General features: G+C 72.7%; 58 protein-coding genes and 1 riboswitch (1 of these 59 running past the window's edge). Of the genes, 35 read left to right on the forward strand and 23 right to left on the reverse strand.

Going from position 1 to position 53,993, the window contains the following annotated elements:
• Nucleotides 1-89, reverse strand: partial view of a PaaI family thioesterase gene (locus AB5J54_RS39280; protein ID WP_369148758.1) — the 5' portion only. It extends 403 nt beyond the left edge of the window; 89 of the gene's 492 nt are visible here — the first part of the coding sequence; it begins with the start codon at nt 87-89; its stop codon lies beyond the left edge, outside the window.
• 107 nt (nt 90-196) lie between these two features.
• On the opposite strand from AB5J54_RS39280, the gene AB5J54_RS39285 reads away from it, so the two are divergent.
• On the forward strand, nt 197-673 hold the full coding sequence (locus AB5J54_RS39285) for a winged helix-turn-helix transcriptional regulator (protein ID WP_369148759.1): 477 nt from the start codon (nt 197-199) through the stop codon (nt 671-673).
• A 96-nt stretch (nt 674-769) separates the two neighbouring features.
• Nucleotides 770-1,627 carry a YhjD/YihY/BrkB family envelope integrity protein gene (locus AB5J54_RS39290; protein WP_369148760.1) on the forward strand — a complete coding sequence of 286 codons (858 nt, stop codon included), beginning with the start codon at nt 770-772 and terminating at the stop codon, nt 1,625-1,627.
• 49 nt (nt 1,628-1,676) lie between these two features.
• Here the strand turns inward: AB5J54_RS39290 and AB5J54_RS39295 are convergent, their stop codons facing one another.
• Nucleotides 1,677-2,528, reverse strand: a complete 852-nt coding sequence (locus AB5J54_RS39295; RefSeq protein ID WP_369148761.1) for an ABC transporter permease — start codon at nt 2,526-2,528, stop codon at nt 1,677-1,679.
• Nucleotides 2,525-3,433, reverse strand: a complete 909-nt coding sequence (locus AB5J54_RS39300) for an ABC transporter ATP-binding protein (RefSeq protein WP_369148762.1) — start codon at nt 3,431-3,433, stop codon at nt 2,525-2,527. Before AB5J54_RS39300 ends, AB5J54_RS39295 begins: the two co-directional genes overlap by 4 nt.
• A gap of 134 nt (nt 3,434-3,567) precedes the next feature.
• Between AB5J54_RS39300 and AB5J54_RS39305 the strand changes: the two genes are divergently transcribed.
• The 3 genes from AB5J54_RS39305 (at nt 3,568) to AB5J54_RS39315 (ending at nt 6,147) form a co-directional block, all read left to right on the forward strand.
• Nucleotides 3,568-4,836: a sensor histidine kinase gene (locus AB5J54_RS39305; protein ID WP_369148763.1), complete on the forward strand. Its 1,269-nt coding sequence runs from the start codon at nt 3,568-3,570 to the stop codon at nt 4,834-4,836.
• Nucleotides 4,833-5,513 carry a response regulator gene (locus tag AB5J54_RS39310; RefSeq protein ID WP_369148764.1) on the forward strand — a complete coding sequence of 227 codons (681 nt, stop codon included), beginning with the start codon at nt 4,833-4,835 and terminating at the stop codon, nt 5,511-5,513. The genes AB5J54_RS39305 and AB5J54_RS39310 overlap by 4 nt, the downstream gene beginning before the upstream one ends.
• A gap of 130 nt (nt 5,514-5,643) precedes the next feature.
• Complete coding sequence (locus tag AB5J54_RS39315; protein ID WP_369148765.1) at nt 5,644-6,147, forward strand: NUDIX domain-containing protein; 504 nt, start codon at nt 5,644-5,646, stop codon at nt 6,145-6,147.
• Nucleotides 6,148-6,190: 43 nt separating this feature from the next.
• Here AB5J54_RS39315 and AB5J54_RS39320 read toward each other — a convergent pair whose 3' ends face one another.
• Nucleotides 6,191-6,715: a hypothetical protein gene (locus AB5J54_RS39320; protein WP_369149605.1), complete on the reverse strand. Its 525-nt coding sequence runs from the start codon at nt 6,713-6,715 to the stop codon at nt 6,191-6,193.
• 118 nt (nt 6,716-6,833) lie between these two features.
• Here AB5J54_RS39320 and AB5J54_RS39325 point away from each other — a divergent pair, with 118 nt between their 5' ends.
• The 3 genes from AB5J54_RS39325 (at nt 6,834) to AB5J54_RS39335 (ending at nt 8,347) form a co-directional block, all read left to right on the forward strand.
• Nucleotides 6,834-7,496, forward strand: a complete 663-nt coding sequence (locus AB5J54_RS39325) for a DUF6629 family protein (protein WP_369148766.1) — start codon at nt 6,834-6,836, stop codon at nt 7,494-7,496.
• Between the two features lie 11 nt (nt 7,497-7,507).
• A complete protein-coding gene (locus AB5J54_RS39330; protein WP_369148767.1) occupies nt 7,508-7,720 on the forward strand; it encodes a hypothetical protein in 213 nt (70 codons plus the stop codon).
• A gap of 123 nt (nt 7,721-7,843) precedes the next feature.
• Nucleotides 7,844-8,347 carry a peptidylprolyl isomerase gene (locus AB5J54_RS39335; protein WP_369148768.1) on the forward strand — a complete coding sequence of 168 codons (504 nt, stop codon included), beginning with the start codon at nt 7,844-7,846 and terminating at the stop codon, nt 8,345-8,347.
• Nucleotides 8,348-8,464: 117 nt separating this feature from the next.
• On the opposite strand, the gene AB5J54_RS39340 is transcribed toward AB5J54_RS39335, so the two are convergent.
• Together AB5J54_RS39340 and AB5J54_RS39345 are read right to left on the reverse strand one after the other, a co-directional pair.
• Complete coding sequence (locus tag AB5J54_RS39340) at nt 8,465-8,713, reverse strand: type B 50S ribosomal protein L31 (protein ID WP_190103166.1); 249 nt, start codon at nt 8,711-8,713, stop codon at nt 8,465-8,467.
• Between the two features lie 138 nt (nt 8,714-8,851).
• Nucleotides 8,852-11,419, reverse strand: coding sequence for a SpoIIE family protein phosphatase (locus AB5J54_RS39345; protein WP_369148769.1), 2,568 nt, complete (start codon nt 11,417-11,419; stop codon nt 8,852-8,854).
• A 190-nt stretch (nt 11,420-11,609) separates the two neighbouring features.
• Here AB5J54_RS39345 and AB5J54_RS39350 point away from each other — a divergent pair, with 190 nt between their 5' ends.
• From AB5J54_RS39350 to AB5J54_RS39360, 3 genes are all read left to right on the forward strand, one after another.
• A complete protein-coding gene (locus AB5J54_RS39350) occupies nt 11,610-12,374 on the forward strand; it encodes an alpha/beta fold hydrolase (RefSeq protein ID WP_369148770.1) in 765 nt (254 codons plus the stop codon).
• A 161-nt stretch (nt 12,375-12,535) separates the two neighbouring features.
• On the forward strand, nt 12,536-13,132 hold the full coding sequence (locus AB5J54_RS39355; protein ID WP_369148771.1) for a hypothetical protein: 597 nt from the start codon (nt 12,536-12,538) through the stop codon (nt 13,130-13,132).
• A 145-nt stretch (nt 13,133-13,277) separates the two neighbouring features.
• Nucleotides 13,278-14,582, forward strand: a complete 1,305-nt coding sequence (locus AB5J54_RS39360) for a phosphoribosyltransferase family protein (protein ID WP_369148772.1) — start codon at nt 13,278-13,280, stop codon at nt 14,580-14,582.
• Here the strand turns inward: AB5J54_RS39360 and AB5J54_RS39365 are convergent.
• Complete coding sequence (locus tag AB5J54_RS39365; RefSeq protein ID WP_369148773.1) at nt 14,566-15,432, reverse strand: transglycosylase SLT domain-containing protein; 867 nt, start codon at nt 15,430-15,432, stop codon at nt 14,566-14,568. The two genes, AB5J54_RS39360 and AB5J54_RS39365, sit on opposite strands and share 17 nt — an antisense overlap.
• A 4-nt stretch (nt 15,433-15,436) precedes the next feature.
• Nucleotides 15,437-15,621, reverse strand: a riboswitch (cyclic di-AMP (ydaO/yuaA leader).
• Nucleotides 15,622-15,973: 352 nt separating this feature from the next.
• Here AB5J54_RS39365 and AB5J54_RS39370 point away from each other — a divergent pair.
• Complete coding sequence (locus tag AB5J54_RS39370; RefSeq protein WP_369148774.1) at nt 15,974-16,612, forward strand: hypothetical protein; 639 nt, start codon at nt 15,974-15,976, stop codon at nt 16,610-16,612.
• Nucleotides 16,613-16,680: 68 nt separating this feature from the next.
• Here the strand turns inward: AB5J54_RS39370 and AB5J54_RS39375 are convergent, their stop codons facing one another.
• The gene (locus AB5J54_RS39375) at nt 16,681-18,705 is read right to left on the reverse strand and encodes a phosphocholine-specific phospholipase C (RefSeq protein ID WP_369148775.1); all 2,025 of its coding nucleotides are present in this window, start codon (nt 18,703-18,705) and stop codon (nt 16,681-16,683) included.
• A gap of 326 nt (nt 18,706-19,031) precedes the next feature.
• Here AB5J54_RS39375 and AB5J54_RS39380 point away from each other — a divergent pair, with 326 nt between their 5' ends.
• Together AB5J54_RS39380 and AB5J54_RS39385 are read left to right on the forward strand one after the other, a co-directional pair.
• Nucleotides 19,032-19,955, forward strand: coding sequence for an SIS domain-containing protein (locus AB5J54_RS39380; RefSeq protein WP_369148776.1), 924 nt, complete (start codon nt 19,032-19,034; stop codon nt 19,953-19,955).
• A gap of 39 nt (nt 19,956-19,994) precedes the next feature.
• Complete coding sequence (locus tag AB5J54_RS39385) at nt 19,995-20,828, forward strand: ketose-bisphosphate aldolase (RefSeq protein WP_369148777.1); 834 nt, start codon at nt 19,995-19,997, stop codon at nt 20,826-20,828.
• Between the two features lie 10 nt (nt 20,829-20,838).
• Here the strand turns inward: AB5J54_RS39385 and AB5J54_RS39390 are convergent, their stop codons facing one another.
• Nucleotides 20,839-21,717: a LysR substrate-binding domain-containing protein gene (locus AB5J54_RS39390; protein WP_369148778.1), complete on the reverse strand. Its 879-nt coding sequence runs from the start codon at nt 21,715-21,717 to the stop codon at nt 20,839-20,841.
• Between the two features lie 72 nt (nt 21,718-21,789).
• On the opposite strand from AB5J54_RS39390, the gene AB5J54_RS39395 reads away from it, so the two are divergent.
• Nucleotides 21,790-22,707, forward strand: coding sequence for a DMT family transporter (locus AB5J54_RS39395; RefSeq protein ID WP_369148779.1), 918 nt, complete (start codon nt 21,790-21,792; stop codon nt 22,705-22,707).
• A 71-nt stretch (nt 22,708-22,778) separates the two neighbouring features.
• Here AB5J54_RS39395 and AB5J54_RS39400 read toward each other — a convergent pair whose 3' ends face one another.
• The gene (locus AB5J54_RS39400; protein WP_369148780.1) at nt 22,779-23,225 is read right to left on the reverse strand and encodes a nitroreductase family deazaflavin-dependent oxidoreductase; all 447 of its coding nucleotides are present in this window, start codon (nt 23,223-23,225) and stop codon (nt 22,779-22,781) included.
• A 169-nt stretch (nt 23,226-23,394) separates the two neighbouring features.
• Between AB5J54_RS39400 and AB5J54_RS39405 the strand changes: the two genes are divergently transcribed.
• The 3 genes from AB5J54_RS39405 to AB5J54_RS39415 all read left to right on the forward strand — a co-directional run bounded on the left by AB5J54_RS39405 (nt 23,395) and on the right by AB5J54_RS39415 (nt 26,882).
• A complete protein-coding gene (locus tag AB5J54_RS39405) occupies nt 23,395-24,189 on the forward strand; it encodes an alpha/beta fold hydrolase (RefSeq protein WP_369148782.1) in 795 nt (264 codons plus the stop codon).
• Between the two features lie 227 nt (nt 24,190-24,416).
• Complete coding sequence (locus tag AB5J54_RS39410) at nt 24,417-25,631, forward strand: S8 family peptidase (protein WP_369148784.1); 1,215 nt, start codon at nt 24,417-24,419, stop codon at nt 25,629-25,631.
• Nucleotides 25,632-25,883: 252 nt separating this feature from the next.
• A complete protein-coding gene (locus tag AB5J54_RS39415) occupies nt 25,884-26,882 on the forward strand; it encodes a serine/threonine dehydratase (RefSeq protein WP_369148785.1) in 999 nt (332 codons plus the stop codon).
• Here AB5J54_RS39415 and AB5J54_RS39420 read toward each other — a convergent pair.
• Nucleotides 26,845-27,330, reverse strand: a complete 486-nt coding sequence (locus AB5J54_RS39420; RefSeq protein ID WP_369148786.1) for an Lrp/AsnC family transcriptional regulator — start codon at nt 27,328-27,330, stop codon at nt 26,845-26,847. The two genes, AB5J54_RS39415 and AB5J54_RS39420, sit on opposite strands and share 38 nt — an antisense overlap.
• Nucleotides 27,331-27,424: 94 nt before the next feature.
• Here AB5J54_RS39420 and AB5J54_RS39425 point away from each other — a divergent pair, with 94 nt between their 5' ends.
• The 3 genes from AB5J54_RS39425 to AB5J54_RS39435 are packed head-to-tail and all read left to right on the forward strand — an operon-like array spanning nt 27,425 to nt 29,269.
• Complete coding sequence (locus tag AB5J54_RS39425) at nt 27,425-28,288, forward strand: LLM class flavin-dependent oxidoreductase (RefSeq protein ID WP_369148787.1); 864 nt, start codon at nt 27,425-27,427, stop codon at nt 28,286-28,288.
• Nucleotides 28,285-28,713, forward strand: coding sequence for a nucleoside deaminase (locus AB5J54_RS39430; RefSeq protein ID WP_369148788.1), 429 nt, complete (start codon nt 28,285-28,287; stop codon nt 28,711-28,713). The genes AB5J54_RS39425 and AB5J54_RS39430 overlap by 4 nt, the downstream gene beginning before the upstream one ends.
• Nucleotides 28,714-28,735: 22 nt before the next feature.
• Nucleotides 28,736-29,269, forward strand: a complete 534-nt coding sequence (locus AB5J54_RS39435) for a GNAT family N-acetyltransferase (RefSeq protein WP_369148789.1) — start codon at nt 28,736-28,738, stop codon at nt 29,267-29,269.
• 55 nt (nt 29,270-29,324) lie between these two features.
• Here AB5J54_RS39435 and AB5J54_RS39440 read toward each other — a convergent pair whose 3' ends face one another.
• Nucleotides 29,325-30,596 (reverse strand): serine hydrolase domain-containing protein, encoded by a 1,272-nt coding sequence (locus tag AB5J54_RS39440; RefSeq protein ID WP_369148790.1) that lies wholly within the window; start codon nt 30,594-30,596, stop codon nt 29,325-29,327.
• Nucleotides 30,597-30,924: 328 nt separating this feature from the next.
• Here AB5J54_RS39440 and AB5J54_RS39445 point away from each other — a divergent pair, with 328 nt between their 5' ends.
• The 7 genes from AB5J54_RS39445 to ligA all read left to right on the forward strand — a co-directional run bounded on the left by AB5J54_RS39445 (nt 30,925) and on the right by ligA (nt 39,287).
• A complete protein-coding gene (locus AB5J54_RS39445; RefSeq protein ID WP_369148791.1) occupies nt 30,925-31,782 on the forward strand; it encodes an acetylxylan esterase in 858 nt (285 codons plus the stop codon).
• A 93-nt stretch (nt 31,783-31,875) separates the two neighbouring features.
• Nucleotides 31,876-33,225 carry a hypothetical protein gene (locus AB5J54_RS39450; RefSeq protein WP_369148792.1) on the forward strand — a complete coding sequence of 450 codons (1,350 nt, stop codon included), beginning with the start codon at nt 31,876-31,878 and terminating at the stop codon, nt 33,223-33,225.
• Between the two features lie 63 nt (nt 33,226-33,288).
• Nucleotides 33,289-34,245, forward strand: a complete 957-nt coding sequence (locus AB5J54_RS39455) for a GlxA family transcriptional regulator (RefSeq protein WP_369148793.1) — start codon at nt 33,289-33,291, stop codon at nt 34,243-34,245.
• Between the two features lie 131 nt (nt 34,246-34,376).
• Nucleotides 34,377-35,375 carry a type I glyceraldehyde-3-phosphate dehydrogenase gene (gene gap, locus AB5J54_RS39460; RefSeq protein WP_369148794.1) on the forward strand — a complete coding sequence of 333 codons (999 nt, stop codon included), beginning with the start codon at nt 34,377-34,379 and terminating at the stop codon, nt 35,373-35,375.
• Between the two features lie 195 nt (nt 35,376-35,570).
• A complete protein-coding gene (locus AB5J54_RS39465; RefSeq protein WP_369148795.1) occupies nt 35,571-36,137 on the forward strand; it encodes a DUF4291 domain-containing protein in 567 nt (188 codons plus the stop codon).
• Nucleotides 36,138-36,171: 34 nt separating this feature from the next.
• Complete coding sequence (locus tag AB5J54_RS39470; RefSeq protein ID WP_369148796.1) at nt 36,172-37,176, forward strand: hypothetical protein; 1,005 nt, start codon at nt 36,172-36,174, stop codon at nt 37,174-37,176.
• 44 nt (nt 37,177-37,220) lie between these two features.
• Nucleotides 37,221-39,287 carry an NAD-dependent DNA ligase LigA gene (gene ligA / locus AB5J54_RS39475; RefSeq protein WP_369148797.1) on the forward strand — a complete coding sequence of 689 codons (2,067 nt, stop codon included), beginning with the start codon at nt 37,221-37,223 and terminating at the stop codon, nt 39,285-39,287.
• Nucleotides 39,288-39,338: 51 nt separating this feature from the next.
• On the opposite strand, the gene AB5J54_RS39480 is transcribed toward ligA, so the two are convergent.
• From AB5J54_RS39480 to AB5J54_RS39495, 4 genes are all read right to left on the reverse strand, one after another.
• Nucleotides 39,339-40,133 (reverse strand): YqjF family protein, encoded by a 795-nt coding sequence (locus AB5J54_RS39480; protein ID WP_369148798.1) that lies wholly within the window; start codon nt 40,131-40,133, stop codon nt 39,339-39,341.
• An 82-nt stretch (nt 40,134-40,215) separates the two neighbouring features.
• On the reverse strand, nt 40,216-40,644 hold the full coding sequence (locus AB5J54_RS39485) for a nuclear transport factor 2 family protein (protein WP_369148799.1): 429 nt from the start codon (nt 40,642-40,644) through the stop codon (nt 40,216-40,218).
• Nucleotides 40,645-40,799: 155 nt separating this feature from the next.
• Nucleotides 40,800-41,495: a type 1 glutamine amidotransferase domain-containing protein gene (locus AB5J54_RS39490; protein ID WP_369148801.1), complete on the reverse strand. Its 696-nt coding sequence runs from the start codon at nt 41,493-41,495 to the stop codon at nt 40,800-40,802.
• A 222-nt stretch (nt 41,496-41,717) separates the two neighbouring features.
• The gene (locus AB5J54_RS39495) at nt 41,718-42,179 is read right to left on the reverse strand and encodes a hypothetical protein (protein ID WP_369148802.1); all 462 of its coding nucleotides are present in this window, start codon (nt 42,177-42,179) and stop codon (nt 41,718-41,720) included.
• Nucleotides 42,180-42,347: 168 nt separating this feature from the next.
• Between AB5J54_RS39495 and AB5J54_RS39500 the strand changes: the two genes are divergently transcribed.
• Nucleotides 42,348-42,620, forward strand: coding sequence for a hypothetical protein (locus AB5J54_RS39500; protein ID WP_369148803.1), 273 nt, complete (start codon nt 42,348-42,350; stop codon nt 42,618-42,620).
• A gap of 65 nt (nt 42,621-42,685) precedes the next feature.
• Here the strand turns inward: AB5J54_RS39500 and AB5J54_RS39505 are convergent, their stop codons facing one another.
• From AB5J54_RS39505 to AB5J54_RS39515, 3 genes are all read right to left on the reverse strand, one after another.
• Nucleotides 42,686-42,907: a ferredoxin gene (locus AB5J54_RS39505; RefSeq protein WP_369148804.1), complete on the reverse strand. Its 222-nt coding sequence runs from the start codon at nt 42,905-42,907 to the stop codon at nt 42,686-42,688.
• A gap of 14 nt (nt 42,908-42,921) precedes the next feature.
• Entirely contained in the window at nt 42,922-44,133 is a 1,212-nt protein-coding gene (locus AB5J54_RS39510) for a cytochrome P450 (RefSeq protein WP_369149606.1), read from the reverse strand.
• A gap of 225 nt (nt 44,134-44,358) precedes the next feature.
• Nucleotides 44,359-45,657 carry a sensor histidine kinase gene (locus AB5J54_RS39515; RefSeq protein WP_369149607.1) on the reverse strand — a complete coding sequence of 433 codons (1,299 nt, stop codon included), beginning with the start codon at nt 45,655-45,657 and terminating at the stop codon, nt 44,359-44,361.
• A 234-nt stretch (nt 45,658-45,891) separates the two neighbouring features.
• Here AB5J54_RS39515 and AB5J54_RS39520 point away from each other — a divergent pair, with 234 nt between their 5' ends.
• The 3 genes from AB5J54_RS39520 (at nt 45,892) to AB5J54_RS39530 (ending at nt 47,582) form a co-directional block, all read left to right on the forward strand.
• Nucleotides 45,892-46,446 carry a heme-binding protein gene (locus AB5J54_RS39520; protein ID WP_369149608.1) on the forward strand — a complete coding sequence of 185 codons (555 nt, stop codon included), beginning with the start codon at nt 45,892-45,894 and terminating at the stop codon, nt 46,444-46,446.
• 78 nt (nt 46,447-46,524) lie between these two features.
• Complete coding sequence (locus AB5J54_RS39525; protein WP_369148805.1) at nt 46,525-47,118, forward strand: ankyrin repeat domain-containing protein; 594 nt, start codon at nt 46,525-46,527, stop codon at nt 47,116-47,118.
• Between the two features lie 26 nt (nt 47,119-47,144).
• Nucleotides 47,145-47,582 (forward strand): glutaredoxin domain-containing protein, encoded by a 438-nt coding sequence (locus AB5J54_RS39530; protein WP_369148806.1) that lies wholly within the window; start codon nt 47,145-47,147, stop codon nt 47,580-47,582.
• Between the two features lie 4 nt (nt 47,583-47,586).
• Here the strand turns inward: AB5J54_RS39530 and sigJ are convergent, their stop codons facing one another.
• Nucleotides 47,587-48,540, reverse strand: a complete 954-nt coding sequence (gene sigJ / locus AB5J54_RS39535) for an RNA polymerase sigma factor SigJ (protein ID WP_369148807.1) — start codon at nt 48,538-48,540, stop codon at nt 47,587-47,589.
• 195 nt (nt 48,541-48,735) lie between these two features.
• Between sigJ and AB5J54_RS39540 the strand changes: the two genes are divergently transcribed.
• Nucleotides 48,736-49,167, forward strand: a complete 432-nt coding sequence (locus AB5J54_RS39540; RefSeq protein ID WP_369148808.1) for a hypothetical protein — start codon at nt 48,736-48,738, stop codon at nt 49,165-49,167.
• A gap of 497 nt (nt 49,168-49,664) precedes the next feature.
• Here the strand turns inward: AB5J54_RS39540 and AB5J54_RS39545 are convergent, their stop codons facing one another.
• Nucleotides 49,665-50,687 (reverse strand): ArsR/SmtB family transcription factor, encoded by a 1,023-nt coding sequence (locus AB5J54_RS39545; RefSeq protein WP_369148809.1) that lies wholly within the window; start codon nt 50,685-50,687, stop codon nt 49,665-49,667.
• Nucleotides 50,688-50,807: 120 nt separating this feature from the next.
• Here AB5J54_RS39545 and AB5J54_RS39550 point away from each other — a divergent pair, with 120 nt between their 5' ends.
• Entirely contained in the window at nt 50,808-51,770 is a 963-nt protein-coding gene (locus AB5J54_RS39550) for an SMP-30/gluconolactonase/LRE family protein (RefSeq protein ID WP_369148811.1), read from the forward strand.
• Between the two features lie 10 nt (nt 51,771-51,780).
• Here AB5J54_RS39550 and AB5J54_RS39555 read toward each other — a convergent pair whose 3' ends face one another.
• Entirely contained in the window at nt 51,781-52,761 is a 981-nt protein-coding gene (locus AB5J54_RS39555) for an MBL fold metallo-hydrolase (protein WP_369148813.1), read from the reverse strand.
• A gap of 102 nt (nt 52,762-52,863) precedes the next feature.
• On the opposite strand from AB5J54_RS39555, the gene AB5J54_RS39560 reads away from it, so the two are divergent.
• On the forward strand, nt 52,864-53,418 hold the full coding sequence (locus tag AB5J54_RS39560; protein ID WP_369148815.1) for a GNAT family N-acetyltransferase: 555 nt from the start codon (nt 52,864-52,866) through the stop codon (nt 53,416-53,418).
• A gap of 21 nt (nt 53,419-53,439) precedes the next feature.
• Here the strand turns inward: AB5J54_RS39560 and AB5J54_RS39565 are convergent, their stop codons facing one another.
• Nucleotides 53,440-53,931: an SRPBCC family protein gene (locus tag AB5J54_RS39565; RefSeq protein ID WP_369148817.1), complete on the reverse strand. Its 492-nt coding sequence runs from the start codon at nt 53,929-53,931 to the stop codon at nt 53,440-53,442.
• Nucleotides 53,932-53,993 lie beyond the last annotated feature (62 nt).

Raw genomic sequence — 53,993 nt, forward strand, 5'->3', positions numbered from 1 at the left:
TCCCGCAGGAAGTCGATTCCCGCCATCGACATCGCGGCCCGCGCGGTGGCCCCGGCGTCCTCCCACTCGACCGTGCGTGACCGCCCCATCACCACTCCACTCCACTCACTGTCCGACCCATCTGGCTCTGTATGGCGAAGCTAGCCGTCGTGTCAGCTGACTGTCAACGACAGAGTCAGGTGGCTACAGTGGGCGCATGAACTGGCTGGATACGGATACGGAGAACTGCCCGGTCCGCCGTGCCCTGGACGTCGTGGGCGAGAAGTGGAGCCTGCTCATCCTGCGCGAGGCCTTCAACGGCGTCCGCCGGTACGACGAGTTCCGCCAGCACCTCGGCCTCTCGGAAGCCGTCCTCGCCGACCGCCTCCGCAAGCTCGTCGCGGCCGGCGTGCTGCGCAGTGAGCCCTACCGCGAACCGGGCACCCGCACCCGCCACGAGTACCGCCTCACCCCCAAGGGCGTCGACCTCTGGCCCGTACTCCTCGCCCTCAAGCAATGGGGAGACACCCACGCCGCCGAGCCCGAGGGCCCCGTCCTCGACATCCGGCACGCCGACTGCGGCGCCCCCGTCCGCGTCGTCGTCCAGTGCGAGGGCGAGGAGCGGGCCACCCTCACGGCCCGCGACGTCACCGTCCGCCCGGGACCGGCGGCCCGCCCCCGCCGCGCCGGCTGACACCCCGCCGGCCCCGGCCCCCACGCCTTCGTCCACCCCACCCGTTCGGCCGCACCCCTGCGATGCCCCGGCGTCCGGCCGGGTACCTCACCAGGCATGCCCTCCACACCCGGTCCGCCGCGCGACGGTGCCCCCGCCGAACACGGCCACTGGTTCGCACGGCTCCACGCCCGCGTCCTCAGCTCGTCCGTCGGACTCGCCTGGAGCCGCGGCCGGGCCATGGAACTCATGCACCGGGCCATGGGCTTCGCGGCGCTCAGCCTGCTCACCCTCGTCCCCCTGCTGATCGTCGTCGCCGCCGCCGACCTCGCCAGCGGCCAGGGCTTCGCCCGCTGGCTGGTCCAGGGCCTCGGCGTCTCCGACGTCTCCGAGGAGGAGGTCGAGCGGCTCTTCGGCCAGCCGGGACAGGCCCTGCAACGCACCACCGCCTTCGGCCTCGCCGCCCTCGCCGCCTTCGGCGTCACCTTCGGATCCGCCGTGCAGACCGGGTACGAGCGGGTCTGGGACCTCCCCACCGCCCGCTGGCACACCATGTGGCGGCACGTCGTCTGGCTCGCCGTCCTCGTCGCCTCCCTGCTGCTCTTCGTCGCCTTCCCCGCACCCGACAACGCCCCGGCGGGCATCACCACGGTCGTCGCGCTCGGCGACCTCCTCGGTACCTTCGTCTTCTTCTGGTGGTCCCAGCGCTTCCTGCTCTGCGGCCGCATCCGCTGGCGCGCCCTCGCCCCCGGCGCCGTCCTCACCGCGCTCGGCCTCCTCGGGCTGCGGATCTTCTCGCAGCTGGTCTTCTCCCCGCTGATCGCCTCGAACGCCGTGACGTACGGCCAGTTCGGCACCGTCCTCGTCCTCCAGTCCTGGCTCGTCGGCGTCGGCTTCGTCGTGTACGGAGGCGCCCTCGTCGGGCGCCTCGTCCACGAACACCTCGTCCGCCGCAGGCTGCGACGCCCCGTGTGACCGCCGCCGGTCCCGGCGTCCGACCGCCACTGGTCCCGGCGTCCGGCCGCTACTGGTCCCGGCGCCGGACCGCGAGGACCGTCACCACCGCCCCGCCGAGCACCCACAGCGCGTACACCAGCCACGCACCGCCCGCCGACCAGGGGAACAGCTCCTGGGCGGGCGGGCCGGCGTCCGCGAGCCGCTGCCAGGCGTGCAGCGGCGTCGCGTGAGCGAGCACCGCCGTCAGATGACGCCGGTCCGTCAGCACCGCGGGCAGCAGCAGGACCAGGACGATCGAGCCGACGATCGCGCCCGCGCTCTTCCGCAGCAGCGCGCCGACCGCCATCCCGGTCACCGCGCACACCGGGGCGAGCAGCGCCGAGGCCACGACGATGCGCGGCGCCCCGGGATGGGTGATCGGGAGCCCGATGCCCCGCGTCGACAGCACCGCCTGGGTCGACCAGAACGAAGCGGCCGCGACCACCGCACCGAACAGGATCTGCGCCACCGTCACGACCAGCACCTTCGCCGCCATGAGCGCACTCCGCGCCGGCACCGCCGTGAACGTCGTACGGATCAGCCCGCTGCTGTACTCGCCGACCACCGCGACCGCCCCCATGGCGGCCGAGGAGAGGATCAGGACCAGCGCCGCGTTGTACGTGAAGGCGTCCCAGAGCGCCATGTCGTTCGCCACGAACTCGGCCCGGCTCCCCTCGTCGTACTGCAGCCAGTAGCGGTAGTGGTCCCAGGCGGTGCCCAGATTGAAGGCGACCACGGCGAGCGCCCCGAGCAGCAGCGACCAGCCCGTCGAGCGCAGCGACCACAACTTCAGCCACTCCGATCCCACCAGGTCGCGGAAGCGGGCACGGGGCTCCACCACGGAGGCCCCGGGAACCACGGGAAGATCGAGGGTCGTCATCGGGCGTCTCCTGCCAGGTACTCGACGCTGTCGGCGGTCAGTTCCATGAACGCCTCCTCCAGGGAGGCGGTGCGGGTGGTCAGCTGGTCGAGCAGCACCCGGTGCTCCAGGGCCAGTTCGCCGATGCGGGCCGCCGGGAGCCCGGTCACCGTCAGCAGACCGGCCTCCTCCTCGACCTCCGCCCCCTCCCCGAGCAGCAGCGCCGTCATGCCGGCCCGGTCCGGCGTGCCGACCGTCACGCTCAGGCGCCTGCCCCGCGCGGCGAACTCCGCCAGACTCTCCGCCGCGATCAGCGCTCCCCGGCCGATGACCACCAGCTCGTCGGCCGTGTGCTCCATCTCCGTCATCAGATGGCTCGACACGAAGACCGTGCGGCCCTCCGCCGCGAGCCGCCGGAACAGTCCCCGCACCCACTTCACGCCCTCCGGGTCGAGCCCGTTCAGCGGCTCGTCGAACAGCAGCACCGGCGGGTCGCCGAGCAGCGCGCCGGCGATGCCGAGCCGCTGCCGCATGCCCAGCGAGTACCCGCCGATCCGACGCCCGGCCGCCCCCGAGAGACCCACCTCCTCCAGGACCTCGTCGACCCGGGAGACCGGGATGCGGTTGCTGCGCGCCAGGACCGCCAGATGCGCCCGGGCGGTCCTGCCGCCGTGCACGTCCCCGGCGTCGAGGAGCGCGCCGACGTGCCGCAGCCCGCGGGCCCGGTCCGCGAACGGCCGCCCGTCGACCGTCACCGACCCGCTCGTCGGCGCGTGCAGGCCCAGGATCATCCGCAAAGTGGTGCTCTTGCCCGAGCCGTTGGGGCCGAGGAATCCGGTGACCCGGCCCGGCCGGACGGTGAAGGTGAGCGCGTCGACGGCGGTCGTGGCGCCGTAGCGCTTGGTGAGTTCCCTGACTTCGATCATGTGCACCACCGTGCCGTCCGAGCCCGGCGCCGGGCATCAGCCCCGTACGGACAATCGGCACGGCCCCCTGTCACCCCCGGTCGTACACCCTCGGTCCGATGCCCCGGGCCAGGGCCGCCGTTTACGATCACCGCATGCCCGCCACCCCGTCAGCACCGTTCTTCAAGAGGGTCACGCCCGGAGGGTGGGCCGCCGTCGCCTGGGGCGCGGGCATGGTCTTCACCGCCCTCCTCCGGATCCGCGTGCCCGGCCAGGAGGGGCCGGACGTCCTGCCCGGCTTCGTCATCCTGCGCTGGGACGGTCTCCTCATGCTGGCCGTCGGCACCCTCCTCACCCTGCGCGGCAGCGCCCTCCTGACCCGCCGTCCCACCGCCGCCCTCACCTATTTCCTCGTCGCCCCGGTCATCGCCTCCACCCCTCTCGGCGTCACCGCCGTCCCCTTCGCCCAGTACCTCGCGGTCGACGTCGCTCTGTACGCCATCGCCGCCGCCCGCCCCCGCCGCGAGGCCTGGCGGGCGCTCCTGCTCGCCCTCGGCCTCCTCGTCGTCTACCTGGCCGTCCGGGTGCTCGCCGGCTGGCCCGCCGGCACCACGGGCACCCTGGCCGTCGCGCTCGTCGCCCTCGTCGCCTGGCTCCTCGGCCGCTCGGAGGGGCAGGCCCGGGAGTACGCGGAACGGAGCCGCGCGCAGGCCGCCGAACAGGCCGTCACCGCCGAACGCCTCCGGATAGCCCGCGAGATGCACGACACCGTCGCCCACAGCATCGGCATCGTCGCCCTCCAGGCGGGCGCCGCCCGGCGCGTCATCACGACCCAGCCCGAGGCCGCCCGGCAGGCCCTCGGCGAGATCGAGACGGCGAGCCGCGAGACCCTGGCGGGCCTGCGCCGGATGGTCGGCGCCCTGCGCACGACGGAGCCGGAGACGGCGACAGAAGCCGAGCGCGCCCCGTACGCCTCCGTGCCCTCCGCCGACCTTCCCGGCCTCCCCGAGATGCCCGGCCTCGCCGCCCTCGACCGGCTCGCCGAGCTCACCGGGAACGCCGGCGTCCGGGTCGCCGTCCGCCGCCTCGGAGCCCCCGGCCCCTTGCCCCCGGACCTCGACCTCTCCGCCTTCCGGATCGTCCAGGAGGCCGTCACCAACGTCGTACGGCACTCCGGCGCCGACCACTGCACGGTCACCGTCGACCACCGCGACCCCGAGTCCCTCACCGTCACCGTCGAGGACCGCGGCCCCGTCCCCGGCCACGCGCGCGTGAGCACCGGCCGGGGCTCCGGATACGGCCTGACCGGGATGCGGGAGCGCGTCGCGGTGCTGCACGGAGAGTTCAGCGCGGGACCCCGCCCCGGCGGCGGCTTCCGCGTCACCGCCCGTCTTCCCCTGCCTACAGGAGCCACCACCCGATGAACCAGACCACCGCGGAGCAGCCGGTCCGTGTCGTCCTCGCCGACGACCAGCCCCTGGTGCGCACCGCGCTCCGGATGGTCGTCACCGACACCACGGACCTCGTGGTGGTCGGCGAGGCCGCGAACGGCGCCGAGGCCGTCCGTCTCGTCGAGGAGACCGGCGCCGACGTCGTCGTCATGGACCTGCGGATGCCGGGTACGGACGGCATCGAGGCCACCCGGATCATCACGGAGGGCCCGACGGGCGCCCGCGTGGTCGTCCTCACCACCTTCGACGACGACGACCACGTGTACGCGGCGCTCCACGCGGGCGCGTCCGGATTCCTCGTCAAGGACATGGCCCTGGACGACATCCTCGCCGCCGTCCGAGTCGTCGCCTCCGGCGACGCCCTCATCGCGCCCAGCGTCACCCGGCGCCTCATCAAGCAGTTCACCGACCGCCCCAGGACCGTGCCCGCGCCGCCGCGCCGCCGCGCCGAGGGGATCACCGACCGGGAGCGCGAGGTCCTCACCCTCGTCGGGCGCGGCCTGTCCAACGCCGAGGTCGCCGCCGCCCTCCACATCAGCATCGCCACCGCGAAGACCTACGTCACCCGGCTGCTCGCCAAGCTGGACGCCCGCGACCGCGTGCAGCTCGTGATCATCGCGTACGAGGCGGGACTCGTCTCCGCGGCCTGACCGTTCCGCCGCCCGACCGTCCGGGGGCGCGCTCACACGATCCGGTGATCCACTCGCGAGCCGCCGGGCGGCCCGCCCCGGACCGCTTGGATGGAGGGGACCCATCCGGTCCGTCGAGAGAGAGCCGCCCATGGCGAACACCTGGCTGCCGCCCGCCGAGTACGTCGACACGCTGCCGAGAGCGACCGCGTACGCCTGCCTCTACTTCACCGACACCGCAGGCCGCCCCTTCCAGCTCCGGGCCACCTACCAGACCGAGCTGTGGCAGTGGCCCGGCGGCAACATGGACCCGGGGGAGACGCCCTGGGAGACCGCCGTGCGCGAGTGCCACGAGGAGACCGGCCTCGTCTTCACCGGCGCGCCGCGGCTCCTCGCCGCCCACTTCGTCACGGATCGCGGGGAGGACTGGCCGGCCAACCACATCGGCTTCATCTTCGACGGGGGCGAGCTGACGGACGAGCAGATCGCCGCCGTCGTCCTCGACCCGGAGGAACACAGCGAGTACCGTCTGCGGACCCTGGACGAGTGGGAGCGGGAGATGAACCCGCGCGAGTTCGCCCGCCTCGTCGAGATCGACCGGGCGCGGAGGTCCGGATCGACCGTGTACGTGGAGACCGGCGCCACCGGAGCGTGACGGTGGGGCCCGTCCGACGGGACGGGCCCCACCCGGGGGGCGTTCAGCCCCGGCAGCCCACCATCGGGTGGGCGATGTCGACGACGAAACGCTCCGGCGAGTGCAGCCGGAAGGTCTTGTACACGGGCTTGGTGTCGAAGGCGGCTCCGATGGTGACCACGCCCTCGAAGTCGCCGGTGAGCGCGACCCCCTTGAGCGCGGGCAGATGGATCTTCAGCAGCCGGGGGCCCTGGTAGACGGACCGCCCGGAGTCGTCGTGGGCGGCGGCGGGGGAGAGCTTGATCTCCAGGAAGTGCTTCCCCGCCAGCGGGACCCTGTTCCCCGATCCGTCGTAGTGCAGCGAGCGGGTCTGGTGGACGGTGACCGCGGGCATGGCGCCCCGGACGTCGATCACGAGCCGGTCGAAGGTGGAGTGGCCGCCCCAGCGGGCGTTGACGACCAGGGCCGTGGCCGGGGTCGAGGTGCTCAGGGTCGGGGCGTTCGCCGCGCCGGCCGGGATCGTGGCGCCGATTCCGGCGGTCATCAGGATTCCCGCGGCGACGGCCGCGAGGGTGTGGCGGTGCTGCATGACGTCCCCCAATTTCTGCTGTTCCGGGGACAGAGGTGTCACTGGCAGAGACATCCATGACAACCATACGGTTCCGCCCGATATGAGGGATATGGCAGTGATGGGGTAAAAGTTCGTCATGTGTTGGAGTGCGACCGCCGATCTCTGGGCGGGCCTCGGGATCGGCGCCGTCGGCGTCGCCGCGCTGGCCTCCGTACGCCGCCCCGGGGACGCGCCGCTGGCCGCCCTGCCCCTGCTCCTCGCCGCCCACCAGATCGTGGAGGCCGCCGTCTGGCACGCCGACGGAGGCACCGGGACCGCCACCCTCGCCTGGGCCGTGATCGCCCTTCCCCTGCTGTCCCTCTGGGTGCCGCTCGGCGTCCTGACCTCCGCCCGTCCCGCCGACCGGCCGCGCCTCCTCCTCCCGCTCGCCGCCGGCCTCGTGACCGCCGCCGGCCTCGCGTACCGCCTCGCCACCCGCCCCGTCTCGGCCGAGATCCATGGCCACACCCTCGGCTACGCGGTCGACCTGCCGTACGCCCCGGTGGTCCTCGCCGGATACCTGCTCGCCACCGTCGGCGCCCTGCTGCTCGCCCGTGACCGGCTCCTGCGGATCCTCGGCCTGCTCACCGGCGCCGGAGCGCTCGTCTGCGCCCTTCTCTGGCGCACCGCGTTCGTCTCCACCTGGTGCGCGCTCGCGGCCGTCGCCTCGCTGCTGCTGCTCGCCTGGGTGAGAGGGCGACCGCGAACTGCGCGCGCGGATCCGCTCCCGTCCGACCGTAACCCGACGGCATCTCAGTAGTTGACCAGGGCATGAAGAAGCGCAGCATGCTCGCCATCGCCTCCCTCGCCGCAGGCGTCGTCACCGCCCTGGTCACCCCGCCGCCGCAGGCGAACGCCGCCGAGAGCCCGCTCGGCGGCGCCACCGGCCTGCTCCAGGAGGACCAGACCGCGGACGTCCTCCACGAGACCGTCCAGGGCGCCGAGGGCGCTCTCCAGAACCAGCAGGGCGGCGGACTGCTCTGACCTCCGTGCCAGGTGGCGACCGGTGCCCCGCGCTCCCCAGGGAAAGCGGGGCACCGGCACGCCGTGACCCGGTAGGAGGCAGCCCGTGCGCGCGCCGTGCGCGAGTAATGACAGGATGTCCCCATGAGCGACAACGTTTACTTCGACATCACCATCAACGACGAGCCCGCGGGCCGCATCACCTTCAAGCTCTTCGACGACGTCGTCCCGAAGACGGCGCAGAACTTCCGCGAGCTCGCGACCGGCGTGCACGGCTTCGGCTACGCCGGTTCCCCGTTCCACCGCGTCATCCCGCAGTTCATGCTGCAGGGCGGCGACTTCACCCGCGGCAACGGCACCGGCGGCAAGAGCATCTGGGGCGAGAAGTTCGATGACGAGAACTTCAAGCTGAAGCACGACCGCCCGTTCCTGCTCTCCATGGCGAACGCCGGCAAGAACACCAACGGCTCGCAGTTCTTCATCACCACGGTCGTCACCGACTGGCTCGACGGCAAGCACGTCGTCTTCGGTGAGGTCGTCGAGGGCCAGGACCTGGTCAAGAAGATCGAGTCCCTCGGCTCCGCCTCCGGCGCCACCAAGGCCGCCATCAAGGTCGCCGAGTCCGGCATCGTCAAGTCCGAGGCCTGATCGCCCTCGTGAGCTGAGCGAGGGCCCGGCGCCTTCGCACGCCCACCCGGCAGGGGCGGGGACGCGGTCCATCGGATCCGCGCCCCCGCCCTTCGCCGTGTGCCCGGTGCCGGTCGGTCAGTCCTCCTCGCCGAAGCGCCGCTGGAACTTGGCGATCCGCCCCTCGGAGTCCACGGTCCGCGCCGTACCCGTGTAGAACGGGTGGCTCTCGGAGGAGATCTCGACGTCGATCACGGGGTACGTGTTGCCGTCGTCCCACTCGATGGTCCGGTCACTGGTCGCGGTGGACCGGGTCAGAAACGCGTATCCCGCCGAGCGGTCGCGGAACACCACGGGGCCGTACTCGGGCTGCTTGTCCTGCTGCACGTGTCCTCCTCGGGCTGCCGCCCTGGCTCGTCCGGCCTGATCGGCACGGCACCACCCAGCCTCCCCGCGCCCAGGGCCCCCGACCAGCGCCACGGGCCCGACCGGGTGACGAAGCCTCTGCCGATGCGACGGGAAGGCTCAGCCGCTCTCCCCCCACCGGGCCGCGAGCAGCAGCGCGATGTCGTCCGGCCGGGACGTCGCCGCCCGTGCCTCGCGGATCAGCCGGTCGGCCGTCTCCGTCAGCGCCAGCGTGCCCGTCGCGGCGAAGGCGCTGCTCAGCCGCTCGATCCCCTCGTCGATGTCCTTGCCCGGCTGCTCCACCAGACCGTCCGTGAAGAGCGCGAGCACGGCCCCCGGCGCCAGCCGCAGCCGCGTCAGCGGGTACGAGGCCCGGGCATCGACCCCCAGGACCATCCCGCCCGCCAGGTCGATCTGCTCCGTCGTCCCGTCCGGCCGCCGCAGCAACGGCTGCGGATGCCCCGCCCGCACCGCGCGCGCGTCCCCCGTCTCCGGGTCCAGCAGGACGTAGCAGCAGCTCGCGAACTGTCCCGGGTCCAGATCGATCAGGAGCCTGTTGGTGCCCCGCATCACGTCCTGCGGCCGGTGGCCGCCCAGCGCGAAGGCGCGGACGGCGCTGCGCAGCTGCCCCATGGTGGCCGCGGCGGCCACCCCGTGTCCCTGCACGTCGCCGATCACCAGGGCGAGCCGCCCCTGACCGGTCTCGATCACGTCGTACCAGTCGCCGCCCACGTCCATGCCCTGGGTGCCCGGCAGGTAGCGGCCCACCGTGTCCACCCCGTCGCGCACCGGCAGCCGGTGCGGGAGCAGCGCGTCCTGCAGGCCCCGCGCGACCGCCGACTCCGTGTCGTACCGCTGCGCCCGCTCCAGGGCCTGGGCGATCAGCCCCGCGAGCGCCGTGAGCACGGTCCGCTCCTCCGGGCTGAACCCGCGCGGCGATTCGAAGCCCAGGATGCAGGAGCCCACCGGCCGGCCCGAGGCGATCAGGGGCAGGAAGGCCCGCGCGCCCGAATGCGCGTCCAGCGGGAGATCCGGATACGCCCGGCCCAGCTGCTCCATGGACTCGAAGAAGAGCGGCCTGCCGGTCGTCAGGGTCTCCACGCCCGGTACGCGGGCGTCGAGCGCCACTCCGTCGAAGGGTTCGAGGAACCCGGGCGGGAAACCCGTCTCCCAGGCCAGGTAGAGGCGCCGGTCGCTGAGCAGGTAGATCGCCAACTGGCGTCCGCCGAAAGCGGGGAGGAGTTCCTCCGTCACCACCGCCGACACCTGGCGCGCGGTCACCGCCTCGGAGAGCGCGATCGCCAGGGCCACCGGCCGGTAGAGCGCCGCCGCGCGGTCGTCGGGAGCGGACAGGACGTGGTCCGTCCGCTGCTCGCTCGGCGACGGGACGTCGTCCGCCGACCGCTCGCCCGGTGATGCCGGTGCGACGGGGGGCGCAAGATCCTCTTCGGGGACCAGCACCATCGTCAGCCCGTCCCGGCCCGGGTGGAGCGAGACCGACAGCCAGCGTCCCCGCTTCGGGTGGGCCAGGAAGTGCACCGGCTCGCCGGAGAGCAGGGCGGCACGCAGCTGCTCCTCGTGGAAGGGGTGGCCGAACCAGGGCAGCGCCTCCCACAGCGTCCGCCCCGCCAGCGCCGTGCGCGGCAGGCCGAGCAGGCGCTCGGTGCGCTCGTTGACGTACGTGACGCGGCCCAGCCGGTCTACGGCCAGGATGGCCCGCGGCAGCCGGTCCGTGGCGTCCGAGCCGACCAGACCCGTACCGAGGTCCACGAGCGTGCCTTCGAGGCGCCCTCCGCCCTCGGAGCCCGTCCCCTGCGCCGTGCGCCGGGCCCGCGCGGACACCTCCAGGAGGTGGAGGCCGCCGTCCGGGCCCTTCAGCCGGATCCTGCGGACCGGCGGCCGCCCGTCCGCGCCCGTCGCCTGCCTGGCCGCCGCCCACAAGGCGTACCCGTCCTCGGGATCGAGGAGCGACGTCAGCCCCTCGATCGAGCAGGGCGAGCCGATTTCCGTCCCGAGGATGGCGAGGAGCCCGTCGTCCAGCGTCACCGTGCCCGTGTCCAGGTCCCAGGAGAAGGAACCGAAGCGGACCGGCGGGCCCGAAGCGGTGGGCAGCTGCACGCACACCGGGTCGCCGGGCCACTCGACCTCCGTCCCCTGGCGTGCCAGCTCGGCCAGGGTGCCGCCGAGACGGAGCGCGTCCCGCGTCATGCGGTTCCGGTCCCGCGCCTCCACCGGCACCCCCGGGGTCGGTGGGCGCAGGGCCACGAGCACGCCGAAGCGCTCACGGCCCGCGACCACCGGCGCGTACAGCGAGGCGAACGGGAACGGCAGGCTCGCCACCAGCTGCGGAAAGCGCCGCATGGCCTCCTCGACGTCGGCGAGGTGGACGGACTGGCCGGAGCGGTGGACCTCGGCGATGGGGAACGGACGGTTCGCGTGCATGCGCCACCACGGACGGAACAAGGGCCCCGGCAGCCCCACCAGGACTGCCAGCCGCAGCAGCCCCGGGGTGCCGGAGCGCAGGTACACCCCGCCCGCGTAACCGCCGACCGCCTCCACGGCGGAGAGCGCCGCCTCCGCGAGGGCCCACGTCAGCGCGCCGGACGCAGGCCCGTCGTCGGAGCCGTTCCCGGACGGACGCCCGGTGCCGCCCGCCGGGCCGGGTTCGGACGCGCCGTGCGAGGTCACACAGCCAGGATGCGCCCGAGGCGAAAGCACCCGCATCCCGGACCCGGCGGGCGCCGGTACGGCGGCGGGTCCGACACGCTCCCGCGCGCCCCTTCCGACGGTGTTGACCCCACGCGCCCACGCCGTCACACTCGGTCGTCGACCGCCGCCGTCGGCGCGCGGCGGCACGACCTCGCGAGCAGGGGGCACGATGACGGGCCAGGTTCTTCCGTACGACGTACACGGCGAAGGTCCCGGGAGGGCCCTCGTGCTGCACAACTGGTTCGGCGACCGCACCAGCTTCGCGCCCTTGCGCGCCCACCTCGACGACACCCTCGGGACCTATGCCTTCGTGGACTGCCGGGGCTACGGCGAGGCCGTCGACCACGCGGGGGCCTACACGATGGAGGAGGTCGCGGCCGACGCCCTGGCGGTCGCGGACGAGCTGGGCTGGGACTCCTTCTCCGTCATCGGCCACTCCATGGGCGGCAAGGCGGCCCAGCTGATGCTCCTCGACGCCCCCGAGCGGATCCGCTCGATCATCGGCGTCTCACCGGTCTCGGCCGCCGGCTTCCCGCTCGACGGGGAGACCTGGGAACTCTTCGCCGGAGCCGCCGACGAGCCGGCCAACCGCCGCGCGATCATCGACAACACCACCGGCGGCCGCTACGACGACGCCTGGCTGAGCGCACTCGTCGACCGCTCCGTCACCCGCTCCTCCGCGACGGCCTTCCGCGCCTACCTGGACTCCTGGTCCCGCACCGACTTCCACGAGCGCGTCCGCGACAACCCCGTCCCCGTACTCCTCGTCGTCGGCGCCCACGACCCCGCGCTCGGCTCCGAGGCGATGGAGGCGACCTGGCTGCGCTGGTACCCGAACGCCCGTCTCGAAGTGCTCAAGGACGCCGGGCACTACGCCCCGGAGGAGACCCCGCAGGCCCTCGCCGAGGCGATCGAGGCCTTCCTGGGCGCCTGAGTTCGTCCTCGGTCTCCTCTCTCATCCGATCTCATCCGAACGTCGACGGAAGCGACGACTTTCGAGGACAGCGGCGGGGCCCCTCGGCACAGGATCATCGTGCTCACGACCTCAGGGGGCGGTCCTCCACGGACCGTCCACGACCGGCAGGAGCACGACCGATGGGCCTCGCGCAGTCACAGCAGCGTTTCCTCGTACGGCAGAAGGTGACGCCGATGGCCAACCGCTATCTGGTGCACACCATGGGCCCGGACGGCGAGGAGGCCGAACTGGTCGCCTTCGCCCACCAGAAGAGGATGGCGCTCAAGGAGCACGTCACCTTCTACACGGACGAGTCACGGCGCCAGGTCCTCTTCACCTTCAAGGCGCGTCAGGTCATCGACCTGGGCGCGACGTACGACGTGGTCGCCGCGTCCGGTACCCGACTGGGCGGCTTCCGGAAGGATTTCGGGGCGTCCCTGCTGCGCAGTACCTGGCACCTGAGCCGGGAGGGCGAGGCGAGGGAGGCCACGGGGCAGGAGCGGAACGAGACGGTGGCGCTGCTGCGGCGGGCCTGGGAGTTCCTGCCCTTCACGGACCTCGTTCCGTTCGTCGTGCCGTACCACTTCGACTTCGCCGAGGGCGGGCGCCCGGTCATGTCGGTCGACAAGCGGTTCGGGATCCGGGACCGGTACGTGCTCGACATAGCCGACCCGGAGCTCGACCGGCGCCTCGCGATAGCCCAGGCCGTGGCGCTCGACGCCCTGCAGTCCCGCTGACCCGTCCGGAGCCGGCCCGCCGACCGGGCCGATCGAGCCGGCTCCGCCGACCGGGGCGGCCCGACTACCCTGGAGAGACGGGCCGGGGGCGGGGCACACCGTTCCTCCCCGGGCCCGAGCCGCGCAGGCGGAAGGGCGGCGGACCATGTTCTTCAGCGATCGCACGGACGCGGGGCGGCAGCTGGCCGCTCTCCTCGACCACCTCAAGGGCCATGACGTCGTGGTCCTCGGGCTTCCACGGGGCGGCGTCCCGGTGGCGGCCGTGGTCGCCGACGCCCTCGACGCGCCGCTCGACATCTGTCTCGTACGGAAGCTCGGGGTGCCCCACCAGCCGGAGCTCGCCATGGGGGCGCTGGGGGAGGGCGGTGTGCGGGTGCTCAACGAGCGGGTGCTTCGGGAGACCCGGGTGGGGGAGCGGGATCTGGCAGCCGTGGAGGAGAAGGAGCACGCCGAGCTCGAACATCGCGCTCAGCGTTACCGGGGCAGCCGGCCGTCCGTGCCCCTCGAAGGGCGGACGGTGGTCGTGGTCGACGACGGGCTGGCCACCGGGGCCACGGCGCTGGCGGCCTGCAGGGTGGTACGGGCCCGGGGCGCGGCGCGGATCGTCCTCGCGGTGCCGGTGGCGCCGCGTGGCTGGACGGCCCGCCTCGGTGGCGAGGCCGACGAGACCGTCAGCGTGCACGCGCCGGAGCTGTTCTTCGCGATCGGGCAGTTCTACCGGGACTTCTCGCAGACCCCGGACGCCGAGGTCATCGCCTGCCTGGACCGGAACAGGGCCGGGCGGGACCCTGTCGTACAGGACACGGACGTCCGGATCCCGGTCGGCGGGGTCACCCTGAGTGGGCGCCTCGCGGTGCCCGAGGACGCGGGCGGCATCGTCCTCTTCGCGCACGGCAGCGGCAGCAGCCGCCACAGCCCGCGGAACCGGGCCGTCGCCGCGGCGCTCAACCGGGCGGGCCTGGGGACGCTGCTCTTCGACCTGCTCACCGAGTCGGAGGCGACCGACCGGGCGCATGTCTTCGACACCCCGCTCCTGGCCGGGCGGCTCGCGGGGGCCACGGAGTGGCTGGCCGCGCGGCCCGAGAGCACGGGGCTGCCGTTCGGGTACTTCGGCGCGAGCACGGGCGCGGCAGCCGCGCTGTGGGCGGCGGGTGATCCCGCGTCCCCGGTGAGCGCCGTCGTCTCACGCGGCGGCCGGCCGGACCTCGCGGCCGAGCACCTGGCCCGGGTGCGCGCTCCGACGCTCCTGGTGGTGGGCGGAGCGGACGCCCTGGTCCTGGATCTCAACCGGCGGGCGCTGGCGCTGCTGCGCTGTGAGAACCGGCTCTCCGTCGTGGGCGGCGCCGGTCACCTCTTCGAGGAGCCGGGTGCCCTGGAGGAGGTGGCTGACCTCGCCACCTCCTGGTTCCAGGAGCACTTCCGGCGGCAGGCGGTCAGTACGCCGAGTTGACGTTGTCGATGGAGCCGTAGCGGTCGGCCGCGTAGTTGCAGGCGGCGGTGATGTTGGCGACCGGGTCGAACAGGTCCATGGACGTGCCGGGCACGTGGTAGGCGAGGAAGGTCGGCTCGATGACCTGGAGCAGGCCCTTCGAGGGGGTGCCTGCGACGGCGTTGGAGTCCCAGAGGTTGATGGCCTGGGGGTTTCCGGAGGACTCGCGCATGACGTTGCGGTAGATCCCGTCGTAGGAGCCGGGGATGCCGTGCTGGCCCATGATGGCCAGCGACTCCCGGATCCAGCCGTCGAGGTTGTCGGCGTAGTTGGTGGCGGCGACCGGGGCGTCCTTGGCGACGGCCGGGGCGGCGGCAGCGGCGGAGGCGCCCGTACCGGTGGCGACGGCGGGGGTGGCCGACCGGTGCGCGGAGCGGTTCGCCCGCTCGGTGGTGGCGGACTTCTTCGCCTTCGCGGGGGCGGTCTTCACGGAATCCCGACGAAGCGTCAGTTCGAGTCCGGGGCGAATGAGTGACGGATTGTCACCCACGACGCTCTTGTTGGCGCGGTAAAGGCTCTTCCAGCCGCCCTGAATTCCCTTCTTGTGGGCGATCAGGGAAAGCGAGTCGCCGCTCACGACGGTGTAGGTGTGCGCTGCGGCCGGGGCGGCGGGAGCCTTGGCGGCGACCGGCGCGGCGGGGGCGGCGAACGTCTGGGCGGCGATCTGCGGGGCGCCGGAGACGGGAGCCGCGTTCGCGAGGGCCGGGGTGATCAGCGGCAGGGTCAGGGCGGCGCCACCGGTGCCGACCAGGGCGAGACCGCGGGAGACGTGGCCGCGGCGGGGGCGGCGGTGCTTACCGTGAGCAGGCATGACGGTTTCCTCTCCGGCGCCTGCGGGGTGAGCTGTCGGGTTCGGACGGGAGATGTCCGGCCGCGCGCACGCGGCTTCACCCCGAGCCGTTCCGGATTCCGGACCGGCGAATTCGTGGGTCCCCCGCTCCTGCCGTCGGGTGAAAAGGGAGGTTTACCGAGCGGCGGCAGGATTGGGCGTTCCGCTCGAATGGAGGTGACCGTAGGCCAGTAATGCGACGGATAACAAGAGGAGTGGATGCCGTGGATCTGGAAATGGATCAGTGAATTCGGTGAATTCAAGATCGATGCCGTCCCGGAGGTGTCGAACTTCCTTGCCCGGTATGGGGTCGGGGGAGGTGTCGCCCAACGGTCGGGCCGAATAAGTGAGTCGCATCACCCGGAGTGTAATGTCCGAATTTGGGGTGTAATTCCGTAGTGGGTAATTAGGGGGGAAATCCCCGCGATGGGGGGGCGGGTGGCGACGCTCCGTGTGGGAGCAAAGGTCGCAAAACCGACATTCGTCTTGAAAGATGGAGGGAGTCGACCCAGGAGCCACCCAGATGCCGCCTTCCACCTCCCTGCTCAGCCCCCACACCCCCGACACGCTCGACACCCCCGACACGCTCGACACCCTCGACCGCGAGGCGGCCGCCCTCTTCGAGAGCGCCACCTGGCAGCGGATCGTCACGGACCTGACCGCCCCCGAGCCGTCACCGCCGGCGGTGGAGGGCTGGCGGGAGCTGCTCAGCGTGCCGGTGGACCGGCTCGTGGCCGACGCGCTCGCCGCCCTGCCCCCGGCGCTGCCCGTCGAGCGCCGCCTTCCGGGGCGTCTCGGAGCCGTGCTGCCGGACCGGCTCCATGCCTGGCGCCGCATCGGACAGACCGAGCTGCGCCCCTCGGTCCACCTCGGCTACGCGCGCCTCGTGCTGACGGAGTGGGGCTGGCAGAACGCCCCGTACAAGCTGCGGGACGCACGCGGCGCCCGGTGTGTCTGCGGTGCCCTGCTCGCCGCCCACCGGCTCGGCTACGGCAGTGCGGACACCATGAACGAGGCGGCCGCCTGGACCATGACCGAGCTGCGGTCGCGCGGCTGGCAGGGGCTGATCGGGCCGTGGAACCGGGCCCCCGGCCGTACGGCCGCCGACGCGGTGGCGCTCCTCGACGCCACGATCCGCCGCGCCGCGCACGCCGGCCGCTGACGACGCGCATGCCGGGCGGCGACCTCAAGGCCGCCGCCCGGCCCGCCGCCCGGCACGCGGGCGAGTGATCAGCCGCTGACGCTCGCGGCTCCGGTCTCGATGTGTCCGGTGTAACGGCGCGACCAGGTTCCGTCGATGTCGGCGAGGATGGTGAAGTCGTACCAGCCGCCGTTGTACGCCACCGCGTTGAAGAAGTCCTCGCGGCTGGAGTTCGCCGGCACCGTGTAGGTCCACGGGCCGTCGGAGCGGTAGGCGTTCGAGCGGATCGTGAAGGTGACGGGACCGGCCGAGGTGTTCGTCATCCTGAACCACAGGGCCGTCTTGCCCGTCCCGGCCTCGGGCGCGAACCGGGCGGCCACCTCGACGGCCTTGCCCGCCTTGGAGGCGTCCCCGATGAAGCGGCGCAGGAAGCGGTTCGGGCCCATCATCGAGATGTCGTACTTCCCGGACCCCGAGCCGAGGCCGATGTTGAAGTAGTCCGTGGCGGTGTCACCGGGATCGACGGTGTACTGCCAGGCGGCCGTGTCCCGGTACTGGTGCGGGTGGATCGAGAAGTGCGCCGACCGCTTGGCCTCCGCACCCTGGTTGGTCATCGAGAACCAGGCCAGGATCTTGCCCGCGGCGCCGAACTCGAAGCGGTCGAGATTGCCGTTGACCTGGTACGGCAGCGCGCGCGCCGGACGGGTGCCGGACTCCTGCGTCGGCAGCGCGTTGTTCTGGGGTGCCGGGTTAGGCAGCGGGCCGCAGGTGGCCTGCCCGATCACCTTCGCCGTCGACGGGAGGTTGGCGGGCACTCCGTACACCGGATGGGCGAAGTCGAAGACCCCGGTGAGGTCGCCCGTGACCTTCCGCCGCCAGGCGCTGATGTTGGGGCAGGTGGCCGGGGTGCCGAGCGCCGCCGTCCAGGTCTCCATGAAACGCAGCACCGAGGTGTGGTCGAAGACCTCGGAGCTCACCCAGCCACCCCGGGTCCACGGGGACATGACAATCATCGGGACGCGGAAGCCCAGGCCGATCGGCACGCCGTCGAGGTACTCGCCCGCGGTCCCCGGAGGGGCGACCGGCGGCGGCACGTGGTCGAAGAAGCCGTCGTTCTCGTCGTAGTTGAGGAACAGCACCGTCGAGTCGAACACCTCGGCGTTCGCGGCCAGCGCGCGGTAGACGAGGTCGACGAAGTGGGCCCCGTCCCCCGGCGGGGCGTACGGGTGCTCCGAGAAGGCCTCGCTCGCGACCACCCACGACACCTGCGGCAGGGTGCCCGCGACGACGTCGGCGCGGATCGCCGCGGCGATGTCGTCCGGCGTCGAGCCGGTCACCTTCGGGACCGAGGCCATGCCGCGGTCGTGGAGCGGGTCCCCGGGCTTCGCGTCGGTGAACTTCTTGAAGTACGCGAGGCCGTTGTCGCCGTAGTTGTCCTGGGCGTTCTGGTAGACCTTCCAGCTCACCCCGGCGCGCTGGAGGGCCTCGGCGTACGACTCCCAGGTGAGGCCCGACTCGTCGCCGCCGTCCTTGCTGGAGCCGTCGATCTTCCCGCTCCACAGGAACGTGCGGTTGGGGCCCGTGGCGCTGAGCGTGGAGCAGAAGTACGCGTCGCAGATCGTGTAGTTGTCGGCGAGCGCGTAGTGGAACGGGATGTCCCCGCGGTCGAGGTGGCCGAGCGTCCGGGTGTTGCCCACGCCCGTGACCCAGTTGTCGAGCCGTCCCTTGTTCCATGCGGCGTGCTGCGAGGTCCAGCTGTGCGGCAGGTCGCCGTTGCACTGTGCGAGGGTCTCGCCGTCGACGCCACCGGCGGGCGGGGTGTCGCTGAGCTTCCAGGGGTACTGGCGGCCGCCCCAGTTGGGCTGGTTGAACATGCCCCAGCCGCCGGGCAGGTTGCCCGCGGCGCGGTCGCCGAAGCCCCGCACGCCCTTCAGGGTGCCGAAGTAGTGGTCGAAGCTGCGGTTCTCCTGCATGAGGATCACCACGTGCTTCACGTCCGTCAGGGTGCCGGTCGCGGTGCTCGAGGCGGCGGACGCCTGGACCGGAGGCAGCGCGGCCCCCGCCATGAGCCCCGCGCCGATTCCGACGAATCCCCTGCGGCTGATGGGAATCATGCCCCGCCTCTCCTGTCACCATGTGCCCCGGTGGCACGTCGGAGACATGATGAGGGAGGTGAGCTTAAAGGTATACAGCCGCGCGGTAATTAGTGCGTGAACACGAAGAGGCACGGTGATACAAGGCTATGGATTGGTCCACCGATAGACCAATGAGATCAGATGATGGTGCCTCCGCCTCGACCCGTGAGAGCCGCGTCCGTCTGCCGGTAGAGGCCGGTCTCGGTGGTGTCGGACCTGGAAGGGTGTGCTTGTTTCTGCTTGAATAAGTGAGTCTTCAAGCATCTTCCATCATTATCGCGCACCCTTCTTGCAAGGAGATCGGCATGACCACCACTCGCACCGCCGTGGAGATCGCCTCCCAGCCGGCGACCTGGCGCCAGGCCGCCCGGACCCTGTCCCAGCACGTCGCGGCCCTGCCCCGACGCGGCGAGCGGGTCGCGGTGATCGGCTGCGGCACCTCCTGGTTCATGGCCCTCGCCTACGCGGAGCTGCGCGAGTCCGGCGGCCACGGCGAGACCGACGCGTTCGCGGCCTCCGAGTTCCCCTACGGCCGCCGCTACGACCGGGTCGTGGCCATCACCCGTTCCGGAACCACCAGCGAGGTCCTCGCCGTCCTGTCCCGGCTGCGCGGCACGGTCCCCACCGGCGCGATCACGGCCGACCCCACGACCCCCGTGATGGACCTCGCCGACGAGGTCGCCGTCCTCGACTTCGCCGACGAGGAGTCCGTCGTCCAGACCCGCTTCGCGACCACCGTGCTCGCCCTCTTCCGCGCGCACCTGGAGTCCGAGGAAGCCCTCCCGGAGGGACTCGGCAGCGTCGAGGGCGCCGCCCGGGACGCCGAGCGGGCCGTCACCTCCCCGCTCGACGAGAGCGTGCGCACGGCCGAGCAGTTCACCTTCCTCGGCACCGGCTGGACCTACGGACTCGCCCTGGAAGCAGGCCTGAAGATGCGCGAGGCGGCCGGCGCCTGGACCGAGGCGTACCCGGCGATGGAGTACCGCCACGGCCCGATCAGCATCACCGGCCCCGGCCGGGTGACCTGGGGCTTCGGCGCCCTGCCCACCGGACTCGCCGACGACGTGCGCAAGGTCGGCGGCACCCTCGTCGAGAGCGACCTCGACCCGCTGGCCGACCTCGTGCGCGCCCAGCGCCTCGCCGTCGCCGTCGCCGAGGCCCAGGGCCTGAACCCGGACACGCCCCGGAACCTGACCCGTTCCGTCGTCCTCGCCGACGTCCATGCCTGACCGCCGCCCCGCACCCGCCCACCACCCCGGAGACGCACCATGGCGCTGACGCCCACCGACGAGATCGTCCGCCGTGCCCGCGCCGCGGGCACCGGGGTGGGGGCGTTCAACGTCCTCCAACTCGAACACGCCCAGGCCATCGTGGCCGGCGCCGAGAACGCCGACCGGCCGGTCGTCCTCCAGATCAGCGAGAACACCGTCCGCTACCACGGCGCCCTGGAACCGGTCGCACTCGCCTCGCTGGCCGTCGCCCGAGCCGCCAAGACGCCCGTCGCCGTCCACCTCGACCACGCGGAGAACCCCGACCTCGTCCGCGAGGCCGTCGCCCTCGGCCTCGGCTCGGTCATGTTCGACGCCTCCAAGCTCCCGTACGCGGAGAACGTCGCCGCGACCCGCGAGGTCGTGGAGCACTGCCACAGCCACGGAGTCTGGGTGGAGGCCGAACTCGGAGAGGTCGGCGGCAAGGGCGGCGCCCACACGCCGGGCGTGCGTACCGACCCCGAGGAGGCCCGCGCCTTCGTCGCGGCCACGGGAGTCGACGCCCTCGCCGTCGCCGTGGGCAGCGCCCACCAGATGGTGACCAGGGACGCCGTGCTCGACCTCGGCCTCATCGCCCGGCTGCGCGCGGCGGTGGACGTCCCGCTCGTCCTGCACGGTTCCTCGGGCGTCTCGGACCCGCACCTCGCCGAGGCGGTCACGGCGGGCATGACCAAGGTGAACGTCTCCACGCATCTGAACAAGGCCTTCACCGAGGCCGTCCGCACCCACCTCGCCGAGCACCCCACCACGGTCGACCCGCGCCACTACCTGACCCCGGCCCGCGCGGCCGTGGCCCGCGAGGTCGCCCACCTCCTGGCGGTCCTGGCACCGTGACCCCGCCCGGTCAGGCCTCCTGAAGCGCGGTCAGGAGGCCCCGCACGGCGGGCAGGTCCAGGGACGACTCCCGTACCGCCGCGTGGATCGCGCGGACCGGCTCGGGACCGCGGACCTTGCGGACGACCACGTTCGGGTGGCGGCTGCCGAGGCCCATCAGGGGGATCAGACTGATGCCGAGACCGGCCGCGACGAAGCCCTGCGCGGTGGCGTACTCCTCGCACTCCACCGCGATGTCCGGGGAGAACCCGGCCGCCGCGCACGCGTCGAGGACCGCGTCGAGACAGGGCCCGGGCCGCTCGCTGCCCACCCAGGGCTCGGCGGCCAGGTCCGCCAGATCGACGGCGCCGCGCCGGCCGGCGAGCCGGTGCCCCCTGGGCAGGACCGCCCGGTACGGGTCGTCGACCAGATGGACGAGCCGGAGCCCGTCGCCGGACGTCGCCGGGCCGCCGCCCCGGGGCCGGACGAGGAGGGTGAGGTCCGCCTCCTCGTCCGGCACGCCCTCCGCGATCCTCAGATCGACCCGTACGCCCGGGTGTTCGGCGCGGAAGCGGGCCAGGGCGGGGGCGACGAGATCGGCTCCCGCCGTGGCGAAGTAATGGACCACGATCCGACCGGTGCGGCCCGCCCGGAGATCGGCGAGCGCCGTCTCGGCCTCGGCGAGCCGCTGGCCGATGACGGCGGCGTGCTCGGTGAGCAGCCGCCCGGCGGAGGTCGGCCGCACGCCCCGGCCGAACCGTTCGAGCAGCGCGATGCCGGCCTCCTTCTCCAGGGCGGCGATCTGCTGACTCACCGCGGAGGGGGTGTAACCGAGGTGCCCGGCGGCGGCCGTGACGGAGCCACTGGTGACGACGGCCCGGAGCACCTGCATGCGTCTCACGTCCAGCATGTAGAAGAGCTTAACGCTGGATGCACGATCCTTCGCTTGTCCTGTAGGCCGAGGCCCGGGACCGTGGGAGCCATGACTTCGGCGATACGCATGGGCGTCCTGGCCCTGCTCTGGGGCTCGGGCTTCCTCTGGATCAAGATCTCCCTCGACCAGGGCCTCACCCCGGGGTGGATCACCTTCGTACGGTGCCTCCTCGGCGCGGCGGTCCTCCTCGCGCTCGCGTACGGAGCCGGACAGCGGCTGCCACGGGACCGCGGCACCTGGAAGCGCCTCGCGATCGCCGCCCTCCTCTGCAACGCGCTGCCGTTCCTGCTCTTCTCCGTCGGCGAGCAGAGCGTCGACAGCGGAGTGGCCGGCGTCCTGAACGCCACCACCCCGCTCTGGTCCCTCCTCATCGGCCTCGGCCTCGGCACGGAACGCCCTCTGCATCCGGCCCGGCTCGTCGGGCTCGCCCTCGGCTTCACCGGAGTCCTGCTCGTCTTCGCGCCCTGGAACACGGGCCTGATGACCTGGGGAGCGCTCGCACTGCTCGGCGCCTCCCTGAGCTATGCGGCGGCCTTCGCGTACATGGCCCGCCGGCTCACCGATCGGGGCACCGCACCCCTGGCCCTCTCCGCCGCGCAGCTCCTCGCGGCGACCGCCCTCAGTACGCCCGCCCTGGCGGCCGGCGGCCCGGCGAGGGTGACCGCGACAGGACTGCTCGCGGTCCTCGTCCTCGGCGTCTTCGCGACCGGGCTCACCTTCCACCTCAATTACCGCATGATCGCCGAGGAAGGCCCCACCAGCGCCGCCACCGTCGGCTACCTCCTCCCGGTGGTCTCCGTGACCATGGGCGCCCTGGTCCTCGACGAGCCCCTGACCGCCCGGGTGCTGACGGGCATGGCGATCATCCTCACGGGCGTGGGCCTGACCCGCGTACGGACGCGACCCGACGGCCACGGCGGACGACCCGACCGGGGTACCAGGGACGCCACTTCGCTGCCGACCTGACCCGGCCAGTGCGGTGGTCCCGCTCTTCCCTGCCGGGTCTGTTCAGGATCCGCCCCCCGAGCGGAAGCGTCCTACACGTCCTGGACGACCGGTTCGGCGACGAAGAGGGGGATCTCGCGGTCGGTCTTGCGCTGGTAGTCGGCGTAGTCCGGGAACGCCGCGACCGCCCGCTCCCACCAGGCCTGGCGCTCCTGGCCGGTCACCAGACGGGTCTTCATGTCCCACGTGCGCGTGCCGTCGCGCAGTTCGATCAGGGGCGCGGCGACCAGATTGTGGTACCAGACGGGGTGCTTGACCGCGCCGCCGTTCGACGCCACAAGTGCGTACGCGCCCTCGTGCTCGACCCGCATGAGCGGGGTCTTGCGGAGCTTGCCGCTCTTCGCGCCGACGCTGGTGACCAGGACGACGGGGAGGTCCCGCATCGTCGTGCCCCGGGTGCCGCCTGACGATTCGTACAGCTCGACCTGCTCGCGCACCCACGCCGTCGTGCTGGGCTCGTACTCGCCTTCGAGGGGCATCGGTCGTGTCCTTTCGGATGGCGTCCGGCGGCGCCGGGCTGCTTGTCACCGACGCTATCCGACACCTCGCGTCCGGGGCGGCAGCCGGCCGGTCGGGGCGTTGTCAGTGGCGGCTCCTAAGGTGGCTCCTGAAGGTCGGACAGTGGCGCGACACAGGGGAGAGAGCGGCATGCGGGAGTTGTTCCTGGTGGACGAGCGGGCGTACATCCGGTGGATCGACCTGCCGGGGGAGGGCCCGGTGCGGGTCTTCGTCCACGGGCTCGGGTGCACGGCGGCCTCCGACTTCGCCCACATCGCGGCTCATCCCGCGCTCGGCGGCGGCCGGGCGCTCCTGGTCGACCTGCTCGGATACGGGCTGAGCGACCGGCCCGCGGACTTCGACTACCGCATGGAGTCCCAGGCGGCAGCGGTGGCCGCGGTGCTCGACCACGTCGGAGTCGTGGGCGTGGACCTCGTCGGGCACTCGATGGGCGGCGCCGTCGCCATCCATCTGGCGGCGGCCCGCCCGGACCTGGTGGCGAGACTCGTGGTGGCGGAGCCGAACCTGTACGCGGGTGGTGGGGCGTTCAGTTCACCCGTGGCGGCCCAGGACGAGGACGCGTTCGTCGCGGAGGGCTTCGCCCGGATGCTCGCCGGCACCGACCGCCCGGACTACGCCGCCCGGCTTCGGCTCGCCGACCCGCGGGCCGTCCACCGCAGCGCGGTCGCCCTGGTGGAGGGGAGCGTGCCCGCGCCGGGCGATCTGCTGACCGGTCTCGCGGTGCCCCGGACGTTCCTGGTGGGGGAGTTGAGCCTGCCGGACGCCGATGCGGAGAAGGTGGCCGCGCTCGGCATTCCGGTGACCGAGGTGCCCGGCGCGGGCCACAACCTGATGCTGGACAACCCGGACGGGTTCGCGGCGGCCCTCGCCGGCGCGCTCTCGGGCGACCCCGCGGGTCCGGTTCCCGGCCACCGGAGCGCCTGATCCGGCCAGGTGAACCGGCTTCGAGGGGCCTTCCGTTGCAGGCGTATGGCGGATGCATGACAAGACCTCAACTCCCTTGAGCCACACCCGTGGAGCGGCCAGGCTGCTGATCACGCCGGGACCGGACACAGCGGTCCCGGCCGTGTACGTGGCCCCACGTGCACCCCCCCACAGTCGCGCCGCCCCACCCTTTCGGGCGCGACGCCCATGAGGAGGACTCCCGCGCCATGGCACTCCCCAAGAGCAACAAGACCCGCCTCGCCGTGACGGCTTCCGCCGCGACCGCCGCCGCCCTGCTCGGCACCTTCGCCGCCGTCCCCGCCCAGGCCGCCCCCGCCGAAGGGACCGTCCTCGCGGCGGACTCGGCCGACGCGGTCCCCGGCAGCTACATCGTCACCCTCAAGCAGGGCGCGGGCTTCAAGGCCGCCTCCGCCAAGGGCCGGAACCTGATAGCCGGTTATGGCGGCACGGTCGGCAAGACCTTCGGATCCGCCCTCAACGGCTACACGGCCACCCTCGGCGTGACCGAGGCCCGCCGCCTCGCCGCCGACCCGGCCGTCGCGTCCGTCGAGCAGAACCAGATCGTCCGCGCCGACGCGACCCAGTCCAACGCCCCCTGGGGCCTGGACCGCATCGACCAGGCCAACCTCCCGCTGTCCGGCACGTACACGTACCCCGACAGCGCCGGCAGCGGCGTCACCGCCTACGTGATCGACACCGGCGTGCGGATCAGCCACTCGGAGATCGCCGGGCGCGCGGTGAACGGCTACGACGCCGTCGACGGCGACTCGGTCGCCCAGGACGGCAACGGTCACGGCACCCACGTCGCCACCACCATCGCCGGATCCACCTACGGCGTGGCCAAGTCGGCGAAGATCGTCGCCGTCCGCGTCCTCGACAACAACGGCTCCGGAACGACCGCCGGCGTCATCGCGGGCATCGACTGGGTCACCGCGAACCACGCCGCGGGCGCTCCGGCCGTGGCCAACCTCTCCCTCGGAGGCGGCGCCTCCACCGCCCTCGACAACGCGGTCAAGAACTCCATCGCCGACGGCGTCACCTACGCGGTCGCCGCCGGCAACTCGGGCGTCAACGCCTCCTCCTCGTCGCCCGCCCGCGTCGCCGCCGCCATCACGGTCGGCGCCACCAACAACACCGACGCCAAGGCCAGCTGGTCCAATTACGGTTCGGTCCTCGACCTCTTCGCCCCCGGCGTCTCCATCACCGCCGGCTGGAACACCAGCGACACCGCCACCAACACCATCTCGGGCACCTCGATGGCGACCCCGCACGTGGCCGGCGCCGCCGCGGTCTACCTGGCCGGCCACACCTCCGCCACCCCCGCACAGGTCGCCACCGCCCTGGTCAACGGCGCCACGCCCAACAAGGTGACCAGCCCGGGCAGCGGCTCCCCGAACCGCCTCCTGAAGATCGTCCAGTAGGCAGCGGTACGGAACCGCCCCGGAGGCAGCCGGCGCCTCCGGGGCGGCTCCATCGCCACCCGACATCGCCCCCGGACAACATCGCCCCCGGACAACATCGCCCCCGGACAACATCGCCCCCGGACAACATCGCCCCCGGACAACATCGCCCCCGCACAACATCGCACCGGGCATCGCACCGGACCTCGCCCACCGGACCTTGAGAGGATCATCGGGATCGACCGCCCGGTCCCGGCCCCTCAGGAGCATCTGGTGCACACCCTCGCGTACGCCGACGTCACAGCCGCCACCTCCCGGATCGGCGGCCACGTCCGCCCCGTCACGGTCACCCGAGCCGACCCCGGCAGCGAGCCGTACGAACTCCATCTCGCCCTGGAGCTCATGCAGCACACCGGCTCCTTCAAGGCCCGCGGCGCACAGAACTTCCTCCTCGCCCACCGGGAGGAGGGCACCCTCCCGGACGCCGGCGTCACCATCGCCTCCGGCGGCAACGCGGGCCTCGCCTGCGCCTGGGCCGCCCGCCGCCAGGGGGTCACGGCCACCGTCTTCCTCCCGACCACCGCGCCCCGCGTGAAGGTCGACAGACTGCGCGGCTACGGCGCCGACGTGCGGCTCGTCGGGACGGAGTACGCCGAGGCGCTCGCCGCCTGCGAGGCGTTCGCCGCCGACACCGGCGCCCTCGCCTCCCACGCCTACGACCACCCCCTGATCGCCGCCGGGGCCGGAACCCTCCTCGACGAGATCCACCGGCGGATCCCGGACCTCGACACCGTCGTCGTCTCCGTCGGCGGCGGCGGACTCCTCGCCGGAGTCGCCACCGCCGCCCGGCACCACGCCATCCGTACCGTCGCCGTCGAACCCGAGAACTGCCGTGCCCTCGACGCGGCCCTACGGGCCGGACACCCCGTCGACGTGACCGTCGACTCCGTCGCCGCCGACGCCCTCGGCGCCCGCCGCGCCACCGCCCTCGCCGTGAGCGCCGCCCAGGAGGAAGGGGTGCACTCCGTCCTCGTCACGGACGCCGACATCATCCGGGCCCGCCGCGCCCTCTGGGACGACCGCCGCCTCGCCGTCGAACACGCCGCCGCCACCGCCCTGGCCGCCCTCACGACCCCGGCCGGGGACCGGACCGGCCCCCCGACCGGCTACCGCCCGGCGCCGGGCGAGAAGGTCTGCGTCGTCCTCTGCGGCGCCAACACCGACCCGACGGACCTCACACAGCCGCCGACGACCCCCGGTTCGTCCCGCTGAGCCGGGGCTCGCCCGGACCGCGCGGCGGCAGGGGGCGGCTGAAGACGAGGTTCGTGGTCGTGCTGCCGAACTCCGCGAGCGCGTCCACGATCTCCTCCAGGTGGGCCATCGACGTGGCGGCGACCTTGAGGACGTAGCAGTCGTCCCCCGTCGTACGGAGACACTCCAGGATCTCCGAGCGCTCGCCGAGCAGCCGGCGCAGCGGCTCGTGCCGGGTGCCCGGGTACTTGAGCCGGACGACCGCGAGGACCGCATAGCCGATCCGCTCCAGATCCACCTCCGCCCGGTAGCCCGTGATCACCCCGGACTCCTCAAGACGCCGCACCCGCTCCTTCGTCGCCGAGGCACTCAGGTTCACCCGCCGCGCCAGCTCCGTGTACGCGATCCGGCCGTCCCGCTGAACCTCCGTCAGGATCGCCCAGTCCGTCGCATCAAGACTCTCGGTCATCCGATCAGATTACCGGCGAATCCACGGCCGAACAGCCCCGGAACAGGCGGGAAACACTTCTGAACACCCCCCGCGCCTGGCTAGCCTCTGCCGCGTGAAGATCGGAGTCAACATCCTCAACTTCGGCCCCGGCGCCGACCCCGGAATGCTGCGCAGCTGGGCCCAGACCGTGGAAGGCCTCGGCTACGACCTGCTGATGGTCTCGGACCACGTCGCCATCACGCCCGACGTGGCCGAGCGCTACCCGGCCCCCTTCTACGAGCCGTTCACCACCCTGTCCTGGCTGGCCGGCGTCACCAGCCGCGTCCGCCTCGGCACGACCGTCCTCATCGCTCCCTACCGGCACCCGCTGCTCACCGCCCGCATGGCGGCCAACCTCGACGCACTGAGCGGCGGCCGGCTCGTCCTCGGCGTGGGGGTGGGCTGGGCACGGCAGGAGTTCGACGCCCTCGGCATCCCCTTCGAACGCCGGGGACGGCTCACCGACGCACACCTCCAGGCCCTCCGCGAGGCCTGGGCCGACACCGCCGCCTACGGAGACCGCCGTATCCCGGTCTGGATCGGCGGCCACAGCGACGCGGGCCTGCGCCGCGCCGTACGGTTCGGGGACGCCTGGCACCCCCTGCGCCGCACCCTTCCGCAGCTCCGCGAAGGCGCCGCCAGGCTGAAGGAGTACGCGGACGAGCTGCACCTCCCGGAACCCGCCCTGGCCCCCCGTATCGCCCTCAGGCTCACGGCCGCGCCGGTCGACGGACCGGACCGGCCCGCCGGGGAGGGAACGATCGAACAGATCGTGGACGACCTCGACCAGCTGCGACGGATGGGCGCCGAGGCCGTCGTCCTCGACCCGTACGGCGGCGACCCCGACGAGACCAGGAACCCGCAGGCCGCCTGGCAGGCACTCGCCACCGTCGCCGCACACCTCTCCCCGCACCGCACCCGAACGGAGCCGTCATGACGACAGCCGACGACCACACCCTCCTCCGCCGCGCCATCGCCCTCGCCGCCACGGCCCGGGAGTCGGGCAACCCGCCGTTCGGGTCGCTCCTCGCCGCACCCGACGGGACGGTCCTGGCGGAGGAGCACAACACCACCCTCACCGACCGGGACGTCACCGCCCACCCCGAACTCAAGCTCGCCCGGTGGGCGGCCCGGGAACTCGACCCGGCGACGGCGGCCGGGACCACGATGTACACCAGCTGCCAGCCCTGCGGCATGTGCGAAGCCGTCATCCGGCAGGCCGGCCTGGGCCGCGTCGTGTACGCCCTCTCCGGCGAACAGCTGCTCGACATCCGCCCCGGCAGCGGCCGCCCGCCCGTACCGCAGGACGGCCCCGCGCTGCTCGACGAGGTACGGGCCGTGGTCGAGCCGTACTACCGCTGACCGGATGCGTCAGGATGGGGGCATGACCGAGATCCTCACCCCCCGACTCCTCCTCCGCCGCTGGAGCGACGACGACCTCGTCCCCATGGCGGAGATCAATGCCGACCCGGAGGTCATGCGGTGGATCGGCGACGGCTCGGTCCGTGACCTGGAACAGACCGCGGAAGCCATCGAACGGTGCGAGGAGGAATGGGACGAGGAGGGCTTCGGGATCTTCGCCGTCGAGCTCCTCGGCTCCGGGGAGCTCATCGGCTTCGCCGGACTCTCCGTGCCGGAGTTCCTGCCGGAGGTGCTCCCCGCCGTGGAGATCGGCTGGCGCCTCGGCCGGCAGTTCTGGGGCCAGGGGTACGCCTCCGAGGCCGCCCACGCGGTCCTGGAGTTCGCCCTCCAGGACCGCGGGCTCGACCGGGTCGTCGCCATCACCCACGCCGGCGACCGGGCCTCCGAGAACGTCATGCGCAAGCTCGGCATGGTGCCGGAACGGGAGACGAGCCACCCGGTCCTCGGCCTTCCCCTGCGGGTCTACGCCATCGACCTCACCGAGTACCAGGCGTGACCACCGGGACCTCGCCGGAGCGTCAGCGGCGCTCCGGCGAGGCCCCGCTCCACCGTCAGTGGCGCTCCGGCAGGTCCCGCTCCGCCGGCAGCGACGAGATGTCACCCGCCGCGGGCGAGGAGGCGGCGCGCGAGGACGGCGCCACCGCCGGCTTCTTGCCGCAGAAGGCCGCCTCCAGGGTTCCCCCGAGCGCCGTGTTGGCGGCGCCGTGGTTCGACGTGTTCGCCAGGGCCGACAGGCTGCGCCGGCCGTCGCGGGTCGAGAACGCGTACGTGTAGAAGCCCTGCACGGTGCCCGTGTGGCCGAACACCTGGGCGCCGCAGGAGAGGTCGTAACGACGCAGACCGAGACCGTAGAACCGGGTGTTCGTCGTGTCCGTCGGCGTGACCGTCGTCATCGCCTCCAGCATCGCCGGGGACAGCAGCCGGCCGCGCATCAGCGCGCCGGTGAAGGTGTTCAGATCCGCGGGGGTGGAGATGACGGCGCCGGCGGACTGCGCCCAGGACACGGTCTGTTCGGTGGAGTCCACGAGCGGGTCCCCGGCCGCGTCCGGGTGCAGATAGCCCTGGACGTGCAGGCCCTTGATGCGCGTGTCGGGGTGGACGTACGACGTCCCGCGCAGCTTCAGCGGCTTGAAGATGCGCCGCTCGTACGCGTCGGACACCGGCCGGCCCGTGAGCTTCTCGATGAGCATGCCCACGACCACGAAGTTCGCGTTGGAGTACTTGTACGCCACGCCGGGTTCGGTGGTGCGGGGCTCGCTCAGGGAGAGGTCCACGAGCTCCTGGTAGCTGAACACCCGGTTCCGCACGGCCTCGAAGCCCGGCACGGTGTCGTTGAACATCGCGTCCGTGTAGTCGGCCAGCCCGCTGCGGTGGGTCAGGAGGTGCCGGACCGTGATGCGGTCGTCGGGGAGCAGCCCGGGCAGATAGCGGTTGACGGGCGCGTCGAGTTCCAGCCGGCCCTCCTCCACCAGCTGCAGGAGCACGACCGTGGAGAACGTCTTGCTGACGCTGCCGATCCGGAACCGTGCGTGGATGTCCATCGACGCCCCCGACGCCCGGTCCCGGACGCCGACCGTACGGCTCTCGACCCCCTCCGGGCCGATGAACCGGGCCATCGCCCCCGGGGCGCCGTTGGCCATGGCCGAGTCGAGCGCGGCGACGACGCCCTCCATGTCCGGGGCGGGAACCGCCGGCGCGGTCGTCGCTGCGCGGGCCGGGACGAGGGGAGCGGCGGACGCACTGGTGGCGGGGGCGACACCCGCCGCCAGGGCGGCGATCGCAGTGGCACTCACGGCCAGGCGGCGGTGCGAAGACAGGGGCACGGTGGTTCCTCGGCTTCTTTCGGATGGTCGGGAGCGGCAGCCGGCAGGGGCGAGCCGCGGGGCGGGGGACCGCGCCGGTGCCGCGCGTGACCCCCTGTGTCCACCGATCATGAGTGCCGTCGTCGGCGAACGGTTCCTGACACGGGGGAACAAGATCCGGACGGCGTAGTTCCGTCCCGGGCCGGGCCACCGCCGTTGGGCGACTGCCCAGCCGGACCGCGGCAGGACTGGGCTCCTGCCGACAGACAACGGCCGTGGCAGACCTCGATCATGGCGCTGGTCACGCTTGCGAGGACGCGCAACGGGCCGCATCCGCAAAGGAGTTCGCATGTCACGGAGTTGGGGCCGCGCTCTCGGCGGCCTGCTGCTCGCCTTCCTGATGGCGACGTCGGCCGGGCCGGGCACCGCCCGTGCGACGGAACCGGCGACCGGCCGGATCCCCTCGGTCGGCACCGCGTGGGACCAGCCGGGCCCGTACGAGGTGACCGTCGACATCGAGGCCGTGCACACCTTCTACCACCCGAAGGACATGGGGCAGCGAGGAGAGCTCCACCCGGTCGTGATCTGGGGCAACGGCACCGGCGCCGTGCCCGGGATCTACAGCTCCCTCCTTCGCCACTGGGCGAGCCACGGCTTCATCGTCGCCGCCGCCAACACCCCCACCTCCAACTTCGCGCTCAGCATGCGTGCCGGGATCGACGTACTGGAGCACCGGAACGCCGACAGCTCCAGCCCCTTCTACCGGAAGGTCGACCTCGAACACATCGGGTCCGCCGGCCACTCGCAGGGCGGCGCGGCCGCCGTCAACGCCGCCGTCGACCCCGCCGTCCCCATCCAGCCGGGACCGCTCACCGACCCCGACCTGATGGACGAGCCCGTCTTCTACCTGGCCGGCCAGCGCGACCTGACGGTGTGGCCGGCGCTCGTACAGGCGCTGTACCGGGACTCGTCCCACGTTCCCGCCGTGTACGGCGAGGTCCGCGGCGCCGGCCATCTCAGCTCCATCGGGGACGGCGGCGACTTCCGCGCCCCCACCACGGCCTGGCTCCGGTTCTGGCTGATGGGCGACGAGAACGCCCGCGGGACGTTCTTCGGGCCCGGCTGCGCCTACTGCACCGACACCGACCTGTGGTCCGGCTGGGAGCGCAACACCCGGGCGCTGCAGATCCCGGGCCCCACGGTCTGACGGTCCACCGCCCCGTACTCCGGCACGGTAGGGTCCGGCCGTCGCGATGATCTTCGCGACGGCCGAGGACCCGAACCGTTACGGAGGGAACACGTGAAGCGCGCCGTTGTCCTGGGAGGAAGCTTCGCCGGGCTGCTCGCCGCCCGGGTGCTGAGCGACTTCGCCGAGGAGGTCGTGGTCGTCGAACCCGACCGCCTCGACGGCGGCCGGAACGGTACGGGCCCCGGCGCGCCGCACCGGGGGCAGCTGCACGCCCTGCTCGCCATGGGCCACACCCAGCTCGAACGGTTCTTCCCGCGCATCACCCGGGAGATGGTCAGCGGCGGAGCCCGCCTCGGCCAGGGCGACGAGGTCCGGTTCTACGTCGACGGAGCGCTCAAGGCACCCGTCGCCGACGTACGGATGCTCGGCGCCACCCGCCCGTTCATCGAGACGCACGTACGGCGCCGCGTGACCGCCCTCGGCAACGTCAGGATCGAGCCCGCCACCGGCAAGGGACTGCTCGTCCGGGGCGGACGGGTCGTCGGCGCGCGACTGGCGGCGGCGAACGCCACGGCGGCGGAGGCGGCCGGAGAGACCGGGGCCGCCGAGTACGACATACGCGCGGACCTCGTCGTCGACGCCATGGGACGCTCCAGCCGGCTCGGCAGCTGGCTCGCCGCCGAGGGCTGGAGCCAGGCGCCCGTCGACCGCATGCGCGTCGACCTCGGCTACGCCACCGCCCGCTTCGTCCGCGGGAGCGAGCTCCCGGACACGGTCATCGCCCACTCCACACCGGGCCCGGCGAGCGACTACCAGCCGGCCGTGTGCGAACCCGGGGCCCTGGCCGCGGTCGAGGACGACGCCTGGTCCGTCGTCCTCGCCGGATACGCCGACCACCGCCCGGGCCGTGACCGCACCGAGTTCCTCGGCCGGATGAGGCGCTGCGTCGAACCCCTGCGCGAAGTCGCCGAGCGGTGCGAGATGATCGGCGAGGTGGAGCCCTTCCACTTCCGGGAGAGCCGCAGGCGCCGGTTCACCGACCTGACGGACTTCCCCGGCGGACTCGTCGTCCTCGGCGACGCGATGGCGACCGTGAACCCCGTCTACGGACAGGGGCTGACCCTCGCCGCCCTCCAGGCCTCCTCGCTCCACGTGCACCTGCGGTCCGGCGCCTCGCCGCACGACCCGGCCTGGGACTACTTCCGCCGGGCCGCGGTGGTCGTCGACGCCGCGTGGCAGCTCTCGACGACCGCCGACCTCGCCCAGCCGCACGTCACCGGACCGTACCCCCGCGGCTACCGGTTCCTGCGCTGGGCCGGCGACCACATCACGACCGCGTCGGTCAGGGACTCGCGGGTGAACCAGACGTACATGGACGTCGTCCACATGCGCAGGCACCCGAAGGCGCTCACCGGCCCCCGTGTCCTCGCCCGCACCGCCCGGGTCCTCTGGCAGGGGTGACGGGAAGGGCCCCCAGTACCACCGCTGACCAGCGAGGACACCCGTACGCGTACCCTCGTGGACGTGTCTGCCTCACGTCTCCACCGCGTCGCCGTCCTCGTACTCGAAGGTGCGAAACCCCTCGACGTCGGAATCCCCGCGCAGGTGTTCACGACCCGGGCCAGCATGCCGTACGAGGTACGGGTCTGCGGCGCCGAACCCGGGGTCGTGGCCGGCGGCGACGGCCTGTCGTACCAGGTCGCCCACGGCCTGGAGGCACTCGCGTGGGCCGACATCGTCTTCGTCCCCGGCTACCGTCACCCGGACCGCGAGGACCCGCCGCGCGCCGTCGTCGACGCGCTGATCGCCGCCCACGACCGCGGGGCCCGGCTCGCCGCCATCTCGACGGGGGCCTTCGCGCTCGCCGCCACCGGCCTCCTCGACGGCAAACGGGCAACGACCCACTGGCACTACGCGCGGGCGCTCGCCGCCAAGCGCCCCCTCATCCAGGTCGACGAGAACGTCCTCTTCGTCGACGAGGGCAGCATGCTGACCTCCGCCGGCGCCGCCTCCGGCATCGACCTGTGCCTCCACATCCTGCGCAGCGACCTCGGCGTGGCCGCCTCGAACCACGCCGCCCGGCGCCTGGTCGCCGCCCCGTACCGCAGCGGCGGCCAGGCACAGTACGTACCCCGCAGCGTCCCCGAGCCCCTCGGCGAGCGGTTCGCCGCCACCCGCGAATGGGCACTGCACCGGCTCGGCGAGCCCCTCACCCTGGAGATACTCGCCCGGAACGCGGCGGTGTCACCGCGCACGTTCTCGCGCCGGTTCGCCGAGGACACCGGCTACACGCCGATGCAGTGGGTCATGCGGGCCCGCATCGACATGGCCCGTGAACTGCTCGAACGCTCCGAGCGGGGCGTCGAGCAGATCGCCGCCGACGTGGGCCTGGGCACCGGGGCGAACCTGCGCCTGCACTTCCAGCACATCCTGGGCACCACACCGAGCGAGTACCGGCGCACCTTCGCACAGGGGGAATAGGCGGCCTTGCCGGATCCTTCGGGTGACCTTGGCGCGATACTTGCGGACCGTGGCGATCACGCCGCTGTTCGAAGCGTGCGTTCCGCGCGAACCTGGGTGACGAATCAGCAGGTCGGAAGGGACACCGCAACATGACTCGCATCGCCATCAACGGGTTCGGCCGCATCGGACGCAACGTGCTCCGTGCCCTCCTGGAGCGCGACACCGACCTCGAGGTCGTCGCCGTCAACGACCTGACCGAGCCCACCGCCCTCGCGCGGCTCCTCGCCTTCGACTCCACCTCGGGCCGTCTCGGCCGCCCGGTCACCGTCGACGGCGACACCCTCGTCGTCGACGGCCGCCGCATCAAGGTGCTCGCCGAGCGCGAGCCGGCGCAGCTGCCGTGGGCCGAACTCGGCGTGGACATCGTCCTCGAGTCGACCGGCCGCTTCACCTCGGCCAAGGCCGCCCGCGCGCACCTCGACGCCGGGGCCAGGAAGGTGCTCGTCAGCGCGCCCGCGGACGGCGCCGACGTCACCCTCGCGTACGGCGTGAACACCGACGCGTACGACGCCGACCTGCACACGATCGTCTCGAACGCCTCCTGCACGACCAACGCCCTCGCGCCCCTCGCGAAGGTCCTCGACGACCTCGCGGGCATCGAGCACGGCTTCATGACGACGGTCCACGCCTACACGCAGGAGCAGAACCTGCAGGACGGCCCGCACCGCGACCCGCGCCGCGCCCGCGCCGCCGGCGTCAACATCGTGCCGACCTCCACCGGCGCCGCCAAGGCCATCGGCCTCGTCCTGCCGAACCTGGACGGCAAGCTGTCCGGCGACTCGATCCGCGTGCCCGTCCCGGTGGGCTCGATCGTCGAGCTCAACACCACCGTCGCCCGCGACGTGACCGTCGAGGACGTCCTGGCGGCCTACCGCACCGCCGCCGAGGGCCCGCTGGCCGGTGTCCTGGAGTACTCGGAGGACCCGCTGGTCTCCGCCGACATCGTGGGCAACCCGCACTCGTCGATCTTCGACTCGGCGCTCACCCGCGTCGAGGGCCGCCACGTCAAGGTCGTCGCCTGGTACGACAACGAGTGGGGCTTCTCGAACCGCGTCATCGACACCCTCCAGCTCCTCGCCACCCGCTGACGAAGAGACGAACGGCCGACTCCCGCCCCACGGCGGGAGCAGCCACACGCACACGCCGACTCCGGCCGCACGGGAGTCGGCGTGTGACGCGTTTTCGGACCTGCGTGGGCGTGCGCACGAGGAACTCCACCGGACCGTCGGGGGCGACCGAAAACCGTTCGCACCGTCCGCGGGCCGGGTGACAGGGTGCTGGGCATGGCACCCCCGTACCAGATCCGTGCCGACCACGACGCACGCACGATCGTGGTCCATCAGGCCTACTCGCCCGCCATCGCCGACGCGGCGCTGCGCGCCGGGCGCTTCGTCGCTCCGTTCTCGTTCCACCGGATGACGTGGATCAAGCCCTCGTTCCTGTGGCTGATGCACCGCAGCAACTGGGCCCGGAAACCAGGCCAGGAGCGGATCCTCGCGGTGCGGATCACACGCGAGGGGTGGGAGGAGGCCCTGTCCCGGGCCGTCCTGACGACCGCGGACCCGGCGGCCGTGGCGCGGGCCGCCGTGCACGTGCAGTGGGACCCGGAGCGCTCGGTGCGGGGGGCGGCGCTGAACCACTACAGCATCCAGGTCGGGATCAGCCGGCATCTGATCCGTACGTTCAACGACGAATGGATCGTGGGTCTCACCGACGTCACGCCCCAGGTCCACAAGGCCGCGACGCTGATCCGGTCGGGGCGCGCGGCGAAGGCGCAGGGCCTGTTCCCCGCCGAGCGTGCCTACCCGCTGTCCCCGGCCCTGGAGACCCTGCTGTGCCCGCCTGGATGACGGGCGGCGCCTGCCGACCGGATACGGTCGCGCGGTGAAGCCCACCACCCCCTACCGCCCCCTCGACATCACCCTCCCCTTTCCCGAACTGAAGGCGTACGCGCGCACCGCGACGCGGCTGCATCCGCGACCGGGCGCGCCCACGGCCGCCGACAGCTCCGTGGGCGGGCCCTTGACGTGGCCGGCGGACGAGGCGTGGCCGGAGTGCCGGGAGCACGGCAGGGTCCGGGGCGTGCGGCCCCAACGGGCCCGCCGCTACGAGGAGATCCTCAGGGCGGCCCGGGCACGGCCCCGCCCGGCGGGCGGCTCGGGGGTCTTGGCGTACACCGACGCCGAACGGGCCGAGGTCCAGGCGATGACCGACGCCGGACATCAGCCGGACCGGCACGACGGCGGCCCGCTGCCGCTGCTCGCTCTCGCCCAGCTCCACGCCCGCGACGTCCCCGACCTGGCGGCCTTCGCCCCGCCGGGCACGGACCTGCTCCAGGTGCTGTGGTGCCCGTTCAGCGGGCACGAGGACGGTCCGTACAGCCACTTCGGGCCGTCGACGCGCCTCTTCTGGCGCCGAGCGGCGGACGTCACGCGCCCGTTGTCCGTCCAGCCCGAGCCGCCGATCGTGGAGCACATGTGGTACCTGCCGGAGCCGTGCGTGCTCCACCCGGAGCAGGTCACCGAGTACCCGTGGGCCGACTACCTGCCGCCGGCGCTCGTGGAGCGGATCGACGCGTGGGAGGACGCCTTCGAGGCGCGCGTGGGCAGGGCGGCACCCACCTACCAGTACGACCTCTCCCTGGCGCCAGGCTGGAAGATCGGCGGCTGGGACTCCTGGCACAGGACCGACCTGATGCGGGTCGATTGCGAGGCCTGCGGAGCCGAGATGCGTCTTCTGCTGACCATGGACTCGACGGAGACCCAGGCGAGTTGGGGACCCTTTCCCTCTCCGGGCTCCCCGACCGGTGTCACGGCAGGACGCGATGAGTACCGGGCCTTCGTCTGCCCGGCCGACCCGGCGCATCCCCACCGGATGAGCGCTCAGTAGCGCGCCGACGGGCATTGTCAGTGCCCTGCGACAAGATGTTCGACATGACGACAACGCCCGCCGTTGAGGCGCACTTCAGCCTGTCCAGCCGTGCCGCGTACGAGGCCGCCATCGAGCAGCTGCGCGACGCCTCCCGCACCTACTTCGGCGCGGGCTACAGCGTCATGGACGACGCCACGTACGACCGGCTGCGGCTCGCCGTGAAGGCCTGGGAGGCGGAGCATCCGGCCGACGTCGCCCCGGACTCGCCCGCCGACCAGGTCGCCGACGGAGCCGCCCCGGCCGGCGACGTCGCGCACACCACCCGGCTGCTCAGCCTCGACAACGTCTTCGCGCCCGAGGAGCTCGTCGCCTGGGGCGCCTCCCTCCAGCGCAGGCTCGGACAGGAGCCGACGGGAGGGTTCACCGTCGAGCCGAAGATGGACGGCGCCGCCGTCGCCGCCCGCTACCGCGACGGCCGCCTGGTGCAGATCATCACCCGCGGCGACGGTACGCAGGGAGAGGACGTCAGCCACGTCATCGGGACCATCGTGGGCCTCCCCGAGCAGCTGCCCGTCCCCGCCACCTTCGAGGCACGTGGCGAAGTCCTCTTCACCCAGGAGCAGTTCGAGGCCGCGAACGAGATACGGATCGCGCACGGCGGAGACGTCTTCGCCAATCCCCGCAACGGCGCCGCCGGCACGCTGCGGGCGAAGGACCGTCCCTACCGACTGGCCATGACCTTCTGGGCGTACGGCGCGGTCGACCTGGACGGCGCGGCGTTCCTCCCCGCCGGGGCCGGTCACGCCGAGACGCTGGCCGCGGTGGCCGAAGCCGGCGTGCAGACCACGGCGGCGACCCCCGCCGGACTGCACGTCGTCGCCGGTCTCGCCGAGGCCCAGCAGAAGGTCGACGCGATCGCCGCGATGCGCGCGACCCTGCCCTTCGGCATCGACGGCGTCGTCATCAAGGCCGACAGTGCCACCGAGCAGGCGACGGCCGGCTTCGGCAGCCGTTTCCCGTACTGGGCGATCGCCTACAAGCTGCCGGCCGTCGAGCGCCAGACCGTCCTCCAGGACGTGTTCTGGGAGGTAGGCCGTACGGGTGTGCTCGCCCCGACGGCCGTGCTCGCCGCCGTGGAGCTCGACGGCTCCACCGTCACCCGGGCCACCCTGCACAACCCCGCCGACATCCTCCGCCGCGACCTCCACATCGGCGACACCGTGACCGTCCACAAGGCCGGCGACATCATCCCGCGCGTCCAGGCCGCCGTCGTCGAGCTCCGCCCGCGGGGCGCCCTGCGCGTACCCCTGCCGGAGGAGTGTCCGAACTGCGGCGGGGAGATCGACAAGAGCCAGGAGCGCTGGCGCTGCGCGAAGGGCACCGCCTGTGCGCTCGCCCCGCTGATCGAGTACGTCGCGGGGCGCGACATCCTCGACATCGACGGCCTCGGCAGGAAGTACGTCGACGCCCTGATCGGCGCCGGGGTCGTCGGAGACGTCGCCGACCTGTTCACCCTGACGGAGGAGCAGCTCACCGTCGCGTCCGGCAGCGCCAAGCGGGGTGCGAAGCTGGCCGAGCAGATCCGGCTCGCCAAGTCCCGGCCCCTCAGCCGGGTCTTCTGCGCGCTCGGCGTGCCGGGCACCGGCCGCAGCATGTCCCGGCGCATCGCCGCGCACTTCGGCACCATGGAGGCCATCCGGGCGGCGGACGCCGACGCCCTGCAGGAGGTCGAGGGCATAGGCCCGGAGAAGGCGCCGGTCATCGTGGAGCAGGTGTCCGCGCTCGCCCCGGTGATCGACAAGCTGATCGCGGCGGGCGTCGGCATGACCGAGCCGCGCCAGGAGAAGGACGATGACGCGGTCGAGGGGCCGCTGAGCGGGAAGACCGTCGTCGTCACGGGGAAGATGACCGGCGCGCTGGACGGCTGGGGCCGCTCCGAGATGGGCGCGCTCATCGAGAAGGCGGGCGGGCGCCTGGGCAGTGGCGTCAATTCCAGGACCACGTATCTGGTCGCGGCGCCGTCCGCGAGCGGCAAGCCCAGCTCGAAGGCCGTCAAGGCCCAGGAACTGGGCGTCGAGGTCCTCGCTCCGGAGGCCTTCGCCACGCTGGTGGCCGCGTATCTGGACTGAGCCCGCGCGCAGGCCTGCCGGTGACGTACGGGCGGTGTGCGACGGGCGGCGTCAGTCGCCGGCGCTCCTCTGGCGCGGAACGGCCACGGTGCGGGGGAGCCGTGGCGGGGCGCCGAAGCGGACGGGGACGCCCGGTGAGTACAGCACGCTCACGGGCTCCCCGAGGGGGCGGCCGAGGCCGGCCGCCGCGAGGAGGCTTTCGTCGCAGGACCGGAGGCCGGCGCGGTGCAGCGGCCAGCGGGGGTGGTGGTTCGGCAGGTAGAGGGGGCGCCCGCGGAAGGAGCTGTGCATGCCCCAGCGGGCGGTCAGGAAGTGTTCGAGCGCGGTGGGCTCCGCGACCCGCTCGCCGATGTCCAGGCTGATCGCGCTGTGCGCCCCGCGCGGCCCCGGCCAGCGGCGTCTGCTGGTGTACGTGACCGTGGAGCCGTCGCTCCTGACGGACATCTTCGACCACACGTAGGGGATGCGGAACGCCCACCGCCCGACCGTCACGGGGACGAGACGGGACGCGTCGAGCGAGCGGAACACCACACCGCGGCGCCCGTGACCGTCCACGGAGTACAGACGGACGTTCGTCTCCGGGAAGCTCCCGAGGTACGGGATCCCGGGCAGGCGGAACCAGCCGACGCGGTGCATCCGGAAGGCGACGAGACCGACGTAGGTGACGCCGTCGAGAGTGTCGGGCACGGTCCCGGCGGGAAGCAGCGGGGCCACCTCGGCGGGCTCGACGGGCGAGTGCAGAAACGCCAGGTCCAGCCAGGACTGGGTGAGGAGGGTGCGGTCCGTGCGGTGTGGCGGGTCGGCCGATACGGGCTCGGGTTCCACGGCGGGCTGGATCTGCGGCATCGCGCCAGTATCCCGGGTTCGTACCCCCGCCTGCCGCGGGGCGGGGGCCGCGCCCGGGCAGGCCGTCCGCCGTGGCCGCCGCTCAGGCCCCGTCCGCCGATGACACCCCGCCTGCCCGCGCCGCGCCGGAGGCCTCGGCGGCGATGCGAGCGAACTGCGCGCCCATCGCCTCGGACAGCGCCTGTGCCGCGGAGAGCGGCCGGACCATGACCATGAAGTCGTCGATGAGGCCGTGCTCGTCGAGGTGGAGGAAGTCGCAGCCGGTGATCGCGCGGTCGCCGACCCGGGCCTCGAAGACCAGGGCGTGGTCGCGACCGTCCTCGCCCGTGATCTCCCGGACGTAGCGGAAGTCGGTGAGGACACGGGCGACGCCGCGCAGGATGGCCGCGGTGATGGCCTTGCCCGGGTAGGGCTTGAAGGCCACGGGACTGGTGAAGACGACATCCTCGGCGAGCAGTGCCTCGATGGCCGCGTGGTCGTTCGCCTCGACGGCCTGACGGAAGGACTTCATGCACATCTCCGCAACTAGTCAACTAAGTGATTAGGTGGGGAGAGGTTAGTGACGCGCGGCAGCCCCTGTCCAGGCCCGGAAGGCCCCCGCCCCGGCAGAGCTCCGGGGCGGGGCCGTTCCGCGGGCCTCGTCGAGACGGTCCGCGCCGAGGTCGGTCAGGCCAGCTTCTTGAGCAGCTCCGCGGCGAGCGGGGCGGAGGAGGCAGGGTTCTGCCCGGTGACGAGGTTGCCGTCGACGACGACGTGCGGAGCCCACGGCTCGGCGACCTGGACGTCCACGCCGGCCTCGACGAGCCGGGTCTCCAGCAGCCACTTCGCCCTGTCGGCGAGGCCCGCCTGGGTCTCCTCGGCATTGGTGAAGGCGGCGACCTTGCGGCCCGCGAAGGCGTTCGAGCCGTCGGCGTCCGTGGCGGCGAGGAGCGCGGCCGGCCCGTGGCAGACGACGCCCAGGGGCTTGCCCGACCGCAGGGCGTCGGTCAGCAGCTTCCCGGAGGTCGCGTCCACGGCGAGGTCCTCCATGGGGCCGTGGCCGCCGGGGTAGAAGACGGCGTCGTAACCGGCCAGGTGGACGTCCTCCAGCTTGACCGGCTTCCTGATCTCGTCGATGGAGGCGAGCGCCGAAGCGATCTTGTCCGCGCCCTCCTGGCCGCCGTTGGCCTCCGGGGTGAGGCTCCCCGCGTCGACGGTCGGGACCACGCCGCCCGGCGTGGCCACGACGACCTCGTGGCCGGCGGCCTTGAACGCCTGGTACGGGGCGACGGCCTCCTCGGCCCAGAAGCCGGTCGGGTGCTTGGTGCCGTCGGCCAGCGTCCAGTGGTCGGCACCGGTCATCACGAAAAGGATCTTCGACATTCGGGAGCTCCAGGGGATGGCGGGCCCGGTCGGGGCCCGGAGGCGGGGATGCGCACACTGACACTCTGGTCCGAGTGGCGTTCCGCGGCGAGATCGCCCGTGCGGCGATGTCGTCGACAGTAGGTGGCTGATCCATTGGATTCCAATGGGGAAGCCAATGCCTCCCATAGGGAGTCCAATGCCTCGGTGGGGAATACGAGCGGGGCCGGACGGAGGAACGCATCACGCTCGCGGGAGGTCGCGTGGTCCGCGTGCGACGACGGGGCGGCCGCCGTCCGTCGGCAGGACGACGAGGAACCGCTCATGGCCGTCCTCGACGTCCGCCATTCCGATGGTCTCGGCGGACAGGAAAGCCTCGGCGGCGGGCTCGGACCCGTGGGTCAACTCGTCCAGCCTCGCGTAGGACTTCGCCAGATCCGCGGAGGGGCCGTTGATCCACAGGCGGATCTCCGCGCCCTTGCGAAGAGCGGAGAGCAGGTCGTCGCGAGTCCTGCCCTCGGCAGCGGCCTGGACCCGGTCGTGAAGGCGTTCCTGCGCGCAGGGCCGTGTCGGGGCGACCTCGGCCGCCCGGCGGCAGGGCCGGCAGGACTGCACGGCCTCGGGCACGAACAGGTGCAGAAAGCGGGAGGTGTGTCGTGCGGCTTTGCCGCACAGCGTCCCGCGCTCCCCGACCGCGTGTTCCACGCCGGGGGCGCCGTTCACCTCGCAGGCGCCGAATCGGGCCGGCTCCCGCGCTGTTGTGAATGACCAGTCGTCAGGTGGTGAATCGATCACGGGGACGAGCGTGTCACAGTCGGCCCTGCGCTGGAGCGGTTGTGGTCGCCCGACCGGTGGGCGCATAGATTGTGACGTGTGGAAATACCTGCCGCCTTCCGCTGGGTGCTTCTTGCCCTGGCCGTTCTGCAGCTCGCTTCCTTCGTCGTCGTCCTGCGCCGGCTGCGCGCCGCCGAGCGCGGGCGGAGTGTCGAGGCGCGGATCGATCTACTCGACTCCTTCAGCGGCATCCTGCTGCTCGCGGGACTCGGTCTCGGCAGCCTTCCCCTCGGGGTCGTCGGTCTGGGCCTGATGGGGCTGGCCCTCGCGCTGAAGGGGGTCGGCTTCCTTCGGTCTCGTCGCCATGCCTGAACCAGGACACTGAACCGGCCGCCACGCGCGGGACTCGGCACCGCCGCCGCGGCGGTGCCGAGGCCTCACCCCCGCTGTGACGGGTCCGTCCCGCCGACCGGGTCCTGGAGCGTGATCGCCTGTACGGGGCAGGCGCGGACCGCCTCGCGGACCAGCGTCCCGGTCCCGTCCTCCCGGCCCGGGAGAACCGTCCCGAAGCCGTCGTCGTCCTGGGTGAAGACGTCCGGGGAGGTCAGCGCGCACTGCCCCGCGCCGATACAGACGTCCGAGTCGATCGAGACCCTCATGTGCCCCGCTCCTCTCACCATGTGACGGGGAGTTCGAGCATCCCCTGGATCGTGTCGCCCGGTTTGAACGGGACCTCCTCGGCGGGGACGGCCAGTCGCAGCCCCGGCAGCCGGCGCAGCAGCGTCCCGAGCGCGATCTCCAGCTCCGCCCGTGCGAGGTTCTGCCCGAGGCACTGGTGGATGCCGAAACCGAACGCCACGTGGTGGCGGGCGGACCGGGCCCAGTCGAGGGTGTCCGGTTCGGCGTAGGCGGCGGCGTCCCTGTTGATGACCGAGGTCGAGAAGACCACGCCCTCGCCCGCGCGGATCACCGTCCCGGCGACATCGATGTCCTCGCGCGCGACCCGCAGCAGTCCGTCGGCGATCGACAGGAACCGCAGCAGCTCCTCCACGGCGGCAGGTACGAGCCCGGGGTCCGCGCGCAGTTCGGCAAGCCGCTCCGGGTGGCTCAGCAGGGTGTAGGTGCCCAGCGAGATCATGTTCGCCGTGGTCTCGTGCCCGGCCACCAGGAGGATCGTCGCGAGCTGCACCAGCTCCTGCCGGTCGGGACCGCCGTCTTCCGATCCGCGCGCCACCAGGTCGTCCAGGACGCCGTCCCCGGGCTTCAGCCGCTTGCGGTCGATCAAGTCGCCCAGGTAGCCCTCGAGCTGGGCGAGCGCGTCCTCGGTGTCCGCCACCGTCGGGCCGCGCAGCAGCCGCCGCGACTGCTCCTCGAAGAAGTCGTGGTCCGCGTACGGCACGCCGAGCAGGTCGCAGATGACGATCGACGGCACGGGCAGCGCGAACGCGCTCACCAGCTCGGCCGGCGGTCCCTGCGCCTCCATCGCGTCCAGGAGCCGGTCCACGGTCTCCTGGATGCGGGGCCGCAGGCTCTCGGCGCGCTTGAGGGTGAAGCTCGGGATCAGCAGCCGCCGCTGGGCGTTGTGCTCGGGGTCGTCCCAGCCGAGCAGCGGCGTGCGCCGGCGCCGGCGCACGGCGGTCGCGCGTTCCGTCGGCAGCGGGAAGTCGCCACGGGTGGAGTCGGTGGACAGGCGCTGGTCCGCGAGGAGCGTGCGCGCGGCCGCGTGTCCGGTGACGAACCACACCTGCCTGTCGTCCCACAGGGTGACCCGCGACAGCGGGTGCTCGTCCTCGGTCCGGGGGTAGGCGGTGGGCGGGTGGTAGGGGCAGGTCCGGTCCTGGGGGAACGCCACGGCTTTGGTCACGGGGGCCTCGCTAGGGCGGATCGGTGGCAGGGGCTGTGGTGCCGGCGTCTGTGGTGCCGTCAACGTCGTGCCGTCAACGTCGTGCCGTCATCGGTAGTGACGTCACCTGTGATGCCGTCATCTTGTGGTGCCGTCTCCACTACATGCCTCAGGCACCTATCTGGTCTACACACAGTTCGGCCATTCCACCGGAACGGACGAGGCCCGTCCGGCGGAGGCGCCGGGGCGGGCGTATCGCGCCCGGTCTCAGGACAGTGGCGACAGCGGGATGACGGCCGTCAGGACCGTCCCCTCGCCCGGTGTCGACTCGATGGTCAGGGTGCCGCCGAGCTGCTGGACACGCGCGCGCATCGCGGGCAGGCCGTGGCCGCGCACCCCGCCCGGCTTCTCGACGGGGTCGAACCCCCGGCCGTCGTCGGCGATGTCCAGGACGACCTGATCGTCCAGGTGACTGAGGGTCAGGGCCGCCGTGCCGGCGCCGGCGTGCTCGCGGATGTTGGCAAGGGCCCCCTGGGCGATCCGCAGCAGCGCCGCCTGTACGCGGTCGGGGAGGGCGGCGGCGGGCGTGCCGTCCTGGTGGAAACGGACCCGGAGGGTGTCGGACGACTCCCGTTCGGCGAGGGCGCGCAGCGCTTCGTCGAGGCCGCCGCCCCCGGCGAGGTCGGCGGGCGCGAGGTCGTGGACGAAGCGGCGGGCCTCTGCGAGGTTGTGCTCGGCGATGGACCCTGCCGTACGGATGTGGCGGCGGGCGGCGGCCCGGTCGGTGTCCCAGAGCCGGTCGGCGGCCTGGAGCAGCATCTGCTGGCTCGACAGGCCCTGCGCGAGGGTGTCGTGGATCTCAATGGAAAGCCGCTGCCGCTCGGCGAGCGTGCCCTCGCGGCGCTCGGTCGCGGCCAGTTCCCGGCGGGTGCGGACGAGGTCGATGATGACGGTCCGGAGCCGGTCCGCCTGGCGCTGGGAGTAGATGAACACGGCGGTGGCGACGGCGGCGACGGCCGGCGGCGCGAACAGAAGGTTCGGATCGAAGCCGAAACGCAGCCGCAGCTTCACCTGGGCGCCCACGACGATGGCGGTGAGCAGGGCGACCAGGATGATCGCCGACCGGGTACGCAGGGAACGCAGGCCCGTGTAGAAGAGCGGCACCGCGCACCAGCCGAAACTCGGCGCCAGCGCCACGAGGGCGAGCCAGGTCCCGATGACGGCCGCCAGCCAGAGCCCATGGGCCGTGGTGGGGGACACCCGGAGCCCCCCGGCCCGGCCACCGCGCCCGTCGGTCCCGGCCCGGCCGCCACGCCCCTCGGACCCGACCGGTCCGCCACGTGCGTCGGCCTGGCCGGGGCCGAGGACCGGACCCAGCACGTACAGCAGGGCCAGCACGATGGCCAGAACGATGACCCACGGGGTCCCGGGAGCGCCGGGGTGGACGATCAGATACCGGGTCAGCGACGAGCACAGCAGGACGAAGAACGCCACGTGCATCACGGTCGCGAGCCAGCCGGCGTCCGGGTCGCCCGCCTCCGTGTCGATCGGCGACCGCCTGTCCATCCGCACCGTCCACTCCTTGCCTGCATCCGACCGTTCTCCCCGGCCCAGGCTATCCGGATGATCGCACTCCGCATCGACCGATCGGTTGACCCCCGTGTCGTCCGCCGGGTGCGCCGGCCGGAGCCTGTAGGCCGACCGGAGGGGCCCGTGAGCGGCTCCAGGATGGATGGCGGAGCGGGAACGCAGAGCTTCCCGAGCCCCCCGAGGGGGTTGATGCCCAAGGAGCTGATGATCGTGAAGAAGATGACCCTGCGCACCCGTGTCCTGACCGGTACCGTCGCCGCCGGCGCGCTCGCCGCGGGCCTGTTCGGCACCGTCTCCGCGAACGCCGCCGCCCCGGCCGCCGCTCCCGCCGCCGTCACGGCCGACGCGGGCAACGGCAACACGACGCAGTCGACGCACCTGGCGATCGAGGCCGCCACGAAGGCCGCGCAGGCGTCCCTGGACGCCGCCGAGAAGGAGAACCAGCGGGTCTCTGTCGCGGTCGTCGACCGCAACGGCAACACCCTCGTGACCCTGCGCGGCGACGGCGCCGGCCCGCAGTCCTACGAGTCGGCCCAGAAGAAGGCGTACACCGCCGTCTCCTGGAACGCCCCGACCTCGGAGCTCGCCAAGCGCCTCACCAACGCGCCGACCCTGCGCGACATCCCCGGCACTCTGTTCCTCGCCGGTGGCGCCCCCGTCACCGCCAAGGGCGCGCCGATCGCGGGCATCGGTGTCGCGGGTGCCCCCTCGGGCGACCTGGACGAGAAGTTCGCCCAGGCCGGCGTCGCCGCCCTCGCGAAGTAACACCCCTCAGACCCCGGCGGTGCCCGGCCCCCCGTCCGGGTGCCGCCGGTCTTCTCGTCACGGACATGGAGGACAGGGATGGACGACCGCAACAGCCGGCTCCTCGCGGCCGCCCGCCGGGGCGACGCCGACGCGGTCCGCGCCGCCCTGGCGGCGGGCGCCGCGGTGGAGGCCCGCGACGAGGAGCTGCGCTCCCCGCTGCTGCTCGCCTCGCTCGGCGATCACGTGGCCGCCGCCCGGGCCCTCGTCGAGGCCGGCGCCGACCCGAACGCCCAGGACCGCCGCCAGGACAGCGCATGGCTGGTCACCGGCGTGACCGGCAGCGTCGAGATGATGCGTACGCTGCTCCCGGCCGGCCCGGACACGACACGGCGCAACCGCTTCGGCGGGATCTCGCTGATCCCCGCGAGCGAACACGGCCACGTCGCCTACGTACGGGCGGTCCTGGACGAGACCGACACCGACGTCGACCACGTCAACGACTTCGGGTGGACGGCCCTCCTGGAGGCCGTGATCCTCGGCGACGGAGAACGGCCGCACCAGGAGGTCGTCGAACTCCTCCTCACCGCCGGCGCCGACCCGAACCTCGCGGACGCGGAGGGCGTCACCCCCCTCCGGCATGCCGAACGACGTGGCTTCGACCGGATCGCGCGCCTGCTCACATCAGAGTGAAAGCCCCTTGGGTAGGCTGCGTCGTCATGACACGTGCATGGATCCTGCCGACCCTGATGGTCATCTGCGGCTCACTCGTCGCCGCCGGGCCGATCACCCGGGGGAGCCCCGTCCTAGGCGTCGTCATCCTCCTGGCGTTCCTGCTGCTCGCCCTGGTCAACTCGCCCCTGATCTTCCCCGGGTCGATCGGCGCGGTGGAAGCCCAGCGGCGCAGCGAGAGCGACGGCCGGCCGATCGTCTACTGGCGGCCGGGATGCCAGTACTGTCTGCGGCTGCGCATGAGCCTGGGCCGCCGTGCCCGTCGGCTGCACTGGGTGAACATCTGGCGCGACCCGGACGGAGCGGCGGCCGTGCGGGCGGTGAACGACGGCAACGAGACCGTGCCGACGGTCTTCGTGGCGGGCCGGCCGTTCACCAACCCCGATCCCGCGTGGGTACGCGAGCAGCTCTCGCCTTCCGCCTGACGGGTCAGCTCGCGCCGTCCTCCGTCCACGGGCGGAGCTTCTCCGGGTTGCGGACCGCCCAGATGCGGGTGACGCGGCCGTCGGCCAGGTCGAACGCCGCCACGGTCACGGTGACACCGGCGTTCTGGGCGACGAGCCCGGGCTGACCGTTGACGGTCCGTTCCAGGAGCGTCAGCCCGGGAGCCTTGTCGGCGATGTGGATGAGGTACTGGGCGATGAGCCTGCTGCCCTCGACGGGGCGCAGCACGGTGCCGACCAGGCCGCCGCCGTCGGCCGTCATCGTGGCCTCGGGGTCGAGCAGATCGACGAGGGCCTGGATGTTCCTCGCCTCCCAGGCCTCCTTGAAGTGCCGTACCAGGGCCGCTCGTCCGGCCACCGGCGCCGCCGGGGTCTGCGCGGCGCGGACACGCCGACGCGCCGAGGTCGCCAGCTGCCGGCAGGCAGCGGGGGAGCGGCCGACGATGTCGGCGATTTCGGCGAACGGGTACCGGAACACGTCGTGGAGGATGAACGCCACGCGTTCGGCCGGCGTCATCGACTCCAGGACGACGAGGAACGCCATGTTCACCGACTCGTCCAGGGTGATCCGGTCGGCGGGGTCCACCGGCTCGGACCGGTCGCCGTCCGCCCGCACACTGGACCACTCCACACGGTCCGGCAGCGGTTCGGGCAGCCACGACCCGACGTAGCGCTCGCGCCGGACCCGCGCCGAGCCGAGCATGTCCAGACAGACACGACCGGCCACCGTCGTCAGCCAGGCCCCGGGCGACTCGACGGCCTCGCGCTGCCGCGGCGACAGCGCGTACCAGCGGGCGTACGTCTCCTGGACGGCGTCCTCGGCCTCGGCGAGCGAACCGAGCAGCCGGTAGCCGAGGTTGAGCAGATGGCGCCGCTCGCCGACGACCACGCTCAGGTCCGGCTCGGACCCGTCGAGTCCCGGCTCGATGGAGGTGCTCATGATCGCGCGTGCTCCCTGGTTCGTTCGTGCGATGACGCTCTCGTTCCCGTGCCCGTGCGACGCGAATGAGCGGTCCCGGAAACAAAGTTCGGCACCCGCCTCACATTTCGCGGGCCTGCGTCGTCGGACAGTCGAGACACTACCGAGCCACCGCCGCGAGGCAACCGCCGCGAGGCAGAAGAAAAGGATCACGTCATGGCCACGACTGCGCAGACCACCGCGGAGACCACGGCAGCACAGGGCAGCGGCAGCCGCACCTTCCTGCGGGTCTCGATCGCCCTGCAGACCCTCACCCTCTTCTTCCAGGCGTCGACCGCCGGGCTGTTGCTGACCTCGTCCACCGGCGAGCTGCTCCACAGCGTCGGGGCACGGGTGACGTACGGCGCGACCATGCTGTACGTGCTCGCGGCGGTCCTGGCCTGGAAGCCGGGCGGCGGTTCGCCCCGTCCGATCCTCTACTCGACCGGCTTCCTCGTCCTCTCCTCGATACAGGTGGTGCTGGGGATCGCGCACAAGCCGGCCCTCCACCTCCCGCTCGGAGTGCTGATGTTCGGCCTCAGCGTGCTGGCCCTCGCCCAGATCCTCACCGCCCAGTGGAAGGAGCGCTCCGGCACGGGACGGCGGTAGTCGCCTCCGGGCCCGCCCCCGGTGGCCGGCATGATCGCGGAGCCGTTCTCCTGTGATGCACATGTCCGCTCCCGTTCATGCCCTCGCCCACCGGCCGTTGACGACCGAGGCCGTCGCCGAGCTCGTGGCACTGCCGGCCGTGCCGCCCGTCCCGGACGACGACGTCGACGCGGAGGTACGGCTCCGGGGCTGGGTCGGGGAGGACTCGCTCGTCTGCGAGTCCTTCCGCACCGCGCACGGCCACGTGCTCTGTACGGATGTGGTCAGCCCGTTCGGATGCCAGGAAGCCCGGACGTTCCTGGTCTTCGGAGAGGTCTACCCCGTCGACCCGCACGACGAGGACATGGCCAACGCCTCGTGGCTCTACGGCCTCATGGATGCAGCTGTCCTGCACTCCCCTCGACTGCGCTCCGGAACTCCCGCCCGCCGAGGACGAGGACGGGCTTGCCGAGTGGATCGCCGCGCACATCGACTGGTGACCCGGCCGTCCGGGGCCCTCAGATCCCGGCCAGCAGGGAGCGGCCGAGCGGCGTGAGGCTGTGGAGCACCGCCGTGCCGGTGCGCACCGTGTCGACGAGTCCCGCTCCCCGCAGGACGCTCGCGTGCCCGCTGGCCGCCGCCAGGGACACGGAGGCACGCTCGGCGAGGGCCGTGGTGGTGGCGGGGGAGCTCAGGAGCGCCAGCACCTGGGCCCGGGTGCGGCCGAGGAGCGCCGCGAGGGCCTCCGGGCGGTCCTCCACCGGGCCCGCCGCCCCGGCGTGGACCGTGTCGTCGGCGTCGTACATCGGGTAGACGAGGACGGTCGCCGCCTCGGGGCGGTACATCACCATGGGGCCGGTCGCGAACCACGAGGGGACCAGCAGGAGCCCACGCCCGCACAGCGGGACGTCGTATCCCGACGAGGAGGGCAGGTGCAGCGTCGGCGGCTGCCACCGCCAGGTCGTCCCGAGCGTGGTCAGCAGGGCGTCGACGCCCCCGCGCAGCAGCATCTCGGCCCGGAGCGCCCGGTCGGTGAGGGTGTCGCGGCGGATCCGCGGCCACAGGGGTTCGACCGAGGTCTCGAAGTAGCGGCGGGTGTCGTCCCGCAGCGCGCGGGACGCGGCCGGGGAACCCTGGGCGAGCTCGTGGGCCCACCGGCCGGGCCGGGCCAGGCCGCCGTTCCAGCCGGAGACCTCCGGGATCCCGAGATCCCGCGCGAGCCGTTCCACGGGCGTCGACGCGGCCGCCGCCAGGGCGTCGGCGAAGTCGTGCGCCGAGGGTTGCAGCAGGAAGTCCGGTACGTAGCCGTCCTCGGCGACGAGTTCGGCGAGGACACCGGCCCGGGCGCCCGCGCCGCCCCGCAGGGAGCGGTGCCACCGGCGGGCTGCGGGCCTCGGACGGTGGAGCTGCCCGCGGCTCTGGCGCGCACGGCCGGGCCGGAGACTCAGCCGCAGGCTCAGGGCGGTCTCCGAGAGCGCGTCGGCCGCGGGGGCGAGGGTGATCCGGCCGAGGTCGGCGGCCGTGAAATGAAGGCGGATCATGCGAACCGATTATCGGCCCGGCGGACCCTTTCACCCAGGGGTGAAAGGCAGTGCGTTCCGGGCGAGGACACAGGACGCTCCCCTTGTCCCCCTCACCACTCGCCGCCGGAGGTCGCGCCGATGCGCCCCGTCCCCGTCCGAACAGCCTGCCTCGCAGCCACGGTCCTGCTCACCGCCCTCGCCGGCGCTCCCGGCCCCGCGAACGCCCGGGAACTGCCCGACACCTATGTCGTCTCCCGGGACCCGGGCGTGCTTCCCGAAGGGATCGCGGTCACCCCGGACGGCACCCTGTACGTCTCCTCGGACGGCCGGGGAACCCTGTACCGGGGCCGCGTCGGCGAGCCCGACCTGAAGCCCTTCCCCGCGCGCGGCCTGGAGAACCGGCCCAGCACCCTGGGCGTGCACACCGACCGGCGCGGCCGGGTCCTGTCCGTGGGCGGTGCGAGCCTGACCGTCCACGACCGTCACGGACGGCTCCTCGCCACCCGCACGGCACGCAGCGGACCGCTCGGCGCGCCCCGCCTCAACGACCTGGTCGTGACCGAGGACGCCGTGTACGTGACGGACTGGGCCAACCCCGTCGTCCACCGGGCCGAGATCCGGGGCGCCACGCTCGGCCCCCTCGAACCCTGGCTCGACATCCGCGCCGCCTTCCCGCAGTTCCCCGCCCAGTACTGGCTGTTGAACGGCATCGTGGCCGACGAGTCCGGCTCCACCCTCCTGGTGGCGTCCAACGGCACCGAGGCCGTCTGGCGGATCGGCACCGCGGACAAGGACGTCAGCCGGGTCGACCTCGGCGACCAGTCCTTCGGCCCCGACGGCATGGTGCTCCACGGCCGGACGCTGTACGCCGTGCTCAACTACGGTGCCCCGCACGGCGTCTACATCGCCAGGCTCGACGAGGAGCTGCGGACGGGCACGGTGACCCATCGCCTCACGGACGGACCCTTCGACCTGCCGACCACCCTGGCGCGACACGGCTGCCGCCTCTACGTGGTGAACAGCCAGCTCGACGAGCCGCCGGGCCGGCCCCCGTACACCGTGAGCGCGATCGACGACCCGATGTGCGGGGACGGACCGTGACCCGCCTGCGTCAGCGTGGCTCGGAAGCGGGCCACGCGCGCGGGTAGGGCACGCGCAGCGACTCGGCCGCCACGGGGGTGTGGCCGGCCGCCGCGCGCAGCCGCCCGTCGCGCAGGACGATCCCGCCCGCGGAGAGCATGGACTTCACCAGGTCGGCGGCCAGCGCCTCGGGCGTGAGACGCAGCAGGCGTGCGGCGTCCGTCAGCCACGCACGCGCGTGGAGGTACGGTTCGACCTCCTCGGACGGGATGCCGTCGCGGATCATGAGAGCGAAGGCGAAGATCCGGCGGGCGCCGTACCAGACGGCCCCGTCGGGGTCGTCGACGAGCCGCCGGCCCCGGCGCAGGGCAGCGGCGAAGGCGGCACGCGTGTCGGCCGGGACCGGCCCGTGGGAGGGCAGGATCACCCGCGGGTCGAGGTCGGCCATCCGCTGGAGGGAGGCGAGCGCCGTGGCCGCCGCGTCGGGACCGTCGAGGGCCAGGTCGACCCAGCCGACGTCGTAGTCCGACAGCGCGTCGCCGACCACGAGCAGCCGCTCCTCCGGCTGCCACAGGGCCAGGTGGCCCGGCGTGTGACCGGGGGTGCGGACGACCTCCCATTCCGTGTCGCCGAGACGGAGGATCTGCCCGTCGTCGAGGGACACGTCCACGGAGTACGGGGCGACCGGCTGGTCGAGGTACTCCGCCGAGCAACAGCCGGGGTCCCGGCGGGAGATCGCCTCCGCTTCGGGTGCCCCGGCGGCGACGGCGGCGCCCTGCGCCTGGAGGAGGGCGTTGCCGCCGACGTGGTCGGAGTGCCAGTGCGTGTTCACGACCAGGGCGATCCGCCCGGCCCGCGCACGGGCCCACTCGGTGGTCTCCCGGGCGTGGCCGACGAACCCGGAGTCGACCAGGGCCGGTTGCCTTCCCTGCAGCAGCAGCGTGTTGGCGTCGGGGAACGGCCGCTGCCACCAGGTGGCCCAGGACGGCAGCTCCGGCGGTCGCAGGCTCACGGCGGCGCTCCTTCGGTTTCGACGGACATCACGATCAAGGGATCGTACGGGCGGTCGGATATCCGATCGACACCCCGGTCCCGGTCGGGTTGGCTGGAGGACATGCCAGAGCTGCGAACCGATCGCCTTTTGCTCCGCCGTTGGCGGGAGTCCGATCTGGAACCCTGGGCGGCCATGAACGCCGATCCCGAAGTGCGGGAACACCTCGGGGACCTCCTGACCCGGGAGCAGAGCGACGCCGTGGCGGCCCTCATGCAGGCCGAGTTCGACCAGCGGGGTTTCGGCTGGTGGGCGCTCGAATCACAGGCGACCGGTGAGTTCATCGGCCGCGCGGGCCTGGACGTGGTGGGCGAGGACATGCCCTTCGCGGGTGTGGACGTCGGGTGGCGCCTGACCCGTACGGCATGGGGCCACGGCTATGCCACCGAGGCCGCGCGGGCCTGTCTGGCCTTCGGCTTCGGGGTCCTCGGGCTGCCGGAGGTGCTCGCGTCGACGACCGTGAACAACCTTCGGTCCCAGGCCGTCATGCGCCGGATCGGCATGACCCGGAATCCGGCGGACGACTTCGAGGACCCCAGCGTCCCCGAGGGACCGCTGCGCCGGTGCGTGCTGTACCGGACCCCCGCGGAGCTGCGTACGACCTACCGGGACACGTGACGGCCCGACGGATGCCCGGCCTCAGGCCCCGGCGGTCGCGGTCCGCGCGATGCGTTCGAGGGTGGTGCGCATTCCGGCCCGGTTGAGCGCGACGCGGCGGGCGGGGTTCGATCCGGCGAAGACCGTGCCGAGCAGGTCGGCCACCTTCGCCCGGGCCCCGTCGGTCCGCAGGTCCTGCCAGAACTCGGTGAGCCGGGTCCCCGAGCCCTCCGGTTCGAAGCGGTAGCCCCAGCGGGCGATCGGCAGCCCGAAGACGCTGACGTCGAAGACGAACTCGCTGTCCGGGCGCATCCGTGTCACACGCCCCTGCGTCGGCCAGAGGAACGGACCGCGCCGGTTGAAGCCGACGAACCGGGTTCCGGTCCGTGCCGGAGGCCGCAGGATCCATACGGAGCGGCACTCCGGGCTCCACCGCCCCATGTTCCGCAGGTCGGACACCAGTTGGTAGACGACCGCAGGCGGCGCGTCGACGACCGTGCTCTCCTCCAGGCTCCACTGCCGATCGATGGCCATGACCCGCTCCCCTCGTACGGTGGGGGAGACCGCCCCCACTCCCTACTCGCCGGTACGTTAGC

The organism is Streptomyces sp. R44 (assembly GCF_041053105.1).
GTDB lineage: Bacteria > Actinomycetota > Actinomycetes > Streptomycetales > Streptomycetaceae > Streptomyces.

Coding starts and splice junctions, on each gene's coding strand:
- AB5J54_RS39445 (WP_369148791.1), top strand. CDS start 30,925: ATGTCACGGAGTTGGGGCCGCGCTCTCGGCGGCCTGCTGCTCGCCTTC.
- AB5J54_RS39365 (WP_369148773.1), bottom strand. CDS start 15,432: ATGCCTGCTCACGGTAAGCACCGCCGCCCCCGCCGCGGCCACGTCTCC.
- AB5J54_RS39400 (WP_369148780.1), bottom strand. CDS start 23,225: ATGCCCCTCGAAGGCGAGTACGAGCCCAGCACGACGGCGTGGGTGCGC.
- AB5J54_RS39310 (WP_369148764.1), top strand. CDS start 4,833: ATGAACCAGACCACCGCGGAGCAGCCGGTCCGTGTCGTCCTCGCCGAC.
- AB5J54_RS39410 (WP_369148784.1), top strand. CDS start 24,417: ATGGCACTCCCCAAGAGCAACAAGACCCGCCTCGCCGTGACGGCTTCC.
- AB5J54_RS39560 (WP_369148815.1), top strand. CDS start 52,864: ATGCCAGAGCTGCGAACCGATCGCCTTTTGCTCCGCCGTTGGCGGGAG.
- AB5J54_RS39390 (WP_369148778.1), bottom strand. CDS start 21,717: ATGCTGGACGTGAGACGCATGCAGGTGCTCCGGGCCGTCGTCACCAGT.
- AB5J54_RS39545 (WP_369148809.1), bottom strand. CDS start 50,687: ATGATCCGCCTTCATTTCACGGCCGCCGACCTCGGCCGGATCACCCTC.
- AB5J54_RS39465 (WP_369148795.1), top strand. CDS start 35,571: ATGGCACCCCCGTACCAGATCCGTGCCGACCACGACGCACGCACGATC.
- AB5J54_RS39490 (WP_369148801.1), bottom strand. CDS start 41,495: ATGTCGAAGATCCTTTTCGTGATGACCGGTGCCGACCACTGGACGCTG.
- AB5J54_RS39530 (WP_369148806.1), top strand. CDS start 47,145: ATGACACGTGCATGGATCCTGCCGACCCTGATGGTCATCTGCGGCTCA.
- gap (WP_369148794.1), top strand. CDS start 34,377: ATGACTCGCATCGCCATCAACGGGTTCGGCCGCATCGGACGCAACGTG.
- AB5J54_RS39355 (WP_369148771.1), top strand. CDS start 12,536: ATGGGCCTCGCGCAGTCACAGCAGCGTTTCCTCGTACGGCAGAAGGTG.
- AB5J54_RS39285 (WP_369148759.1), top strand. CDS start 197: ATGAACTGGCTGGATACGGATACGGAGAACTGCCCGGTCCGCCGTGCC.
- AB5J54_RS39515 (WP_369149607.1), bottom strand. CDS start 45,657: ATGGACAGGCGGTCGCCGATCGACACGGAGGCGGGCGACCCGGACGCC.
- AB5J54_RS39395 (WP_369148779.1), top strand. CDS start 21,790: ATGACTTCGGCGATACGCATGGGCGTCCTGGCCCTGCTCTGGGGCTCG.
- AB5J54_RS39325 (WP_369148766.1), top strand. CDS start 6,834: ATGTGTTGGAGTGCGACCGCCGATCTCTGGGCGGGCCTCGGGATCGGC.
- AB5J54_RS39480 (WP_369148798.1), bottom strand. CDS start 40,133: ATGCCGCAGATCCAGCCCGCCGTGGAACCCGAGCCCGTATCGGCCGAC.
- AB5J54_RS39550 (WP_369148811.1), top strand. CDS start 50,808: ATGCGCCCCGTCCCCGTCCGAACAGCCTGCCTCGCAGCCACGGTCCTG.
- AB5J54_RS39350 (WP_369148770.1), top strand. CDS start 11,610: ATGACGGGCCAGGTTCTTCCGTACGACGTACACGGCGAAGGTCCCGGG.
- AB5J54_RS39435 (WP_369148789.1), top strand. CDS start 28,736: ATGACCGAGATCCTCACCCCCCGACTCCTCCTCCGCCGCTGGAGCGAC.
- AB5J54_RS39430 (WP_369148788.1), top strand. CDS start 28,285: ATGACGACAGCCGACGACCACACCCTCCTCCGCCGCGCCATCGCCCTC.
- AB5J54_RS39305 (WP_369148763.1), top strand. CDS start 3,568: ATGCCCGCCACCCCGTCAGCACCGTTCTTCAAGAGGGTCACGCCCGGA.
- sigJ (WP_369148807.1), bottom strand. CDS start 48,540: ATGAGCACCTCCATCGAGCCGGGACTCGACGGGTCCGAGCCGGACCTG.
- AB5J54_RS39565 (WP_369148817.1), bottom strand. CDS start 53,931: ATGGCCATCGATCGGCAGTGGAGCCTGGAGGAGAGCACGGTCGTCGAC.
- AB5J54_RS39525 (WP_369148805.1), top strand. CDS start 46,525: ATGGACGACCGCAACAGCCGGCTCCTCGCGGCCGCCCGCCGGGGCGAC.
- AB5J54_RS39330 (WP_369148767.1), top strand. CDS start 7,508: ATGAAGAAGCGCAGCATGCTCGCCATCGCCTCCCTCGCCGCAGGCGTC.
- AB5J54_RS39540 (WP_369148808.1), top strand. CDS start 48,736: ATGGCCACGACTGCGCAGACCACCGCGGAGACCACGGCAGCACAGGGC.
- AB5J54_RS39505 (WP_369148804.1), bottom strand. CDS start 42,907: ATGAGGGTCTCGATCGACTCGGACGTCTGTATCGGCGCGGGGCAGTGC.
- AB5J54_RS39295 (WP_369148761.1), bottom strand. CDS start 2,528: ATGACGACCCTCGATCTTCCCGTGGTTCCCGGGGCCTCCGTGGTGGAG.
- AB5J54_RS39300 (WP_369148762.1), bottom strand. CDS start 3,433: ATGATCGAAGTCAGGGAACTCACCAAGCGCTACGGCGCCACGACCGCC.
- AB5J54_RS39405 (WP_369148782.1), top strand. CDS start 23,395: ATGCGGGAGTTGTTCCTGGTGGACGAGCGGGCGTACATCCGGTGGATC.
- AB5J54_RS39335 (WP_369148768.1), top strand. CDS start 7,844: ATGAGCGACAACGTTTACTTCGACATCACCATCAACGACGAGCCCGCG.
- AB5J54_RS39360 (WP_369148772.1), top strand. CDS start 13,278: ATGTTCTTCAGCGATCGCACGGACGCGGGGCGGCAGCTGGCCGCTCTC.
- AB5J54_RS39485 (WP_369148799.1), bottom strand. CDS start 40,644: ATGAAGTCCTTCCGTCAGGCCGTCGAGGCGAACGACCACGCGGCCATC.
- AB5J54_RS39380 (WP_369148776.1), top strand. CDS start 19,032: ATGACCACCACTCGCACCGCCGTGGAGATCGCCTCCCAGCCGGCGACC.
- AB5J54_RS39375 (WP_369148775.1), bottom strand. CDS start 18,705: ATGATTCCCATCAGCCGCAGGGGATTCGTCGGAATCGGCGCGGGGCTC.
- AB5J54_RS39315 (WP_369148765.1), top strand. CDS start 5,644: ATGGCGAACACCTGGCTGCCGCCCGCCGAGTACGTCGACACGCTGCCG.
- AB5J54_RS39370 (WP_369148774.1), top strand. CDS start 15,974: ATGCCGCCTTCCACCTCCCTGCTCAGCCCCCACACCCCCGACACGCTC.
- AB5J54_RS39420 (WP_369148786.1), bottom strand. CDS start 27,330: ATGACCGAGAGTCTTGATGCGACGGACTGGGCGATCCTGACGGAGGTT.
- AB5J54_RS39290 (WP_369148760.1), top strand. CDS start 770: ATGCCCTCCACACCCGGTCCGCCGCGCGACGGTGCCCCCGCCGAACAC.
- ligA (WP_369148797.1), top strand. CDS start 37,221: ATGACGACAACGCCCGCCGTTGAGGCGCACTTCAGCCTGTCCAGCCGT.
- AB5J54_RS39385 (WP_369148777.1), top strand. CDS start 19,995: ATGGCGCTGACGCCCACCGACGAGATCGTCCGCCGTGCCCGCGCCGCG.
- AB5J54_RS39320 (WP_369149605.1), bottom strand. CDS start 6,715: ATGCAGCACCGCCACACCCTCGCGGCCGTCGCCGCGGGAATCCTGATG.